This is a genomic window from Bacillus sp. FSL W8-1127, assembly GCF_038006725.1.
Lineage (GTDB): Bacteria > Bacillota > Bacilli > Bacillales > DSM-4216 > Bacillus_O > Bacillus_O smithii.
Genome location: NZ_JBBOVU010000001.1, coordinates 2883575 through 2941245, shown reverse-complemented (window position 1 = coordinate 2941245; position 57671 = coordinate 2883575). Strand labels below are relative to the sequence as shown.

Genomic DNA, 57671 nt, shown 5'->3' with positions numbered 1-57671 from the left:
TGGAATTAGCTGCAATTTTAAAAATTGATATCATACGATCTACTTTTAATTGATTTTGCCATCCTCTAACGCTACTAAGACACCCTTTTTTCAAAAGCTTTAGCTTGTTTTCGATAATAGTGGTCCACGATGTGTCCGTATGTGGAGGCGAGGATTTGCTGGAAGAGCATGCCGATCACAACGGGAACGGCGGCTTTGGCCGGGAAGTAAGAAACTGCGACGACCGCACCTGCGCTGATGTTGCGCATGCCTCCAAGGAATGTGATCGCGACCACTGTGTCTTTTTTCTGTTTGAATATCCGGCCGATAATAAAGGACAGGTAGTAGCCGCTAAAAGCGATCAAAAATACAGCCGCCGCAATTTCGACCAGTTTCCAATCGATATGGCGCAAATACGGAGCAATCACTGAGCTGTTGATTAAGACGACGATTCCTAAAAAGATTTTCGAAAACGGGGCCAAGCGAGGGGCAAGCACTTCCTTGGCTTTTCCTTTTGAAATTTGGTTGGCCAGCATGCCGATCAGCGACGGAATGACGATCATTCCGATCAATCCACTCATAATATCCATCGTGTTCATTTCCACTTTGGCTCCGATGAAGAAGGAAACCGTATAAGGAACGATTAACGGCGAGAGGAACGTGTCGATCAAAATCACCGAAAGAGTAAGAGGAATATTTCCTTTATAAATGGAAACCCATATAAAGCTTGTGATGCCGGTTGGAATGGCCATCGCTAAAGTGAGCCCTGTGATCGTGTAAAGATCTCCATGAAAAGCAAGATGGCCAAAAGCCCATGCGCCAAGCGGCATGAAAATATGGAGGATGGCCATCGTCAGAAAAATAGGCAGCGGGTGCAGAACGGCCTCTTTAAACGATCGAAAATTCGAACTCAAACTGCCGGCAAAGGTCATAAATGCAAAAAGCCACGGAACTAAAAAAGCAAAGGAATGCAAAGAATGGGCGAATAATACGCCAAGGATCACGCTGACCGGCGTGATAATCGGCATTCTTTTTTCCAGCTGTGCATTGAACTGTTGTAACATGATTTTCGCCTCTGTCATCCAAAATATTCTGTTTCTTTATGAAAACGGATATTTCCATTTTATCGAAAAGACCGAAAAGAAAAAAGTTTAGATACTTCCTGTTCTTCTTTTTGGCCATGACGATAACGGTTCAACGACTATATCCTTATTGTATCCTTGTGGGGAAAAAAGAGTGCTTTTGAAGCTTAAGAAGTTCAGAGATAATGGAAGAGATAGGTACGAAATGAAGATGAGATTGGTTGGAAGAAGCAATAAACAAAACAGGCCGGCTTGTTAAGCCGACCTGTGAGGTGGTTATAGTCTTATGAAAAGCCAATCAAGATTATCCGGAGATTTTTTTGCTTTCCACGGGGGCGATGGTGATGCCGGTGGATTCCTCAAAATTATAAAGATTGCTCGGAATGTCTGCAAATCGTTCTAAATCGTTGTAAGCCGGGATTCCATGGTAAGCCATGTCCAGCCCTTCGTCTTCTTCTCGTTCTTCGACGCGGAATCCCACTGTTTTCTCAGCTACTTTCGCAATGACTGTGCCGCTGATTAGGCCCCAGGCGATGACCACGATGGATCCCAGCAGCTGAACGCCTAAAAGGGAGAAGTGCCCGGTGGTCAACAGCCCTTGCGTGGAATCGAACAAACCGACGGCGATCGTGCCGAATACGCCGTTAAAGCCATGGACGGCAACCGCGCCGACCGGATCGTCAATTTTTAAATTATCGATGAAAAGCGTCGCATAAATGACGATGATTCCGCTCGCAGCTCCGATGATGATTGCGCTCCACTCCGAGACATACGCGCAGCCCGCTGTGATGGCGACTAAACCCGATAAAACGCCGTTGATCGTTAAACTTGGATCTGCTTTTCCGTATTTTCCAATGGTAAAGAGAAGGGCGGAAGTACCGGCGCTTGCCCCGGCCAGCATCGTGTTTAACGCAATCGAGGCTAGATGAGTGTTGGAAGCGTCTAATGTGCTTCCGGCGTTAAAACCGAACCAGCCGAACCATAAAATAAACGCACCGCACGAAGCTAACGGAATATTGCTGGGAGCAAATACATTCACGCTGCCATCCGAGTTAAATCTCCCTTTGCGCGGTCCGAGCCATTTGACCATCGCTAAAGCAGCAAATCCGCCGACTGCATGGATGGCCGCTGATCCGGCAAAATCTTTCATTCCCATCTTAGCAAGCCAGCCTTCACTGTTAAAAATCCAGTGTCCGGAAAGAGGATAGATGATGCCCGCAATCAGAGCGGCTGTTAACACATAAGCTTTAAAACTTATCCGCTCCGCTACAGCTCCTGAAATAATGGAAATGCAGGCTACCGCAAATCCCATTTGAAACAAAATGTAGGCTGCACTCGGCAAATGGAGGGTTAGGTGGATTTTTTCAGGACTGCCAAAAAGGCTTGTGCCGATCAACCCGAAAGCGTCTTTCCCAAACATAATGCCGAAGCCGATGATCCAAAAGACCAGAGCGCCAACCGTTAAATCAACAAAAATCTTCATCGTGACATTCACCGCGTTTTTCGTGCGAACGAAACCGGATTCCAGCAAACTGAATCCGCCTTCCATGAACATCACCATCGCCGCTGCGAGACAAACCCAAACGGTATTGATATAGGTTAGTTGCATCGATCTCATCCTCCTTGATTGGCTAAATCATCAATGCTCCAATCGGATGTACCGGTCCGAATATTATAAGCTTCCAAAATCGGATAGACATAGATCTTCCCGTCGCCGTCTTCTCCTGTCTGTGCGCATTGAATAATCGTTTGAACGGTCGGTTCCACCATGTAATCCGATAGAACAATTTCTAATTTCACTTTAGGATGGAGCGTCACTTTATAATTTTTTCCCCGATACACCCCTTGAGTATCTTTTTGTTTCCCCCTGCCGACTACTTGAGAAACCGTAAAACCTGTAATCCCTATATTTTTTAATCCTTTAATCGTCTCGGTTACTTTTTCCGGTCGAATAATGGCTTCGATCTTTTTCATTTCATTGCACCCGATTCATGTTAGATTTTCTAACATTAATTTGATATTAATTATAACAATATTTTTGTTTCTGTCAACGACCAATGATTTGTAAAACGAGAAAAAAGCGAACTTGCCAGCCTGTTTTAGCTGGAAAGTCCGCTTTTTCATCGGAATAGATGAACATTTCGGCGAATTCTTTTTCGCTTTTTCGCGTTTATCGTTTTTTAGACGGACGGTTTAGTCCATTAAAACGGAGGTGATGAAAGATATTTGGATTTTTAGCAACATTATAAAAATTTAGTTTATAAAGCCGATAAAAATGAAGGATGAGTAGAATGGGCACTTTATGATTGAGCTTATTCAAGAAGGATAGGAACAACGCCGCCAATCCAATCCGTTCATAATGAAAGAATCTTTGTTATAGGAATCGCTGAAGTTGAAGGGGATAGATGGTTTACCATGTTGAAGTAAAAAGCCGTAGTGGTATTTCTGTTCAATCGTTATCCAAAATGATTCTTGGAATAGATGATTGTTTTTATGAGCATTCCATATCAATAAATAGAAAGGAAGTGAGAATCATGTTTAGTAGATTAAACCAAGAACAGATTGCCAATTTTCATTCTAATTGTCAACTTTTGTTGCTTCGTTCTCTTTATGGATATAAAGGACATGTAATAGAGGAAAAAAATAATTGGGTGATGTTAGATGGTAAAGGTTTTCGAGATATGATGGAAAATGCAACAGGCCCCATTCATACAGAAAATGTGATTCACATGTCAGCAGAAGAAGAACGTCGACTTCGCAGCAATGGGAACAGCGAACTTCTGATTCAAGCGTTAAAAAGAGCTGGCGAATTAGGAATACTAGATCCAAATGGTCATCAAAAATCACCTGTCGTCCAACGAATCAATCAAAGTTTGGGATATAAAGCCTATGGATGATAATCAAGAAAAAATAAAAATAGGACGTTCCATTTAGTCAACAATGAACGTCTTCTTTTGTGATTTCGTTAAATATACCAACACCTGTTACGACATCTATGATTTTGCTTTGGAAGTTTTGCTTCAAAAGATATTCAGATAAAAGAAAAATTCCTCAAATGACCGATTGCTCCACTAACCATCAGCGGGGTTTTTCTGTCACCCCGCTGATGGAAGTTGCACCGTACTTAAGTGCTGCTATTTTTCAAATTAGACAAGACATTGATGGCAAAAAGGATAACCGCAATGACCACGAGAATGAGTCCTACCAACGCTGCAGGTTCGGCCGACGGATATCCTGACTGCAAATAAGCGAGAGCAATTATCAACACTAGAAAACCAATGTTATACAGCCAAAAATGTGTTTTTCCTAGAGCATTGGTGCCGAGTTGAGGAAATTGATGATAAATCAGTCCGGCTAAGCCTAAGGATGTCCAGCCGAGCAAAAGAATGGATGTGTACACGTCGCTTAGGATGTATGAATGGGATAACGAAATATATAATCCTAATAAAATGCCAATGACAAAATAAACAACCGCGATTTTAATGAATCGGATTCCCATGTTGTTCACCTCCTTTTTCCTTTACCATATTATGTTGTTTGTTCGAAAAGATGAGTTGGAGGATGACAAAAAATGGTTGTTTTTGAGAAATAGGTAAAAAGCCTTCGTTTTAGCGAAAAAAGGACAAAATGTGGAAAATACGTATATAGGCGGAACAGAAAATGGACGTACATACATTTTGGCTTGGGAATCCAAAATAACGGCGGGCCTTGTTAGAGGAAAGGGAAAACAACATGAGCCGGCTTGTTTTTTTCAACTGATTGGTATAGGGGATCCAAGATTTAAGCGGACAAAAAAGGATGCTGATCATCTACTTGTCAGCATCATCCAAGTTCCTCATTAGGACGGAATCAAAATGTCCTTTCATCTATTTTTCAAAATAATTTCTTTATGGATGTTTTGTGCGGTTAAGCTTTTCAATACATACTCTGCATTTAAACTTTCTTTTATTCTTTTAATAGAAGAAGCGAATTCCTCGTATGTCTAATTTTTTGAGACCGAATGGATCATTTCTTTCGTTTCCTCGCTCGATAAATCATAATTTAAAATCATATGAAAAAAGGAAAAATCCGTATCTTCCTTATCTAAAAGCATCGTCAACAATAAACTTTGATGATACTTTAATTTTTCAATTTCTTGTTCGGCATTCAAAAAAACCTTACATTCGGTTGATTTCATTGGGGCGAGCAGGCTCCAAAATCAGGGACGGCGTTTTCGGGTCAACCAAGTTTTCCATGTTCCCATATGCAAATGTAAGTGCCATTTCGTTAGTCCATCACCAATCCGCCGTCGACAACTAAGTTTTGACCCGTGACGGCGCGGCTCCACGGCGAAGCGAAAAAGAGGACGGCGTCTGCCAGTTCTTCCGGAGAAGTCACACGTCTTAACGGAGTGGATGCTTCAATTAGTTTAAATACTTCATCCGAAGTGGCTCGGCTGGCATCGGTTTTCTTAAGCAATCCGCCGCTCACCATATTGACGGTGATGTTATATGGGCCTAATTCCTGTGCCATGTTTCTTGTCAAAGCAAGCAATGCCGCCTTGGCTGTTGTATAGTCATGATAGGGAACGACGGGATTTTGAAAAAGATTGGTTCCGATGGTGATGATTCGGCCGAATTTGGAGGCTTTCATTTTTTCTAAACCGGCTTGAATGATGTTCAGCGCTCCACGTACGCTGCCTTCCAGCTGCTTTTGAACATCTTCCCATTCAATCGTAAAGGCGTCTTTTTTGTTATCGGAATCAAATTGAAAATCAATCAGGGCATTATGAATAATGGTTGTGACCGATTTTCCGAAATGCTCTTCTGCTTTTCGAAACAGGTTTTTCATATCTTCTTTGCTGCGGACGTCTCCTTGCAGCGCCAATGTACGAGGTCCGAGTTCTTCCGCCAATTTTTCAGCTTTTTCTTTGCTTTGGTAATAATTGATGATGACTTGTGCTCCTTCTCGGACAAAAGAACGGACTATTGCCGCTCCAAGACCTCTGCTTCCGCCGGTTACTAATACGAGCTGCTCATTGATCTTCATTTGTTCTTCCTCCTCTTGGCAAAAAATTTTTGAAGGGGTTCCTTCATTCATCATTATGGATCTTTTCAATTTGTATGGCAGGATTGCCGTTCAAGCAAAATAAAAACTGCTTTCCCGAAAAAGGAAAGCAGTGCATGAACGAATGGATTTGCTTCCCTCTGCTGGTGCAAACTGGATCCGTTTCAATATTTGAAGTCTTCTTCATACGACCATTTCAGTACTTCCGTTGAAAGTGGCATATATTTTTAGAAATGTAACAAGCGTGGATGGAAGGACTATCTCGTTATGCTCCTTTTAGATGGGAAGCTCCTTCAAAAAAAGTTTGCAAAATTTTGATATTGGCGGATTCGTTTTTGCGAAGGGCTTCTTGAAAGTTTGGATCGAAATACTGATCGGGCGAGAATTTTGCTTCTCCGCAAATGTCCATTCCGTATACGTTTTTATATTGCAGCAGTGCCTCTATATAATGGAGCAATGAAGCGAGAGACATTTGTCCTTGATCCCAGTTGGTGATGGCGTCTGTTTTCTTGAGCACATCTTTATCGATGCTGATATAAACGGTGTTTGTTGGTATGTTGGAAAGAATCATCTTGGAAGAAACTCTGTGGCTGTTGTATGGAAAAATGGTCGCATTAGGCAAAGAAGAGTCCTGATTCTTAAGAGAGGTTGGTCCAATGATCACGGCTTTTTTCAGCATGGGAATGTTCTTTAGGGCATAGGATACCCATGATCCGCAAGAAAGCAATGTGTCTGATTCGTCGGAACGGCCGATGTCAGGATGGTGATCGAATAAGACAAGCGTAAAGGGCTCTTTGATTTCTTTTAACAAAGAGGATGTGACATAATGGTAGTTTCCGCTTCCGATCAGCGTCATCCCTTTTTTCCGTCTTTCGGCAAGACGTTGTTCAATTTTGGTTAAAGAATCTTGTTCGCAGTATAAGTTCACGTGTTGGAGATCGTAGAAGTCAATGTTTTCGTGAGGAAAAAGCTGAAGTTTTGACTGCAGTTTGTATGTTTCATCAAAATGTAAAACCGTCATACCCTTATTCACTAAACCCATTGTTTTCATCTCCCTTTGGTTGAATCATAGGTTTTGAGAATGAAGCGACATTCGGTTTTCTATTCTATTACTATAGCACAAAACTCACAGCGAATGAAAAAAGGACTCCTCCTTTATAAGGGGCATGGAGGAGACCACGTGCTTATTTTCTTTTCGTTAAGTTTTCTTCTGCCAATTCAATCAATCTTTTCACCATATTTCCGCCGATCTTTCCTCCGATTTTTCCGGCTTGTTCAGATGTCAGATCGCCGTTATCCCCTTTTTTTAACGGAACGCCCGCTTCTTTTGCCGTTTCAAATTTGGCATCTTGGGGACGAGAAGTGCCGGCGATATTCGCTTTCAGCTGGTCGAGCGCTTTCCTGGCACCAGGTACAAGAGGCCTGTTGTTCCTTGCCATGATCGCATTCCTCCTTTCGTTGATAGTGTGTCCGATTAGAAAAAATTTTTGCTTCACACATGGGAAAGTTTATACTTGAAGGGAGAAAGGCGTTCGGGAAGGGGAAATGATGAATGGCTGACATCCGGTTTGAACACGTTTCTAAAGTGTATCACGGCGGCATAGAGGCGGTAAGGGATTTTTCATTACATATTTCAGATCAAGAGTTTCTCGTGATTGTAGGTCCGTCTGGAAGCGGAAAATCAACGGTGCTGCGAATGGTTGCGGGTCTTGAAGACATCACGAAAGGGAATTTATATTTAGGCGGAAAATTAATCAACAACATTCCACCGAAAGACCGTGACTTGGCCATGGTGTTTCAACATTACGCTTTGTACCCCCATATGACCGTTTACGGAAATATGGCTTTCAGTTTAAAGCTGCAAAAACTCCCTAAATCAGAGATCGATAAGCGGGTGCGATGGGCGGCGGATGTGATGGGGTTAAAAGGAAAACTGGATCGGAAGCCGAGGGAGTTGTCGGGAGGCGAGCGGCAGCGGGTAGCGCTGGGAAGGGCCATCGTTCGTCATCCGCAGGCGTTTTTATTCGATGAGCCGCTATCCAATTTAGATGCGATGCTCCGGGTTCAAATGCGAAATGAAATTAAAAAGCTTCATCAACAACTAAAAACGACTTCTATTTATGTAACGCATGATCAGGTAGAGGCCATGACGTTGGGGACAAGGCTGGTTGTTATGAAAGAGGGGGAAATTCAGCAGGTGGGAACACCGCAAGAAGTGTATGAAAATCCGGCTAATCAATTTGTCGGCGAATTTATCGGTTCCCCCGCGATGAATTTTTTCGTTGGAAGGTTGGAAAATGGTTTCTTTCAGATCGGCGACCTGCTTTTTAAGCTGCCGGAACAGAAAGCATCGTTTCTGAAAGCACGCGGGTATGATCGGCAAACGGTCCTTCTAGGCATTCGCCCGGAGCACATTATCGCGTTTTCTGAGGGGATGACAGATTCTGCAACCGTGACGGCGAATATTCAATTAGTCGAGTTTATGGGGGCCGAAACCATCTTGTCTTTTCACGTCGGAGGTCAACCATGTTTAGCCAAAGTGCCTTCCGATAAAGGATGGAAAGCGGGAGAACAGGCGGCGTTTCGTTTTCAACTGGAGAAATCCTGCTTTTTTGATGCAAAAACGAAATGGCGGATCGATAAAGCCGGCTCCTAAGCAGGAACCGACTTTTTGTTCGACGTTGATCTATCCTGCTTTCAAAAGGGGATCATTTTTCTTCGGACAAAACCTCGTCGATGACTTGATCGAGCTTTTTATATAATTGGTAAAAGGTCATCAATTCCGCATTGGAAAAATGAGAAAAAAAGGTGCCCATCAGTTGACTGAAAGATACACTGACAGTTTCCACCAGCTCTTCGCCGGCTTTCGTCAATTGCATCATGACTACTCGTCGATCTGTGTCGGAGTGGCACCTTTCGACAAGCCCGCGTTCAATTAATCGATCAATGATCACAGTAATGGCGCTTGGTTTCACATTCATCATGTCCGCTAATTGAGTCGCTCGGGCAGGACCTTCGCGCTTCAACATTTTCATGATATGATACTGGGGCCCGGTAATCCCGAATGGCTGCATATTTTTTTCTATCAATGGGCGCAGTTTTTTACTAATAGAAACCATAATCATTTCCATTTTATCTAAAAACTCTTTTTCGTATTGGAGCATCTTCATTCGTCCTCTCATATCCCTGCTGATATTTTACCTAATTAAATATTAAACAATTTAAAAGGTGTTGTCAAACTTTCACAAGACAAATAAAAAGTAGGATGATTTGGCCAGAAGGTACTACTTTTATTTTTTTATTCTCATAAATGCGCTTTTATTGGGAGATCAGACGCATTTTTCTCGTTTCGAAAAGAGCAAGAATCCAAGAAAAAAAATTGTGACAAAATGGTTGACATTGTGAACTTGTCTGTAATAATATTTAAATCGCTTAAATTTTTATTTAGGAAAGGAGTGAGCCGAGTGCCATCAACATGACCTGATTCATTCCATCGCCGAGGAGTAGGCATGATGGGATCGCTGTCATCCATCCATAAAAAATCAAGTGCTCACTTCAATAAGAATACTTGAACCGTTCACCATCGGTCGTTTCCATTCCGTATGGTTGACGAAATTTCAAAAGCGGCGAACTTTTGTATGCAGACAATGGAAAAAAGGTTAACCATCCGTTTCAGTTCTTTAGCATGGTTTATGGCTAAAAAAGGGATTGTGAACTAATCCACAAATAGGAAGTTGGGAGATTGCTAGTTCTTTCGGAAATTTGTTTCGAAAGAATGGCATTAGTGAAAAATTAAACCGCTTGCGACTGGAATTGTTTTCGAACGGTTTGATTGAACGGCGGATCCTGGGTGGAGGATTTTTACTTATTCATGGTATATCCGGACGAAAGGATCCGATGATGGATTTCTGAAAAACCTGCATCACCAAGGAAGAAATGCGGAAATTAAGTAATGATTCTTTCGTTGAAAAACGGTTTTTCAAAGGGGTGGCGATAAGGTGTCTTGAGCAAAAAAATGACCTTTCACAGGAATTTTTTTGTTCTAAGGGATGGAAATGACTCATTTATACTGGGTTCGCTTCATGGAGGTTTTTTGTGAAAAACTTCCGGTTTCTATTTATGTTAAATGCATAGAGTAAGTATAAATAGATGAAAGGAGAAAAAGAGAATGTCAAGAGGACGTTTAGTTCTATTGAATTTAGTAGGGATCATTGTCGTGATCTTGTTGTTGGCAGGAGGAGCTTATTATTACTATCAAACCACGAACTACTTGAAAACTGATGATGCAAAAGTATCAGCGGATATGGTTCCGGTTGTGGCGACAACTTCCGGAAAATTAGTGGACTGGACCGGAGAAGAAGGAGATAAAGTTTTGAAGGACGATTTGCTTGGAAAAATTTCTGACGGCAAAACGACGATTCCGGTAACATCTCCTGAAAAAGGGACCATTATTAAAAATCAAGTGCAAAAAAATCAAATTGTTCAAGCGGGACAAACGTTGGCTCAAACAGCTGACTTGAGTCACCTCTACATTGTGGCCAATATTAAAGAAACCGATCTTAAGGACATTGAAAAAGGAGATAAAGTAACCATAACGGTGGATGGCGATCCGGATACAACATTTGATGGCAAAGTAGAAGAAATCGGCTATGCAACGAACTCTGTTTTCTCCTTATTACCTGAACAAAATTCCAGCGGAAACTACACAAAAGTTACACAAAAAGTTCCGGTGAAAATTTCGATCAAAGATCCATCGGATAAAGTTCTGCCTGGCATGAACGCAGAAGTGAAAATTTCTAAATAATCGTCATGAATTCAATCGGAAAGGAGGCAGTCGAGAATGGCTTCTGAATCAGCTGATACAACGAACCGAGGAATCCGGCAGCATATCCCGTTATTGGCGGTCCTCATGCTGGGGCTGTTTTTGGCCATCTTGAATCAGACGCTTCTAAGCGTTGCCATGCCCCATATGATGACGGATTTTGGGGTTGGAGCTACGACGATCCAATGGCTGTCTACAGGATTCATGCTAGTCAACGGAGCGTTGATTCCGTTGTCAGCCTTTTTAATCGAACGTTTCGGCACCCGGATTTTGTTTTTAGTGGCCATGGTATTTTTTACGTTGGGGACTTTTATATGCGGAATTGCCCCTAATTTTTCCACCATGTTAATCGGTCGTTTAATTCAAGCGATTGGCGGCGGAGTGATGCAGCCTCTCGTTATGACGATCATTATGTTTGTTTTCCCTCCGGAAATGCGCGGAAGAGGGATGGGGATTTTCGGTTTGGCGATGATGTTTGCGCCTGCCATCGGCCCTACTTTATCAGGATGGGTGATTGAAAACTATTCTTGGCGTATTATGTTTTACGCCATGGTGCCGCTGGGAATTTTAATCATTCTGATTTCCTTCTTTACCTTGCGAAACATTATGGAGCCGAAAAAGATCAAACTCGATTATTTGGGAGCTTTATTGTCTTTAATAGGCGTGGCTTCGCTATTATATGGAGTCAGTGAAGCGGGAACAGACGGATGGACGGATCCTGTTGTCCTCACAACGATTGTCATTGGTTTGATAGGCATTGTAGCCTTTGTCATTCAACAATTAACATCGAAAAAACCAATTCTTGATTTTCGTGTCTTTAAATACGACATGTTTTCGTTATCCAATGTGATTAGCGCGATCATCACAGTGGCCATGTTTGCAGGCATTTTCTTGCTGCCGATTTATTTGCAAAATTTGCGGGGATTTACACCGCTTCAGGCCGGATTGTTAATGCTTCCGGGTGCACTTGTTATGATGGTGATGTCGCCCGTCTCAGGTATGCTGTTTGATAAAGTAGGACCCCGGCCGCTTGCAGCAGTTGGCTTAATTGTCACGATCTTGACAACCTATGAATTTACTCGCTTATCCATCCATACTTCTTATGAACATATTTTAGGCCTTTACATGATTCGTTCTTTTGGAATGTCGTTATTAATGATGCCGATTATGACAGCCGGAATGAATCAATTGCCTAGACATTTGAACAGCCATGGAACGGCGATGACGAATACGCTTCGCCAAATATCCGGTGCGTTAGGAACCAGTTTAATTACCACTATCTATTCCAACAGAACCAATTTCCATTATGCGAACTTGGCGGATGGCATGAGCACAGCTGATCCAACGTTTATGCAGTCGTTTCAAGCTTTTGTCCATTCGATGGCGGGGGCGACGCATTTGCCGGTGGAAATGGCTCAGCAACTTTCTGTTTTTTCGCTTTACAGCCAAATCTTGCTGAAAGCCAATGTGAATGGAATTAATGATGCCTTTTATTGGGCAACCGGGTTATGTATCGTCGGGCTCATCCTAAGTCTATTTTTGCGCGATGTCCGAAAAGACAAAGTACGCGATAAAGCGGCAAAAAGAAAGCGGAATGTTCCAATGCTTCCTTCTCCTTCTGAGCGGCCGAAGGAAGTGTAAGCTTAAGTTTCAAAGAACAGGAGGGTAGACCCTATGAAAATTTATGTGGTGTATGACAGCGAAGGCGGGCATACCAAAACTCTCGCTGAAGCCATTGCGGAGGGTGCGAAGAAAGTGCCCGGAGCGGAAGTCCTCATCGATCATGTGAAGGATGCCGATATTTATAAACTTCCGGAAATGGACGCCATTATTTGGGGAGGACCGGGACATTTTGGCACGGTCAGTTCAGGCTTGAAAACTTGGATTGACCGTCTCGGCTACCTTTGGGCGGAAGGAAAGCTGGTGAATAAAGTTGGAGCCGTTTTTTGCACGACTGCTACGATTCACGGCGGTGTTGAATCCACCATGCTGAATTTGATCACCCCCATGCTTCACCATGGAATGATTGTCGTCGGCTTGCCGGGGAATATTCCTGAAAATGCTTTTTACGGTTCATATTATGGCGTGGGAATCAGCTGTCCGCCTGACTCCCCTGAACCGATTGACAACAATGGATTGGAATTGGGAAGGGCCCTTGGTGAGCGGGTGGCTCGGGTGGCCAAGAAAATGGCAGAGGAAGAATAGGGGGATGACCGGATGCTGACAACGATTATTTGTATCATCCTTTCGATTTTGGTACTCACCGGTTTAGTGACCGTCAATACCCGTGCCGTCACTAAGGAACCATCAGGCCGATCGGAGGAAGAACGTACTCAACGTCAAGAAGAGTCCGGAACAGATCGGCCGCCGCTCTCCCAATCTGACGATCATGTCCGGCATCACGAGGATGAAGATCTTCAATCGATCATGGCGGATGACGAGTATCGGCAAGTGCTGAAAAACTTTTGGAAGCAAGTTTCGAAAGACGCCGACCATTCAGATGAGGAAAATCCTTCAAAAGTGGAAGATCCCATAAAAGATGATCAATATCGGGAAGCTTTGCGTTTGATGAATAAAGATCAAGATGACCAATAAAAACCATCAGCAGAAAAGCAAGTTTCTGCTGATGGTCCTTTTTTTGCCGTTTCACCAATGTGTTTGGCAGGGATCTTGTCTCAGTAAAATTTAATAGCAAAAGGATCGTTTCCGTAAAGGATAAAAAACTTATCCATATTTTTCTGAATCGGAAAATGATAGTAAATTTTGCGTGAAAAGCAGCAAAAACGGCATTCCTTCATGTTTCATCCTGGAATAAGGAAAAAACAGGCGGAATAGAAGATATTGTATCTTTTTCTTGAAACGTATGAAACAACACTCGAAACCACCTATGCAATTGGTGTATAATTCAAAAGCAGATAAGTGCGTCATCTTCATATATGATTTAGTGGTTTTATGAAAAATTCCGTCTCCACACCTTGAATGGATGTTTTAAAAGTGTTGTGAATCATTTTGTGTCGGAAAGAGAGTGGAACTTCATGGGACGTAAATGGAATAATATAAAAGATAAAAAAGCTGCGAAAGATGCGAATATGAGTCGTATTTATGCGAAATTTGGACGTGAAATTTATGTAGCGGCCCGGCAAGGAGAACCGGATCCGGAAGCCAACCGTGCGTTAAAAGTGGTACTGGAACGTGCGAAAACGTATAATGTGCCTAAAGCGATTATTGAACGTGCGATTGAAAAAGCGAAGGGCGGTTCCGATGAAAACTACGATGAACTTCGTTATGAAGGATTCGGACCAAATGGATCGATGGTGATCGTGGACGCACTGACGAATAATGTGAATCGTACGGCGTCAGAAGTGCGTGCAGCGTTTGGAAAGAATGGCGGTAATTTAGGTGTGAGCGGGTCCGTAGCTTATATGTTTGATGCCACGGCGGTTATTGGAGTCGAAGGGAAAACAGCGGATGAAGTGCTGGAATTATTATTAGAAGCAGATGTGGACGTACGGGACGTATTTGAAGAAGATGACACGGTTATCGTATATGCTGACCCTGATCAATTTCATGCCGTTCAAGAAGCATTCAAGAATGTGGGAATAACGGATTTTAAAGTGGCGGAATTAACGATGATTCCACAAAATTACGTCACCCTTTCAGAAGAAGATCAAGCAAAATTTGAAAAAATGATTGACGCATTAGAAGATTTAGAAGATGTTCAGCAAGTGTACCACAATGTGGATTTAGGGGAATAACTTCCGAGTATTTGCCCAAAAAGAACGATCCAGCAACAACAAAGGTTGCTGGGTTTTTTTATGCTTTAAAAATGTACTAAAGGGAATAAATAGGATTTTTTCTCGAAGGATGGAGAGTAGACCAATCGAGGCATAAAGGGCGAGTGTTCTCAGCAGGATGTAATCAACGCTCTTTTCTTGTAAATAAGGGATAAATTTTCTTCCGTTTTTTGCGCATATTAAGGAATGCATGTTACCTATATGCGAAGGAGGGAGTTCGTTGGCTAAGAAAAAAGACGGCGGAACGAAACAAAACAGCAAGCAAAAGCCGAAAGGGAAAACATCCGGTTCAGCTAATGGCCAAAACGGCTACCATTAGGTACATTTTAATGTGACGATCTCAAAATGGGCGAGACTCTCCTGCGGGAAAAGCAAGACTAGGCGATACCTAGCAGCGAGGGACGAGCGAGAAGGCTGCGGTTCGCTCGCGGAAAGCGAATGAAATTCGCGATCATACTATAAAAAGATTTACATTAAAAAGGGTGCCCCGGGTTATCTAACTGACTTCCGGGGCACCGTTTTTTTGCGAGAAAAAATCGTTCAATATTCATTCAAAATAGCTTGTAATCACACGATAAAACGATCGAACCTATACTCGACCGCTTAGCTCTTGGCGTATTCGATTAAAACGAAAACGCCAGAAAAAACAATAAAAACGATCAAAGAAACGTAACAGATATGTACGATGTGTGAAAGATAAGAGGTACACCACTGCTTATTTAAGCGGTTCGCCAAAGCTGCCTTCAAAGATGGATTCTTTCACAGGCCGGCGAGTGGATGGCACTTCTCTTTCTTGCAAGTGTAGCGGCAAAGCTTCCTTTTCTCCTTGATAGCCAATGGCGATAAGAGCATCGATCGCATAGTCTTCCGGAATATTCAATACTTCACGAGCTTTGTCAAAATCAATTCCTGTCATCGGATGCGTAATCAAGCCTTTTCTCGTTGCTTCCAAGGATAAATAACCCCAAGCGGCGCCTGCGTCGAAAGCGTGAGAACCGATATTGCCCCTTTCACTAGTCAATTGAGAGATAATCAAAGCGAATGCGGGAGCTTTTTTGCACCAAGTTTGGTTAAATTCACCGATGAACGTCATGAATTTTTCACGGTCTTCTTTAGTCCGAGCCAGAATGAAGCGCCATGGTTGAAGGTTGAAAGCAGACGGCGCCCATCGTGCCGCTTCAAACAGGCTAAGCAGGATATCTTCCGGCACCTCTTTTTCTAAAAATGAACGTGGAGACCAGCGCTCTAAAAATACAGAATCAATTTCGTATTCCGGCTGACGTACGACTTCCGTTTTCCCCATAGGGACCCCTCCTACCATGTCGATTATATGAATCTAATTCTATTGTAAAACAGTTTTATTTTTCAGACAAATAATTGGTTTTTTCTCTTTTTGTTGGATTTTTGTGAAAAATGAATGAAAATAGTATTGAAAATGATTCTCATTATTATATATAATACATTTGTAATGGTTTGATATTTTATTCGATTGATAGAATACATATTCATCTATAGAGGAGGAAAAAGAAAAGTGAAAATTTGGAAAGCTGCATTCGTGACATTGTTATCATCCAGCCTGTTATTCGGCTGTTCTCAATCTTCTAAAACAGACTCTGAGCCTAAGAAGACGGACAAAAGTGCTTCAACGCAGCAGTCAAAAGAATTGGCGCAAGTCACAAAAGAGTATCGTGGCTATGCCATTGGAGAAATAGATGAACTTGTAAAAGACACGGAACAATTTACAAACGCTGTCAAAAGCGGTGACATAGAAAAGGCAAAACAAATTTATCCGCTGGCTCGGATGCATTATGAGCGGTCAGAACCGATTGCAGAAGTATTTGGAGACCTCGATCCTGAAATTGACGCCCGTGAAGGAGATGTTCCGGCATCGGAATGGCGGGGATTCCATCGAATTGAAAAAGGTTTGTGGAAAGAGAACACGACAGTTGGCTATGAGCAATATGCAGACCAATTGTTGAAAGATGTAAAATTGCTGCGTGCCAAAGTAGAAACGGTCAAAGTGACGCCGGACATATTAATTACCGGTGCGGTTGATTTATTGAATGAAGTGTCGACATCGAAAGTAACGGGGGAAGAAGATCGCTATTCCCATACTGATTTATACGATTTTGCCGCAAATGTCCAAGGAGCTGAAAAAATTTATGAGTTGCTGAAGCCTGCTTTAGAGAAAAAAGATAAGAAGCTTTCGGATGAAATCGGAAGTCATTTTGATCAAGTCAACCAATTGCTCAATCAGCATAAAAAAGGCGACGGATATGTTCCATACACTGAGTTAACGTCCGCAGAGGTAAAAGAATTAAGCCAAGCGATTGATGCACTGGCAGAGCCTCTTTCCAAAATGGGCATTGTTGTGGAGGAATCATAATGACGGAACAATCGAAGAAACAACCGGAAGAACCAACTTTTTTGTCTAAGCAGATTTCCCGCAGAGATATGCTGAAAATAGCGGGAGCCGGAGGAATTGGCCTTGCGCTTGGGGCTAGCGGCGCCGGAAGTCTGCTCACGATGACGAACTTATTCCCGGAAGCGGCCGAAGAAGATAAAGAGGACGAAACCGTTCCTTTTTATGGTGCCCATCAAGCAGGAATTGCGACACCAATGCAAAATCATGTGTACTTTGCTGCAATGGATGTAACAGCTGAGAGCCGATCAGAATTAATCCAACTCTTTCAAGATTGGACGAAAGCCGCCGCTTTGATGACGGCCGGAAAGCCGGTCGGAGAGAATTCCGGCAACGACTTTTTGCCCCCTAAAGATACAGGAGAAGCAGCGGAGCTTTCGCCTTCTAATTTAACGATTACCTTTGGTGTGGGGCCCACGCTTTTTGTAAAAGATGGAAAGGATCGCTTTGGCTTAAAGCGTAAGCAACCCGGAGAATTAAAAGAACTGCCGAAGTTTCCTCTCGATGCGTTGGATGAGAAATGGTGCGGAGGAGATTTATGCATTCAGGCATGCGCAGACGACGCCCAAGTGGCCTTCCATGCGGTTCGAAATTTGGTCAGAATCGCCCGCGGCAAAGCGACGATCCGATGGGCGCAAGCCGGATTTCAGCGTTCCAAGCAAGCGGCTTCTTCCAAAAAAGATACGCCGCGGAATTTATTTGGATTTAAAGATGGAACGGTCAATCCGGATGTGCACAATGCAAAAGAAATGAATCGGTATGTATGGGTTCAGCCGGGAGACGGGCCTAATTGGCTAATCAACGGATCTTATTTAGTCGTCAGAAGAATTCAAATGCATATTGAAGTATGGGACAGGTCCAGTTTGCGCGACCAGGAAGAGACTTTTGGCCGTCATAAAGCAAGCGGGGCTCCGCTTGGCCAAAAAGATGAATTCGATCCTCTTGATTTAAAGAAAAAACGGCCGGATGGTCAATATTACATTCCGGTCGATTCACATGTTCGGCTGGCGCATCATGACGGAACGGAAAAAATTTTGCGTCGTTCGTATTCTTATGCCGACGGGATGGATCCAAAAACCGGAAGTTTGGACGCAGGCTTGCTCTTTATGTGCTACCAACGCAAGCCTAGCCGGCAATTTATTCCCATTCAATCCAGGCTTTCTCAAAACGACAAATTAAACGAATATATTACCCATCGCGGAAGCGCCATTTTTGCCTGCTTCCCCGGTGTAAAAAAAGGCGGCTATATCGGAGAGTCTCTGTTTGAATAGAGTCTCGTTTGGAAATGAGGAGATGATATTTTGAAACGATCTCACATCATCATCGTCGTGATCGGCATATTGGTTTGTTTTCTAAAGATTTCTCCTGCTTATGCCGAGAAAGGGTATGATGAATTGTATGTTCCTATCGGTGATGCATTAACGCATACGCAATCATCAGCTGACTGGGATGTCATTCAGAAGGATATCCAGCAATTTGAGCAAGAATGGAATACGCTTCAAAAACCAAGCGGCAAACAGGTAAAGCGGATCAACCAAGAACTGGAAAAGGCGAAAAAAGCTTTACACGAAAAAAATGCAGGGGATCTCCGTCATGCTCTCTCCGCTTTATCAAGCCAGCTGATTCTTTTGGAAGAACAGCAATCAAAAGGTAATAAAGAGGAAGAAAAAGATAAAGTCCGTCAACTGCAGCCGATGATGGAACAAATGAAAACTTTGATTGAAAGTAAAAAATGGGAACAAGCCTATAATCAATATCGCCAATTTGAGACCGTATGGAATCGAGAGGCGGAAATGGCTGTTCGACAACAAAGTGTTGCCTCTTATGGAGAAATCGAAAAAAATATGTCCTTTTTGCGAATTGCTCTTACCCAAGAGCCAGTGGATCAAAAAAAGGCAACAGACAGCCTTCAGTCATTGAAACAATCGGTTGATGACTTTTTATCCGGAAAGGCGTCCGCCAAAACGAACTCAAAAGAGTATACTCTTTCTGATTTAAACCGACTATTAAAGGATAGTGTCCAAGCGATCCAAAAGGATGATAAATCAAAGGCCGTTTCCTCCTTAAATGAGGTTTTAACGATTTGGCCGATGGTAGAAGGGAAAGTTCAAACTCGGGACGCTGCATTGTACAATGATATGGAGACGAAAGTACCGGCGGCAGTCAGTATTTTAAGCTCCAACAGCGGTGATATCCATAAGGCAGAAGCCATCATCAATGACTTACATTCCCGCCTCGAGTCTCTAATGAAACAAACAAGCTACAGCATTTGGGATGCCGCTTTGATTTTGCTGCGTGAAGGCATGGAAGCATTGCTTGTGATTGCGGCTCTTGTCGCCTTTTTGAAAAAAACGAATCAGGCGGAAAAACAAAAATGGATATGGGGAGGGGCCGGCGCTGGTATTCTCGCCAGTGCATTGTTTGCGATCGTGTTAAGTTTGGCCTTTTCCAAAATGACAGGTGCTTCCAGCCGTGAGTATATTGAAGGGTTTGCCGGAATCGTGGCCGTTGTGATGATGTTGACGGTGGGGGCATGGCTGCATAATAAGTCCAATGTTCGTCAATGGAATCAATATATTCAGCAGCAAATGAATCAAGCGCTTGAAGGCGGCCGTCTTTGGACGATGTCGTTGATCAGCTTTCTGGCTATTTTTAGAGAAGGAGCAGAAACCATCATTTTTTATGTTGGGATGGCTCCTTCGATGAGTGTCGGCCGATTGCTGGCAGGAATCGGAATAGCGTTGGTCATCTTGTTCATCGTTGGGTTTTTGATTATTCATTTCAGCGTCAAAATCCCGGTTCGACCGTTTTTCTTGGTTGCTACTGTGCTGATTTACTTTTTATCGTTTAAAATTCTCGGAGTAAGCGTCCATGCCTTGCAAGTTGCCAAGTTGCTTCCGGCGCATACTTTGGCATCTTTGCCTAATATTGAATGGATCGGTTTTTATCCGACAATGGAAACGATCCTTCCGCAGATTGTGCTGGTTGTCCTCATTGCAGGAGCGGCTTACTGGGTAGAGAAATCAAACCGTAAAAGTGAGAAGGCGGCTTAACCTAATAAGGGGAGCGTTCCGTATGAATCACCGGTCGCCTTCTCTTGATGTCGATTCAATCCATATCGGAACATTCGCGCTCCCCGGATTTTTTGAGGTAAAACTTTCATCCGTAAAGGCTTGATTTATAAAGTAAATTATGGTAATATAATAGATGTTCTTAAGAAGACGGGGCATTAGCTTAGTTGGGAGAGCAGCTGACTCTTAATCAGCAGGTCGCAGGTTCGAACCCTGCATGCCCCATTATAAAGTCCAAAAAAGCAAGGCGTTTTAAAGGCGCCTTGCTTTTCGTTTGTCGGCAAATCCAAAACCGGGATTTGCCGATAGCTTTTTTGTGTGTCATTAAAAAATAGAGATGGATGAAATGCTGGCAAAGATACTTTTGCTGCGATGAATGTGAATAAGGTGGCTTGCCGGTCATTGAAAAGTCCAATAATAGCATAAAATAGACTTTTTGGCGTGGTCTGACCGTAACCTTTAAAAGCATGAAAATGACAAAAGACATCCGAATATGTCCATTCAGATGCCTTTTGTCTATACTCTGGAAGGATAATGCTTTGATTTCTGGTCATTTTTTATTGCTCATCGTTTTTTGTCATAGGTTCGAAGCAAAATCGCTATAACAAAGAAAAAAGCAAAAAGCCCCCATGCTGTCAGCCCTTGTCTTTTGATAATTCCGAATATAAGGACCGAAATGCCGGACAAAACAAATGAAATTTGGCTTAAAGTGTTTTTATTCATCCTATTCACCATCCTATTGACACTTTTAATTGTCACTAATGTTTTGTGTGCGCTGCTCAGACCTCTTAAATCCCTTTTTTCTCAGCAGCAGTTTCAAAATAACAAGGAAAATTCTTATCAAAAACAACTTTTTCCCAATAAGAATAGTCATTTTTTAACCATTCTGGTATATGCTCTCTTTCTTAAAGTTCCGATTTGGTAACATTGAAATGGATCGTTGCAATCATTTTCTCTTAACTTCTAGTTCTTTTATTCCCGTTTTCCCTACTGACAATATAACAGATCTATTATTGTTATGTGTATTTTCTTAATATTTTTTGCATTAAGGGGGAACGAATCCCCTTTATTTTATGAATTCTACCCTCTTTCGGACGTTTGTGATTGCAATAAAAAAAGATGATTCAATATCAAATTCCCTTAATGTCATAGCTGCTATTTTGGAAGGGGCTGATGATAGTCCCTTTAATAATTTCAGAGGAATTGTGCATGATTATGGTCTCTGGCATATTAAGCGGGCGAAATTGCTATAATAAAGGCTGGTGGTGATTGAATGGAAAGAAAAATCAGAAGGATCGGCAACTCATTGGGTGTCAATTTGCCTGCTGATATGCTGAAAGAAATACAATTAAATGAGGGCGACACCGTTGAAGTCGAGTTGCGAAAAGACAAAGGTGAGATCGTACTAAGAAACAAAAAAATCACGCCTATCAATAGTGATTTTGAATCACGAGTGATAGACGTTGTGGAAAAATATTTTGACATAACAAGAAAGTAGAAACCTGTACGAATTCATGAGAATAGGGGGCGGGCAGACTCTATTCTCTAGTTATATGTTATTACATTGTTATAACATTGTAAATACTTTTTGTTTAAAAAATTATCCTCGGCTGTATTGAAGACTGATTAAGTTTGATGCGGCCTCAGAGAGTGTAGACAAAAAGGCGTTCGGTTATGCCCAATCGGATGCCTTTTTGTCTACATTCTGAAGCAAGGCGTTTTAAAGGCAGGCGCCTTGCTTTTTTTAGGTTTTTTCTTTGTAATGAAAAGAGAAAGGTATTTCGATAATATTATCATGAAAGCTAGGAATAACAGCAAAGTGGAGGAAAAAGAAATGGAAGGGCATATGAAGTATCAACCATTGCCGATAGAATTTTTCCAGAAGCCGACCCTTGAATTGGCAAAAGCCTTGCTTGGCTGTCTGCTTGTAAAAGAGACGGAAGAGGGAATAGCCTCTGGCTTTATTGTAGAGACGGAAGCATATATGGGTCCGACAGACCGCGCAGCCCACAGCTATGGCAACAGGAGGACAAAACGGACGGAGATTATGTTTCATGAAGCCGGAGTGGCTTATACATACGTGATGCATACCCATTGTTTGTTTAATGTTGTAAGCGGCGGCAAAGAACAGCCGGAAGCGGTGCTGGTTCGTGCTCTTGAACCTTATGACGGCATCGATTTGATGTTTCAAAGAAGAAGCAAGATTAAGGACGTGCGCCAGCTGACAAACGGCCCCGGCAAATTGACGAAAGCTTTAGGGATTACAATGGCAGACTATGGCCGTCCTCTTCAAAAACCTCCCTTGTTTATAGCAAAAGGATTTGTACCTGAGGCAATTTCACAAGGAAAGAGAATCGGCATCGAAAATACGGGAGAAGCAAAAGACTACCCATGGCGATTCTGGGTAAGTGGAAACCGATTTGTTTCGAAATAGATCAAAATTCCACCAAAAACGATGACAGAAGAAGTGTTTGACGCAGGGATGATGGTAAGAAAAAAATCGATGTGATGGAGAGGGGCGATCTATAGATAGTATCTATCCGATCATTTGATTTTAAATGAAGCTGAACTTTTGGAAATCATGGAAAGTCTTTTACGATAGAATGCTTCAAAATCAGGAGGAGTTCAAAGTTGCACTTATTGATCCATTTAATCGATCAATATGGATACATCGTCCTTTTCTTTTCGTTAATGCTGGAGCTGATCATTGTTCCTGTCCCGAACGAAATTCTTATGAGCTATGTCGGTTTTCTTGCTTATCAAGGAAAAGTCCATTTTGCTCTCGCTGTCCTTTTTGGGGGCTTGGGGGGAATTGTAGGAGTCACGATTTCCTATTGGATTGGATTTAAATTGGGAGCACCTTTTTTCTATAAATATGGAAGCAAGTTTCATTTAGGACCGGAGAAAATAGAAAGAATTTCAAGATGGAATCAGAAATACGGAAGAAGATTATTGTTATTTTCTTTTTTTATTCCCGGCGTTCGTCATGTGACTAGTTTATTTTCGGGAATTACCCGCTTGCCTTTTCGATCTTTTGTTGTTTTTGCGTATATCGGTGTGTTCTTGTGGGTAGGGACGTTCATTTTTTTGGGAAAAATTTTCGGTCCAAAATGGGAGCAATTTCATCAAGAGGCCAAATTATATATGATCATTGGCTGCGTCGTAATTGGTCTTGTGTACGCTATATACTTATACATTAAAGTAAACATCCGCAAGATTCGAGAAAACTTGATTTTGTTATTTGAAGCCATGTTTAAACGATTTCACAGCTTCCTTGGCATGAAGCTGCTGATTTTCGGGATGGCCATTGTGTTTATCGCTATGTTCAGTCTGATGGTAGGGATGATTCAAGATTTTATCGAAAATGAATTTGGGCAATTTAATACCATCACGAAGGCTGTCGTCTCGTATATAGTGGATCCTCGTTGGAAACAGCCGATCGATTCTATGTATTCCTTATTGTCGCGAAATTCTCTTTTGTTTGTGGGTCTTTTAACGATTATATGGATTTTCTTCAAAGGAAAAAACAAATGGTTGGAATTCCAATATTATGTTATTTGCATACTGGGTGCTCTTATTTTAAGCAAGGGCCTCCATATTTTGTTCAGCTATATTGCGGTCGCAAACATGTTCAGCCAATCTTTTCCGAGCGAATTAAGTTTTTTATGGGTTGTGCTTTACATCTTTTTTCTGTACATCGTGCTTCGGCATACTCAAAGAAAAATAGGAAGTGTTTTGATTGTTGTATTAGAAATGCTGATATTTGCACTGATCTCAGTCAGCAGCATTTATTTAGGGTCGGAAAATCCAAGTGATTTAGTGGCGGGCTATACGTTTGGAGGAGTTTGGGTAAGCTTGATCATTTTGATGATCGAAATTTCCAGGCTCTTAAATATGATCAAAGCTTCCAAACGAGGTCATTTGGAGAAAACGGAATAAACGGGCGAAGAAAAAACTTCCGCCCGTTTCCTAAATATTTCTATCTTTTTCGATGATGTTGGGAGCGTTTTGGGAGGACTTTCATAGGACGTTTATCGATCATTTCATCTAAACGGACAAATTGAATGTTACGCTGCCTCAATTCTTTTAAAACTTCTTTTAATGCTTTTAACATATAGTGAGGAGCGTCAATATGGGCGCCCGGCGTGTCTCCGCAATCATGCAGCAAAACGACGTCCCCGGGCTTAATCCTTTTCAGGAGCTTATTTTGTATGATCAAGCTCGTCCCTTTATTGCGCCAATCGCCTGCCATAACAGACCATAAAATAATGCGAAATTCTTTGTGCAGAAAAAAATCAAAGAGATTCATCAGACCCCAAGGCGGACGGTAATAAGACGGCCGAACGCCGGTGATATTTTGAACAATGGCCGCGGAGTCCCGCAAGTTGCGGACAACGGACCAAGGAGTCATCAGCCAATTGGATCGATGGACGTAATTATGAATTCCGATCAAATGACCCTCTTTGTGCATTCGTAAGATGAGTTTAGGGTATTTTTTCGCTTTCGATCCGACGACAAAAAAGGTGGCTTTGACCCCATATTTCTTTAAAAGATCAAGCAGTTGAGCGGTATACACGGGATCGGGTCCATCGTCGAAAGTGAAAGCGACTTGGCTTTCACCGTTCCCTTTTCGAAATGCTCCAACACCGAACCAAAAGGATAATAGATAAGGAATAAACATATAAAAACATAAAAAGACAAAAAAGCAGATCATGATTTTCTCCATAAATCAAAATCCTTTCTTCTCTACAAGGCCTAGGAAGATTCATAGATGACACAGGAATCTCCCTATCTTTATCCTATTATAACGGTTCAGCCGTTGATGTGGAGGATAGACGTTCTTTTTTTAAAAAAACGTGCTGATTTCCGTTTTTTCAATTGGAGTCCATTTGCCACGATGTAAGTAGGATGGCTTGTCATGGCCATTAGTTGATAAATGGCCAACACCGCATCGAATGCAGCGGCTTTTTTTTGGATTCTTTCAGAGTTCTTTTTCATCTTCAGCAGGAGCGGCTTATTTTTTATCAAATTGGAAATTTGATAGATTAAGTCATCGGGATTTTCAGACAGAATGGCTGCTCCGGATTTTGTTAAATAACGAGCGTTTTCTTGTTCTTGACCGGGCAGAGGATGATAGAGAATCATGGGCAGCTCCATGGCCAAAGCTTCTGACGTGGTCACTCCTCCCGGTTTTGTGATAATGATGTCCGAAACTGCCATCAGTTCATGGACATATTCTACATAACTGAATAAATGAATCCGATGTTTAGACTGTTTTAGTTCTACTTCCAACTTTTGTTTTAATTTCTGATTGCGTCCGCACAAAATAATCAATTGCAGAGTTTCCGGGATGGATTCAAGCGTCGGCAAATTGAGAAAACCTTTGCCAAAAAGGCCATCTCCGCCTCCCATAATCAAAACGGTAGGAAGCTCGGCATCCAGTCCGTGCTTGACAATAAATTGATCGCGTTTATAAGGATAAAGAAACTTTGTCTGAATGGGGATTCCCGTACTGGCAATTTTCTCTTCCGGGACATTTCGTCTGAGCAATCTCTTTTTCCCTTCATTGGAACCTACTATGTAAAGATCCGTAAAAGGGTGAATCCAACAACTGTGATCCGTATGATCTGTAATCACGGTCACAATAGGGATATTCGTTAATCCATATTCTTTCAGTTTAGAAAGTATTCCAGACACAAATGGATGGGTGCTGACGACGACCGCGGGTTTCTCTTTCTCCAGCAATTGGAGCATCTTTCTTAGTCCAACGAAAAACAACGACTGTATTCTTGTTGAAAATACGCTTTTTGGATGGGTTTTTTGATAAAAAAATCCATATAGTTGAGGAAAGACTTTCAATCCTTTTATGTAAAGATAATTGCTAATTGGATACATATGAGGATGAGCCCATGCAATAAAATCAAAAACAACAGGTTGGACATTTGGAAAACATAGCTGAACGGCTTCTTCCAGAGCTTTGGCAGCTTGGAGGTGTCCTTGTCCGAACGTACCTGAAAGAATAAGGATCTTGTTTTTCGTCACTTTTGACATTCTTCTTCCCCCAATAATCTTTGTGATCAATAGAAAAGACTGAGGTTGTCCAAAAAAAGTTCATGTCAGAAAAAGCGGGTCGAGGAAGAAAAAACAAAAACCCTTTATGAATTAATCAGAGTTTTTGCTTTTTTTCCTTTCAAAGAGCGGTTTTGAAAAAAGCCATGTCATGGCAATGCCCAATGAAAACCATATGAGCAAGAGCAGACAGACACTTCCAACGACAGGAAAATTAATCATAGAGACCGCCAGCGCTGAACCGAAGAGCAATTTCAACCATTCAGGTTTGCCATCCATGAATTTCAATTGTTTGCCCAATTCTTTGCTGAATACAAGCAATCCGATAAAAAAGGAAAGAGCGCTTGCGACAAATACCAACAAGGCAACCGGTATGCCAATAATGGTGAGAGCCAGAAGCGTGCATAACGTTGTCAGCGCTAAACTTGCCATAAATCCAATGATCAACGTTTTACCGGGTCTTTTCAATAAAAGTTCTTCGTGTCTGAATGTTCTGCGTTTCAAAATAATCCCTAACAGTACGGTGCCAATCACTAATATAATACTAAAAGCAAGCCGTATGCCCCAAGTGAATAAATAAAGAAATCCGCCGAAGATAAAGCTGTTTTGCATGGGATCGTTTAGATTAACGGTGATGAGATGCTCGGAGATACGAGCCCCTTTTTCTTGATGAACATGACCGCCGATCACAATGACAGGACCGCCTACAACGGCTGTTTTGTTCATCGTAAGGTCACCGTTCACGACGATGACTCCGACTTTGACATGTCCGCTGATCTCGGCGTCATTTCCAAGTACAACCACATTTTCCACTTTTTCTTTTTCGGGAACGATGACATCTTTTTTGTCTATTATAAGTTTATCTGCTGCCAGAGCAGGGTGAACGATCAGCAAAGTCAAAACCATGATGGAAAGAAAGGCACTCAAAATGTTAAACCCTTTCATGTTCTACATCTCCCTATTCTAGACTTTTTACCCTGAGCAAAAACTGAATGGCCCAAATCGATGTTCCTAAAATAACCATGGAAATGATAACACAAGCGAGAAAGAGCAATGGAATGGACGAAAGAACCGAGGCCAGTGCATGAGTCACGCTTAATCCGATATGCACAAAGGAAGTGGCCAGTGTAATTCCTACATAAAACACGTTCCCCATTTTCGAGAGAATGAAGGCAGCCATTAGTAGGGCGATGAAACTCATAGTCCAACGAACATATCGATTCATTGGGCGATACGGCGAGGAGATTTGTTTTATTTTCCGGACAACAGAGTGTTCAAATTGAACATTCGGTATTTCGATGGAATGATAAACGGCAAACAGTTCTTCTTTCAGCCATTGAAGTTCTTTTAGCTCAGTGCTGCATTGACGGCATTCTGCTACATGGTCTGCTACTTTTTTTCTTTCCTCTTCGTTTAATTCTCCATCAATAAACGCTGACAGGAGTTCATGAACATGGTCATTCATTGTGCTCGCCTCCGAAAATTTCTTTTTTCAACGCGATTCTGGCCGAATGGATGCGTGATTTCACTGTACCAAGGGGAATGCTTAACATTTTGGAAATTTCATCGTACGAATATCCTTGGATGTCGCGCAGCGAAAGTATGGTGCGCTGGTCCGGGGATAATTTTTGCATCGCTTCCTGAATTTCAAGCTTCAATTGTGTCCGATCGATAGATGAGGTCATACTCATGTGTTCGGCTCGATCCTTGCTTTGCAGCTGCAATTTTTGTATTTTTTTTCTTTTTTTTAATTTGTCGTAACAAATATTCGTCACGATTCTTGTCAGCCAAGAAACAAAGGCAAAGTCATTATCCAGTTTGGATAGCGATGAGTAAGCTTTTACAAAAGCTTCCTGAGCGATATCTTCCGCTTCCATTCGGTCATTCACGATCGAAAAAGCATGGCGGAATACTTGGCCTTTATATTTGGAAACCAGTGTAGAGAACGCCTCCAAATCCCCGCTCCTGGCCTTTTGTATTAAATTGGTGAGTTCTTGATCCACCTTTTTTCAACCCCCTGTGAAGAAAAGCTCGAGCCTTCTATGGTTGATAGATCGGAACGACATTTCTTGCTAAAATAATGGGACGCCTTCTTATAAGGAGATTTAAGGATCCATTTGCCGGTGCCGGAATTCAGATGCGGAAGATCGGGGAAAATCGGGTGGAAATCACTCAAATTTCCCTTATAATATGGAATGTTTCGTCTTTTTTCTCAAAAATCGATCGTCCGTTTCTGTTCTTTACAAAAGACGCCGTTCAAATAAGATAGGTTCATTTTTACCGAAAATCATTTTCAGCATTCTTAGGCAATGACGTGAAAGGCTCTTTTAAAGAAAGAGTGCAATGATTGAATAGAAGATTTTCTACGCTTTCAAACCGGATTTTTTCAATAAGGGATTTGTCGGATCATGGTGAAAATGGAAGGTATTTTATCATATTTCCTGGAAATTTACAATTCTATTTATTCTTGTCGTTTTCTTTTATATTTAGTGGGATCATAATATTTTAGGGGGGATTTTATTGAAAAAAGTTGCTGCCGTCATTATGTCTGCCGCTATTGTTTTGTCTGTAAATCCTTCGCTTGAGCTTGCTGCACCGCCAGAGAAAGAACTGACTCAATATCTTCAAAAAATAGGAATGTCGAAAGAAGTAGTCAATAGTCAATTGGAAAAATTTTATGGCGAAGATTTAGATTCATTTGATTCGGTGGAAGAGGTAAGACAAGTTCTTGGAAATCCGATTAACGATCATGATTTGCAAGATTTATTGACAAGGTATGGGTTTTCTTCTGAAGATGAATTGGAACAAATGCTTGTGGAATACGGCGAACTGGAAAAAGGCCAAGATATCCGCGATGTTTATAAATTTATGAACCCGTTGGAAGACACCGTTTCGTTTTATGCGCTTATGCCGGAAAACAAAGAAAATTGGTTGGATGTCGATTCGATTGCCGATGCCCTTTCCCCGTTTGGATTGACTAAAGAGGAGACACAACGGCTGATCGATCATTTGAAGTCTTTAAACTTAGACGAGCAACAGTTGCTGCCATCATTGGAAGAATTGAATCGTCGGATGGAAGCGATTGGGGAATTCGATAGCGCCTCTGATCTAACGGACGCTCAACTTACCGAACTTGCAGATATTTTTCACGACTTCTTGAGTCTTTTTCATATGGATGCCCGTTTTTACTTAGAGAAAAACGGCCGGAAAACCCCGCTGTCCTGGAAGCAATTGATTACGTTGGAAAAAACGAATGGAAGCAATTTGCTCATTGAACTTTATAATGATCATGGAGAATTTTTGGCAGATATGATTTTTACGGCTGATCTGTTTGGCTCGGATGTGATTGAAAATACGGTGAATAAAGCCATAAATGGCAGCGCCGCAAAAGGGCAGCCGAAAGCACATCTGATCAAACATACTGTTAAAGGCGGACTGATGCCGAAAACGGCCGGCCATTATATGGAACAGCTACTCGCCGGAATTTTCGCATTGTTGATTGGTGCCGTATTACTGCGCAAATGGCGCGTGAACCATTCATGAATCTTTTTTTACAAAAAAATGGACTGATTTTTATCGCCGCTGTTGCTTTCCTGATCGGTGGCCTTTACCTAACCGGGAATAGTTTGAAATCTCTTTTCTTTTCTGAAAAATACGAAAATGAAAAGGCTGTTCAGGTCGACGCAAAACAAGCTGTACAGCCTCTAAAAGAAGAACCGTTCTATGCAGCCCGGCCAAAACAGGGTGAAAAGTTTGGCGAACTCTTTATTCCGAAGCTCCATGCCAGTATGCCGATTTACGAAGGGACAAATGAGGATGAACTGGCGAAAGGAGTCGGTCATTTTGCCGAAAGTGTATTGCCGGGGGAAAAAGATAATTGTGTGTTGAGCGGTCATCGGGATACGGTATTTCGAAAATTGGGAAAGGTTAGGGAAAATGATTTGTTGATTGCTGAAACATCTGCGGGAACGTTTACTTATAAAGTCTACAAAGTTCGCATCGTTCCAAAAAACGATCGTACAGTTATCGTTCCGAAGCCGCGGGCGACATTGACGCTGACGACGTGCTATCCATTCCACTATATTGGCAGCGCACCGAAACGTTATGTGCTGGTGGCTGCATTAATCTCTGAAAAATTAAAGGAAAGAAGAATTCATCAAGAGAAGAAAGCGGGATAAGAAGCCTGTTCTACTTTTTCCAAATGGAGACAGGATCTTTCATCATAATGACTTGCTCCGCATTTTTAAAATTCCCGAAAAAATATGCAACAACCCATTCAAATGGCATTATTTTATTGATATTTGGAGACGGACGATCAGTCCGTCTTCTTTATGTGCGCCCGGCATGTACATGAACTATAGGGTGTAAGTCCCGAACCCCGAAGACAGAAGTAGAGGTTAGCCAAGAGCAAGGGTGTCCGTGGTGACGCGGAATCTGAAGGAAGCTGGAGGCAAAACACCGGTCCGAGGAACACGAACCTCATATAAGGCTAGGTATGATTGAGTGAGTTTGCATAACAAAACAAAGCTCTTTCTGTCGAAGGTCATATCGAGTAAATGAGGCGGATAGATGGTGTGAAAGTGCATGTACTTACCCGGGGAGGTCTGGCGGATATGTGAAGTACTCTTCATAACCTACTTAGTGATAAGTAGCTGAACCGTCAGAAGTCAGCAGAGGTCATAGTATTAGTTGGTCTAGAACAACTAAGAAGGACCGAACAATTAAGAGAGAATAGCCCTTGGTATTCAGTGAGTCATGATGAACACAGAAAACGTAGTACCTCACTTGAGGGAGGAAGCGGTGAATCCCGTGGGAGACCTCTTGGAGGGTGGAGTGACCACTGGCATAAAGAGAACAGCTATTCACGGAAGTTATAAAGACTTGCGTCAATTATCTTAATTGAACCGCCGTATACGGAACCGTACGTACGGTGGTGTGAGAGGACGGGAGTTAATCGCTCCCTCCTACTCGATTGGTTTGATTCATGGAAAAATGTTTATGGATAGACTGATGACTACGGCATCCGATGATTGAAGAGCGTCGTGCGTGGCCCTTTACTTGCTTGGAACGAAAAGAGATGTCTAAATCATCGAATGATGATGATTGGCCAAACGGCTTTTGAAACAATATAGAAGAAACGGGAAGAACCTATACAATGTTTATTTTTTCATGGTGGAGTACATGTATTGATAGGCTTTTGCTTCTTCCGTCATTCCTAAATGACTATATATTTTGGCCAGCCATTGAACGGGTTTCGGATCGTTCGGGTGGAGCTCCATTTCCCAGCTGAAGCAGTCAATCGCTTTCTTGGGCTGTTGAAATTCATAATATAGTTCGCCAAGCAGAAACTGTTGATCTGGGTCGTCTTGGATGGCCAGCATGCGATTGATTTTGGCTGCTGAAGGCAAAGGGATATGCTGTTCTTCAAAAGGCTGAAGCCATTTTTTTACATAGTTCAAATCGTGTTTTTTCAGCAGAAGCGGAATGATTAATCGGATCGTTTTTTCTATTGTCCCTGCGTTCTGTTTGTTGACAGGAAGGGTATTAATTTTTTCCAACTGAATTTCATCCATTTGAATGGCGGGATCAGCCAAGATAGAGGCAAATTGTTGAGATTGATATTCCGTAATCGGGGAGTGCTGATCAAAAAGAAAGTTGACCGCACGTTCATACCAATGAAGCTTGAGAAGCAGATCAAATAGATCATACTCAAGGGCCGGAAATGCTGCACCTTGTTGATGAAGCTGGAGCAAAACGAGGGCTGTATCTTGGTCGGTTAAAAAGGTCGAGAGTGTCGTGCGCAATGATTCATAATCTTGCTCCGGTGCGCGGGAATGCAACAGGCGATGGATGGATAAAGCCGCTGCATCGATCAACCGATTTTGTTCGAGAAGCTCGGATTGAAGCTTTGCATAGGCTTTTTCATCATAGGCGGTACGCTCAAAAAAGAGTTGTTCAGCCATAAGCTTATCTTTTTCCCATAAGGCATCATCGTTTTGATAAATGTCGTCGTATTTTCGGAAATCAAGATCGTTGGCTATTTGTTCTACCCATGGATTTTCCGGAGCATACTGTTTTAACAGGCGTATGACTCGATAGGCAAGAAAGTATTTGCCGTTTCGCCGGTATTCATAAAAAATGTCTCGAACCAGCTTGATAATCGTCTCTTTTTCAAGAATGGAGTCGAATAAAGGGAGAATGTGGGCAATTTCGAGAGAAGAATATTGATGTTGCCATTGTTTCAGAAGATGTTGGAAACTTTGAATCGCAGAAGGGCGATTTTGGTGAATGAGGGTGTCTATAAAAGGATGAGGGGCCTGAAATACGATTCCGTTTTGAAAGGCTTTGTACAATTGGGAATGATCGTTGAAACGCAAAGGTTTTATAGCAGCAAGCAATCGGTTTTTAAAGTAAATCAGAAAGAAAGTCTGTTTTTTGGAATCCGACGCCTCGATCAACTTAAACATATGGTACACGGCCATTCTTTTTATATCCAACTTGTTCGCTTTATGATGATCGAGAACGGTTAGCGTATAATTTTCTGTCATTCTTTACCCCTCCAATAGTGAAAATACTTATTATTTTCTTATTTAATTTTATTGTACCATGATTGCGACACAAACTCGAGCACAGTCTCTAAATCGTTTGGTATTGCCGCATGTCTGTTTACTCCCATTCCCCTTTGTGACATTTTGTACGCCTAAAATGATATTTTCAAGCTCAACCGGTAGATTCCTTATGACGGTTGGATTGTCAGGAATTCATCGTCTAACTGTTGTTTTTCCGAGCACTCGCGGAAAATTCAAAACGAATAATCCTTCAAATTTCATCGCATTCTAAACAAGGGCATGCCGCCCAATCTTGAAAGGAGGGAATTCTAATGGAACAGCCAATCCATCAAAACAACGCTCCTTCTATGCAAAATATACCTGGACAAATGTATCACGGTGGTCATGAGTTGTTTGAAATTCATGAATTGCTTTCCAACACGATCAGCCTGCTCGACCAATATATGATATTGCGCCAATTGGCAAAAGATCCGGAATTAGTGGACATAATGAACCGTCAGTATCAATTTGTGTCCGATAGTTACAACATTACAGTAGAAGCTTTGAAAACGGGGAATAAACCGTCCCATCCAACGCAGACATATATGATGAAACAAGATCATAGCACCGTTTATGGGATAAAGCCTTCCAATCCGGCTAAAGCAGCGCAATCCGTAACGGAAATCAATGACCAAAAAATTTCTACTCAAATGCTGCAAATGATGAAATCGGCTGCCTTTCTTCACACGATAGCGGCATCCGAAACGGTCAATCCGGTTCTAAGACGAATATTGGCTGACAATGTTCCAAACTATTTGGAAATGGCGTATGAAATTTTCTTGTATCAAAATAAACGCGGTTATTATCAAGTACCGCAATTTGATAGACAAACGACGGAGACAACTGTCAATCGCTTTGCGCCGGTACAAACAAACCTTCCGCAAAATCAAGCGACAGGCTATAACCAAACACACTAAAAAGGATCAGTCCTAAAAGTGGGGCATCCTTTCATGTCAAGATTTCTGTCGGGCGTTGTTGGATCGCGGAATTCATTTGCCTTCAGCGGGTGATCCGTGATCCTCCTCGCCCGTATCATGCCTGAAGTCTCACCTGGCTTGTTTTTCCTAGAGTAGTCTCGCACGTTTCGTGTTGATTTCGTTCAAATTTCGATTGGAGCTTCCTGCTAGGGGGCTCCGAATATTATGGGCTCGATGTTGTATACAGCTGTCTAATACACGGAATTTTAACTGTTGCATGATCAAGGGATTTTTGAATGAAAGGAGCATTTGGTTGCTAATTTTCACCTTGTATCGGTGATTTTACATAAAAAACCTTGATTATTCATTTTGAAAATGCAAAAAAGGTTGAAAAGTTCATATGAAAAGGATAGTGAAAAAGGCCATCGATTAATATAATAGCCGGGCAGTACATATGACGGCGTGAGAGGAGGGGGCTTTTTCCTCTCCTCTAATTTGATTTTCGGTGCATGGATGGCCATCGAGACGCCGGCAGGGAAAGATCAATTTCAGGAGACATAGTCACTTTAAACCTTTCCATCGTTCTGACAGATGTCTTAACTCTACAGCAAGATCCGCCACTTCTTTGATCCTGTTTGCCATTTCTTTTGTCGTCGCTGATTGTTCTTGAATGGAAGCGGCGGCTTGTTGTGAACCGGAAGCTAATGAAGCGGCAGCATATGATACCGCTTCCATCTCTGAAAAAACTTTTTCGATTCCTTTCAGCGTATCGTGGCTGGCATCCGTCATTTTTTTCGTTTCTTCTGATACAGTGTGCATGATATCAGAGATATTTTGAAAGGCGTTGTCAAGTTGTTTGGATAATTGTTCTTGTTGATTGGTTACTTCGTGTATCGATTTGGATTCTAAAGCGGAAGTATGGACATAATGTTGTATCTGTTTCAGCATTTCGTTTACTTGTTCAACGGATTTGGAAGTTTCTTCTGACAAAGAACGAATTTTTTCGGCGACAACGGCAAATCCCTTTCCTTGATCTCCGGCTCTGGCTGCTTCAATGGCCGCATTTAATGCTAATAAATTAGTTTGATTGGCGATGTTGCCAATTAATTGCAGAATGTTGTTTGCCTTGGAGGAAGCTTGTTTCAGCTGGGAAGTGGCTTCGTTCAAAGATTCAGCCATTTTGACACTTTCCATGATCGTGGCATTGACTTGCTTGACTTTTTCTCTTCCTTCGTAGACACGATGATCGGCCGTGTTGACCACTTCGTTTAAATAATTAGACCCTTGTTCAACCTCTTTTATGTCTTTCACCATTTTTTCCATTGTCGTTTTTGAGATATCGGCTCGGTTGGCTTGATCGGTAATTCCGTTTGACAACTCTTCAATAACGGAGGAAAGGGTGTCAGCATTTCCTGCCAACATATGGCTCGCTTTAGCGATTTCGTCCGACTCATCAGAAAACCGTACGGCATACTCTTTTACATCCAATAAAATATTTCGAAGACCTTTCAACATTTTGTTCAATCCATGTGAAACGATCCCCATTTCATTTTGAGAGCGATACCCGGATCTTTTAGATAAATCGACTTTATCTGTGACGGAACGGATCGTTACATCGAACTCCCGCAGCGGCTGTTGAACATGTTTCGAAGTATAGGAAAGAAAAAAATAAGAAATCAGTAGTCCCCAACATAAGCAAAGAATCATAGCCGTTGTGACGGAAAAGGTTGTGAAGAGAAAAATGGTCAGTCCCATTGTCATAAAGACTAATAAAAAAACAGAAAAAACAAAAAAGGATCGTAAGCTTTTAAACAAATCGGTCCCTCCTCATATTTCTTTTTACCTATTTTTACTATTTTCATTATATCAAAACGATAAAATATAAGACAAAATTTTCAGAATAAAACAACTGGAGAAAATTATAAAAAAAGCTTTTTCTGAACTGTTACAATCAGGAGGTTTTTATGGCTATTTCTTACTTCGTTTATAGTAGAAAATGCAAATTATGACGAAAAATTTTAGAATACGGTTTGATTTTAGAATTTCTCAAACGGCGGAAAAAATTATGTTGAATGATTGAAAGGCATTTTTTTGTGAAAGATATAGCCTTTTTCGTTACTAGCCGCCGAATGACATGATGGCATGGAATAAAAAAGGAGAGATGGATGCTTCATTTGTTTTTAAAAGAAGTGCGGTGGACTTGCACCCATATAGTCAAAGATTCATAAAATAAGAATATGAGGAAATCGTTTCATTTTCCGTTTTTAAACGAATGGAATTGCGGTCGTGGTTACTTAATTTATTTAAAACTTTTTAATGACAGTTAAATGTAAATATCGTTGCGCAGTGGCAGCAATATGATTCCCGGTAGCAAGCAATAAAAAAAGTTAAAGAAAGATATTGACTTTATTTAAATCGGGTGATATTATGTAATACGTCGCTTGATGAGTGACGCTCCATGATAGACTTAAATAAACATGGTTCTACAGATGTTGACAAATTAGTATTATTGTAATAAAATATAATTCGTTATGATGATCCTTGAAAACTGAACAAAACGAAGCGTAAACCAATGTTTCGATAGAAACAAGCCAAATCAAATTTCTTTTTGGAGAGTTTGATCCTGGCTCAGGACGAACGCTGGCGGCGTGCCTAATACATGCAAGTCGAGCGGACTTTCAAGAAGCTTGCTTTTTGAAAGTTAGCGGCGGACGGGTGAGTAACACGTGGGCAACCTGCCTGCAAGACGGGGATAACTCCGGGAAACCGGGGCTAATACCGGATAATATCTTCCTTCGCATGAAGGAAGGTTGAAAGGCGGCGCAAGCTGCCGCTTGCAGATGGGCCCGCGGCGCATTAGCTAGTTGGTGAGGTAACGGCTCACCAAGGCGACGATGCGTAGCCGACCTGAGAGGGTGATCGGCCACACTGGGACTGAGACACGGCCCAGACTCCTACGGGAGGCAGCAGTAGGGAATCTTCCGCAATGGACGAAAGTCTGACGGAGCAACGCCGCGTGAGCGAAGAAGGTCTTCGGATCGTAAAGCTCTGTTGTCAGGGAAGAACAAGTACCGTTCGAACAGGGCGGTACCTTGACGGTACCTGACCAGAAAGCCACGGCTAACTACGTGCCAGCAGCCGCGGTAATACGTAGGTGGCAAGCGTTGTCCGGAATTATTGGGCGTAAAGCGCGCGCAGGCGGTCTCTTAAGTCTGATGTGAAAGCCCACGGCTCAACCGTGGAGGGTCATTGGAAACTGGGAGACTTGAGTGCAGAAGAGGAGAGCGGAATTCCACGTGTAGCGGTGAAATGCGTAGAGATGTGGAGGAACACCAGTGGCGAAGGCGGCTCTCTGGTCTGTAACTGACGCTGAGGCGCGAAAGCGTGGGGAGCGAACAGGATTAGATACCCTGGTAGTCCACGCCGTAAACGATGAGTGCTAAGTGTTAGAGGGCTTCCACCCTTTAGTGCTGCAGCTAACGCATTAAGCACTCCGCCTGGGGAGTACGGCCGCAAGGCTGAAACTCAAAGGAATTGACGGGGGCCCGCACAAGCGGTGGAGCATGTGGTTTAATTCGAAGCAACGCGAAGAACCTTACCAGGTCTTGACATCCTTCGCTACCTCTAGAGATAGAGGGTTCCCCTTCGGGGGACGGAGTGACAGGTGGTGCATGGTTGTCGTCAGCTCGTGTCGTGAGATGTTGGGTTAAGTCCCGCAACGAGCGCAACCCTTGACCTTAGTTGCCAGCATTCAGTTGGGCACTCTAAGGTGACTGCCGGTGACAAACCGGAGGAAGGTGGGGATGACGTCAAATCATCATGCCCCTTATGACCTGGGCTACACACGTGCTACAATGGATGGTACAAAGGGTCGCGAAACCGCGAGGTGGAGCTAATCCCAAAAAACCATTCTCAGTTCGGATTGCAGGCTGCAACTCGCCTGCATGAAGCCGGAATCGCTAGTAATCGCGGATCAGCATGCCGCGGTGAATACGTTCCCGGGCCTTGTACACACCGCCCGTCACACCACGAGAGTTTGCAACACCCGAAGTCGGTGAGGTAACCCTTACGGGAGCCAGCCGCCGAAGGTGGGGCAGATGATTGGGGTGAAGTCGTAACAAGGTAGCCGTATCGGAAGGTGCGGCTGGATCACCTCCTTTCTAAGGAAGAAGAAAAGCAGAGGCGACTGTTCAGGTGCGACAAGCACAAGACAGCTTGCGAGGAGGTAGTATTTCAACCACCGCAGCAAGATGGATTGTGACCTCGAGCACCTAGGAGCCGGAGCTGGACAGGTATCTATTGTACGCTTTCGTTTTGTTCAGTTTTGAAGGATTTCATCCTTCGCACTTGTTCCTTGAAAACTAGATAGAAGAAAGAAGCAGCATAAACCGAGTATCGCCATCTAGGATAAAACCAACATGGTTAAGTTAGAAAGGGCGCACGGTGGATGCCTTGGCACTAGGAGCCGATGAAGGACGGGACTAACTCCGAAAAGCTCCGGGGAGCTGTACGTAAGCGTTGATCCGGAGATTTCCGAATGGGGAAACCCGCTGCCCGTAATGGGGCAGCATCCTTGCCTGAATCCATAGGGTAAGGAAGGCAACCCGGGGAACTGAAACATCTAAGTACCCGGAGGAAGAGAAAGCAACAGCGATTCCCTGAGTAGCGGCGAGCGAAACGGGAACAGCCCAAACCAGAAGGCTTGCCTTCTGGGGTTGTAGGACACCAATCGTGGAGTTACAAAGGAACGAGGTAGACGAAGAGGTCTGGAAAGGCCCGTCAGAGAAGGTAACAACCCTGTAGTCGAAACTTCGTTCCCTCCCTGGTGGATCCTGAGTACGGCGGGACACGAGGAATCCCGTCGGAAGCTGGGAGGACCATCTCCCAAGGCTAAATACTCCCTAGTGACCGATAGTGAACCAGTACCGTGAGGGAAAGGTGAAAAGCACCCCGGGAGGGGAGTGAAAGAGAACCTGAAACCGTGTGCCTACAAGTAGTCAGAGCCCGTTTACGGGTGATGGCGTGCCTTTTGTAGAATGAACCGGCGAGTTGCGATCTCATGCGAGGTTAAGTCGGAAAGACGGAGCCGCAGCGAAAGCGAGTCTGAACAGGGCGCATGAGTATGGGGTCGCAGACCCGAAACCAGGTGATCTACCCATGTCCAGGGTGAAGGTGAGGTAACACTTACTGGAGGCCCGAACCCACGCACGTTGAAAAGTGCGGGGATGAGGTGTGGGTAGGGGTGAAATTCCAATCGAACTTGGAGATAGCTGGTTCTCTCCGAAATAGCTTTAGGGCTAGCCTCAAGGAAAGAGTCTTGGAGGTAGAGCACTGTTTGGACTAGGGGCCCTCATCGGGTTACCGAATTCAGACAAACTCCGAATGCCAGCGACTTATCCTTGGGAGTCAGACTGCGAGTGATAAGATCCGTGGTCAAAAGGGAAACAGCCCAGACCGCCAGCTAAGGTCCCAAAGTATACGTTAAGTGGAAAAGGATGTGGAATTGCTTAGACAACCAGGATGTTGGCTTAGAAGCAGCCACCATTTAAAGAGTGCGTAATAGCTCACTGGTCGAGTGATTCTGCGCCGAAAATGTACCGGGGCTAAACGTATCACCGAAGCTGCGGGTGGACACCTTCGGGTGTCCGCGGTAGGAGAGCGTTCTAAGGGCAGAGAAGCCAGACCGGAAGGACTGGTGGAGCGCTTAGAAGTGAGAATGCCGGTATGAGTAGCGAAAGAAGGGTGAGAATCCCTTCCACCGAATGCCTAAGGTTTCCTGAGGAAGGCTCGTCCTCTCAGGGTTAGTCGGGACCTAAGCCGAGGCCGACAGGCGTAGGCGATGGACAACAGGTTGATATTCCTGTACCACCTCTTTTCCGTTTGAGCGATGGGGGGACGCAGGAGGATAGGGTAAGCGCACTGTTGGATGTGCGTCCAAGCAGTGAGAGGGGCAGCGAGGCAAATCCCGTTGCCACTAACCTCAAGCTGTGACGGCGAGGGAAATATAGTACCGAAGTTCCTGATTCCACACTGCCAAGAAAAGCCTCTAGCGAGGAAAAAGGTGCCCGTACCGCAAACCGACACAGGTAGGCGAGGAGAGAATCCTAAGGTGTGCGAGAGAACTCTCGTTAAGGAACTCGGCAAAATGACCCCGTAACTTCGGGAGAAGGGGTGCTTTTTGGGGTGCATAGCCCCGAGAAGCCGCAGTGAATAGGCCCAGGCGACTGTTTAGCAAAAACACAGGTCTCTGCGAAGCCGTAAGGCGAAGTATAGGGGCTGACGCCTGCCCGGTGCTGGAAGGTTAAGGGGAGCGCTTAAAGCTTTGCTTGAAGGTGCGAACCGAAGCCCCAGTAAACGGCGGCCGTAACTATAACGGTCCTAAGGTAGCGAAATTCCTTGTCAGGTAAGTTCTGACCCGCACGAAAGGCGTAACGATCTGGGCACTGTCTCAACGAGAGACTCGGTGAAATTATAGTACCTGTGAAGATGCAGGTTACCCGCGACAGGACGGAAAGACCCCGTGGAGCTTTACTGCAGCCTGATATTGAATTTTGGTACAGCTTGTACAGGATAGGTAGGAGCCTGAGAGACATGAGCGCCAGCTTGTGTGGAGGCGCCGGTGGGATACTACCCTGGCTGTACTGAAATTCTAACCCGCACCCCTGATCGGGGTGGGAGACAGTGTCAGGTGGGCAGTTTGACTGGGGCGGTCGCCTCCTAAAAGGTAACGGAGGCGCCCAAAGGTTCCCTCAGAATGGTTGGAAATCATTCGCAGAGTGCAAAGGCAGAAGGGAGCTTGACTGCGAGACCTACAAGTCGAGCAGGGACGAAAGTCGGGCTTAGTGATCCGGTGGTTCCGTATGGAAGGGCCATCGCTCAACGGATAAAAGCTACCCCGGGGATAACAGGCTTATCTCCCCCAAGAGTCCACATCGACGGGGAGGTTTGGCACCTCGATGTCGGCTCATCGCATCCTGGGGCTGTAGTCGGTCCCAAGGGTTGGGCTGTTCGCCCATTAAAGCGGTACGCGAGCTGGGTTCAGAACGTCGTGAGACAGTTCGGTCCCTATCCGTCGCGGGCGCAGGAAATTTGAGAGGAGCTGTCCTTAGTACGAGAGGACCGGGATGGACGCACCGCTGGTGTACCAGTTGTCTCGCCAGAGGCATCGCTGGGTAGCTATGTGCGGAAGGGATAAGTGCTGAAAGCATCTAAGCATGAAGCCCCCCTCAAGATGAGATTTCCCATTTCTTCGGAAAGTAAGATCCCTGAAAGATGATCAGGTAGATAGGTCCGAGGTGGAAGCGTGGTGACACGTGGAGCTGACGGATACTAATCGATCGAGGACTTAACCAAAAGAAAGCGCGAAATCGGTGAAACTGCTTCTTCTATCTAGTTTTGAAGGAACAATCGTTCCGACAACTTCATACCGTCTGGTGGCGATGGCGAAGAGGTCACACCCGTTCCCATCCCGAACACGGAAGTTAAGCTCTTCAGCGCCGATGGTAGTGAGGGGATTCCCCTTGCGAGAGTAGGACGCTGCCAGGCAAAAGAAAAGGAGAATAGCCTAAGTGCTATTCTCCTTTTCTTTTTACTCTGATTTCATGGTAAGATGATGGTAAAAGAGATGTATGTCTTTTCCATTAAACGATGTTCTTGCTTCATAAAGAACGGAAATTATTGGAGGGTGAACATATGCTTAAGTCATTTATTACAGGAATCATTGTGAGTCTTATCATTTGGATAGCAGGTGCTGTAAGCAATTTAAATGTAAGCCGAATCTTTTTTATTGTTTCTGTCCTTTTGATCGTATTAGCCGTAGTACTATCCGGATTGGGAGTAAGTGGAGATAGAATTCGTGCTAACGCAGCAACCGAAACAAAGGAAGATAGAAACTGGAGAATAGACACTTCTAAAAATATCATCCTTATAGCTCTTCCAAGCATCATCGGATTTTTTCTTACTTACTCTTTACACTGAATTTTTTGTGTCACTCTTCTTCTTTTGTTCATGGACACTTCTCAGAGGAGATTATGGAAAACGATAGGAGAATCAATGTTGAAAAGAATTTTATTGATTTTATCCACGGTATTTTTAGTAATAATCCAATCGACTGTTTTCTACTTTTGGATAATGGATTGGAGAAAACTTGTAACATATGACGGGTTGATCGTTTGGAGTGCCTCTATTATTTTAGGAATAATCGTACACCGATTCTATTCATCGTTAAATTCTCGTGAAAAATCGTTCGAAATATTAAAAAAGGTTCATTTGATATCAACTTCAATAACGATATTTCTGGGAATTCTTTCGCTGCTTATTGAATCAGTAACAAGTTCAATGCCTTCATCTGTGTATAGATTCAGAAATCGATTCATCGGTTCATGAAAGGGGAGCAAGGAATGTATCCTGAATCGCTGGTGAAAGAGTGCCAAAAAAGAATCGAAAAATATCCTTGTGAGGGTTTTGTTTATGGCCAGGGGCCGGAGAAGGCGGAGATTATGCTCGTTGGCGAAGCTCCGGGGGAAACGGAAATCCATAACGGAATCCCTTTCAGCGGTCGAGCGGGAAAACAATTATCCGAGTTTTTAGATTACTTGGGGATTTCACGTGAAGATGTATTTATTACCAGTGCTGTTAGAAGCCGCCCTTATAAGGTCGTGAAGAAAGAGAAAGATGGACAAATAATTGAAAAGAAATATAACAGGACGCCGACTCAAAAGGAAATTTTGGCTCATGCTCCTTTATTGGATTATAACATTTGTTCCATTCAGCCAAAAATTATTGTTACGTTGGGGAAAATTGCGTTGGAAAGAGTAACGGGGATGAAAGGAAACCTGGAAAAGATTCATGGCAAAATGATGATCACGCCGGTGCAAAAATTAAAAAGGTTGGATAGCAGCGAAATGGTATGGACAGATCGAAAATATAAGATTTTTCCGCTGTACCATCCCGCTGCCGTTTTTTATAATCGACGTTTGCTTCAGGAGATTTATGAGGACTTAGATCAATTGAAAAATTATATAAAAGAAGAAGGGATTCGTTTAAACGGTGCTATGTAAAAGGGGAGGATGAGAATCCTCCCCTTTATGAAAAGGTGATCTAATAGCCTCCGTATCCGCCACCTACAAAAGAGGCGCCTACGATAATCAACAAGATGAACAGCACGACAATCAAAGCAAAACCGCTTGCTCCATAGCCAGACATACTTTCACCCCCCAACAGATTGGTTAGTATAATTTATGAAATAGCTTGTCACTGTGTTTGGACAAGATAGCCAATTAAAAAAACTTAGTCATATGAAATATGATTTAGCGAGCTGAGCCCATCATTGTCTTTGAATTGGAATTCTTGCTTAGGTAAGGAATTTTGCTTCAAAAAAGCCATTAGCAAAGCATGCTAATGACTTTCAATTTACAAGTGTTTCCTTTTTTTTAAAAATCTTTGTTTTTTTTCATTAGGGAATATTCGTCCGTCAAGCAGGCGATGATCTTTCTCGCTTGCAGAGAGGAAAAGGAAGTGGAGGAGACATAAAGCCGACAAGCTCATTGCTTGCTGTTTTCCGGCAAAAATGAAATGGGAAGATGCTTTTTAATGAAGATAAGATATAGTGAAGGTTTATTTTTTCTCATGAGAGAGCTCGTTCTTATGATCGGCTGTCGACAATTGGTTCATCATTTCGGCTAACAGCTGTTTGGCCTCGTTATAAGTAAGGCCGGATTGAGCGTTAAGTCTTTTGACTTCTTCAATATCGGTACCGGCAACGGTATAGCGTTTATCCGTCAATTGGTTCACCTCTTTTCAGAAGGTTTACCAAAATTATTCCCGATTCAAACTACATTATGCGGAGTATGGGAGAGGTTCAATTCCATTCAAAAGTTAATAAATGTTCATTTCGAACGTATTCAGTCGTTTTAAATGGGATTGCCTGGCTGTCATCCTTAAATTCGGAAAAATTCTGGAAAAGCGTGTTTTTGCGGAAAATAATTCTCATCTCACCAACGAAAAAAGTCAAAAGAAAAAAGCGGTGAGACCGCTTGATAAATTAATATCTTTTTGCCGCGATATAAGCTTTCTTCCAATAAGGATTGCTTAATCGATCAATCCGCACACCTTTGGAGGCAGAATGAATGAATTGTTGCTTTCCGAGGTAAAGGGCAACATGAGAAGGACCTTTTTTATATGTACTGAAAAAGATTAGATCTCCTGGACGTAAACTTGATTTGGAAACAAATTTTCCCTTTTTGTACAATTGAGCCACTGTGCGAGGAAGAATTTTTCCGACCCGCTTATGCGTATAATAAATAAATCCCGAACAATCGAATCCACTTGATGTCGTGCCTCCATATTTGTAAGGAACACCTATGTATTTTTTGGCAATGCTCACTACGGCAGTTGGCGAATAAGCAGCATCCGCTTCTTTTACCGAAAACAGACTTCCAACAGACAACATCAATGCAAGTGCCACTGAAATTATAGCGTATTTCCTCATAGATTTCTCCCCGTCAAATATTGTCGTTTTTTCTTTCTTGATGACATTGTAACAAGAAAATAGGCTGTAACCATTTACAGATTAGTTTATTTTTCGTTACAGCTATATTACGGAAGAAAAACAATAAAAAGAGGAAAATAAAGGAATAAAAAGGTTTTTTCATCATAAAAGTACAAAGAAATCATCTTTTTACAGTCATGAAGGTTGTCGAAGGAGGATGGGAAATGGAAGATTCCAGCTTTGCAATTCATCCCGAAAATGAAAAAAACGACAAAAAGCAGCAATTTGTCGATATTGGAAAGATGAAAAAATGGTTCTCTGACGGAGAAACGGTCCGATTTCATTGTGAAAACGGCTTTGTCAACATCCGTTTTTATCGTGACGATATCGCTCGAGTAGTGATGAATCCCCAGAAGGAACCGACAATGGAACAAAGTTTTGCGGTCGTGAAATCACCGGAAAAGGTGTCATGGGAAGCGGAAGAAAGAGAAGGCATTGTGACTATAAGAAGCAGTAAACTAATTGTTACCGTCCATCCCCATCCTTTACGGATCCATTTTTATGGCTCCGACTCCCGCTTTTTATTAAAGGAAGGCAGGCGAGGAATGGCCTTTGGTGTAAAAGGAGAGGTCATTTGTTTTAAAGAGATGGCAGAAAACGATCATTTTTACGGCTTTGGGGAAAAAACAAGTTTTTTGGATAAACGCGGCGAAAAAATGACGATGTGGAACACGGATGTTTTTGCTCCCCACAATCCGGAAATTGATGCGATGTACCAGTCGATTCCTTATTTTATGACCATCCGCAACGGAAAGGCGCATGGCCTTTTTTTCGATAATACGTTCAAAACCGTCTTTGATATGAAATCAAACCGCAGCGAGTATTCTTTTTGGGCAGAAGGCGGGGAACTGGATTATTACTTGCTGGCCGGACCAAGCCCGAAAGATGTGCTCGACCAGTACACCACTTTGACCGGACGAATGGAACTACCCCCCAAATGGGCGCTTGGCTACCATCAATCGCGTTACAGCTATAAAACGGAAGCGGAAGTTCGTGATCTCGTCAAAACCTTTAAGGAAAAAGAAATTCCGCTTGACGCAATCTATTTGGATATTCATTACATGGACGAATACCGCGTATTCACATTTGACAAAAGGCGCTTTCCGAACCCAAGAAAGCTGGTTCAAGATTTGAAAAAAGCGGGTATCCAAGTTGTGCCGATCGTAGACCCGGGGGTGAAAGAAGATCCGGAATATCCGATATACCAAGAAGGCATCCGCCTTGATCAATTTTGTAAATATATAGAAGGCGATGTTTATTTCGGCGATGTGTGGCCGGGAAAAAGTGCATTTCCTGATTTTTCTCAAGAAAAAGTGCGAAAGTGGTGGGGAAAAAAACAAACATTTTACACAGATCTCGGTATAGAAGGAATTTGGAACGATATGAACGAACCGGCCGTTTTCAACGAAACAAAGACGATGGACTTAAAAGTCATCCATGAAAATGACGGAAACCCGAAAACTCATCGTGAACTCCATAACGTCTACGGTTTATTTATGGGAGAAGCTACGTATAATGGATTGAAAAATCAGTTAAACGGCAAACGCCCATTTGTCCTTACACGTGCCGGTTTTTCGGGGATCCAACGATATGCGGCCGTTTGGACAGGGGATAATCGAAGTTTTTGGGAGCATCTGCAAATGACGATGCCGATGTGCTTAAATCTTGGCATGTCCGGGATAGCTTTGACCGGTTCGGATGTCGGCGGTTTTGCTCATGATGCAACGGGAGAGCTGTTAGCCCGCTGGACGCAGCTTGGCGCCTTTATGCCTTTTTTCCGCAACCACAGCAATATTGATACCGTCCGTCAAGAACCTTGGGCTTTCGGCGAAGAAATCGAATCGATCGTGAAAACCTACATTCAGCTTCGTTATCGCATGCTCCCTTACTTTTACACATTTTTTCGCGCCGCTCACTTGACCGGTGTGCCGGTGATGCGCCCGTTGGTGATGGAATATCCGGATGATCCGAATGTGTTCAATTTATTCGATCAGTTTTTAGTCGGAGAACATCTTTTGGTTGCCCCGATCACGCTTCCAAGCACGTATCATCGAGTGGTATATTTGCCAAAAGGGATTTGGTACGACTACTGGACAAACAAAACATACGAAGGCGGAACTTATATCATGGTGGAAGCGGACCTTGCTACTTTGCCGCTGTTTGTGAAAGCAGGATCGATCATTCCGGAAGAAGAAGGAAAAAAATCAGCTTACGAGAAAACAGATACGTTGACAGTAAACATTTATCTTCATTCCGAACCTTTTACGGGAACGATCTATGAAGACGACGGCGAAACATTTCAGTATCGAGAGGGGAAGTATTGGGAAGAAAGCATTCGTGTGCAAAAAGAGGGAAAAAGCGTCAAAGTGGATTGGGAAGAGGTTCACGGAGGATACAAGCCGCATTGGAAAAACTTCACTTTGAAAATCCACGGAGCGGATGAACCAACAGAAATTTGGGTGAACGGAAAGAAAGTGGAAGACAAATCCATTGTCAACGAGAATGGAGCAGCGACGGTTAATGTCCCGTTTTCTTCATAGCAGAGAGGTGTGTTCTTGCCATACATTTCTTGTTTACAACATTGAACCAAGCCGGGTGGCACTAAAAATGGACCAGTTGGGCACGGATATGGGATCAATACGAGAAAGAAAAAGGGAGGAAATCAAAATTCCATTGTCGTCGACCCTCAGTGCTGTTCAAAACCCGGGGGATCGACGACAAACTGAATGATAGAGAAAACAAGAGAAAAAAGTGAAAAAACAAAGAATACATTGGTTTTTTCACTTTTTGTTCATTTAAAGGAAATCATTTACAACCCAAAACCAATTTGTTAAAATTGGCTCAACCACAAAGTTTTTTGGGGTTTTGATCTTACCTATGAGGAATTGAAACATTTGACAGTAGCAATCTACATCCGTGTGTCTACAGGTTTTGATCTTACCTATGAGGAATTGAAACTAGGCATTGAATGTGGAATCGATCGTTTGCATAAGCCGTTTTGATCTTACCTATGAGGAATTGAAACGAGACCCAACTTGAAACATTGACCAAAAGTGTAGAGAGTTTTGATCTTACCTATGAGGAATTGAAACAAGCAATGGCGGCGACTGCGATACCAACGAGCCCTGTTTTTAGATCTTACCTATAAGGAAATGAGACCAAGAAGGCGCAAAAAAAGGGCTTGTTCACACGTTGCCAAGTTTAGTTCTTACCTGTAAGGAATTGAAACAAGCTACAGAAAGAATCACATCTTAAATGACCATGAGAATTTATATCTTACCTACGAGGAATTGAAGCCTGGTCTTTTCACTGGACGCTTGCCATATGCGTCAACGATTGACAGCAGTTTTTTCGGTTATATGTTCTGTAATAATCACATTTTAACTATGTCAAGGTCATACGGTACGGCCTTGACTTATTTTTATTACTTAACGGACTTTTATCATGTCGCTGCAGATATCCTTGACTTTTGCTGACGCTGTCGGTTGACTCAGTGCTATCCTTATGGCAAACCTTTCTTGTACATTAACGGGAAAAAGGAGGAGGAGATTCGTCGTCCGGGCAATAATGATGATTGCACTTTTTAATCACCCAAGACGTTGTGACATCCACCTGTATCATGTGAGCAAATCGTCATTTTCTAAAATTAAATTGGTGGGAGTGAAGAAGAGGAGAAAAAGTATGGTAAGGGTGTTGCATGAAAAAGCGGGTTGCATAGTGAAAGAAGGTGCGATCTGGACGCATTTGCCCTGATGTTCTGTTGACTGGCTGAAGTCTTGCTAGAAAGAAGTTGAAGCGGCAGTTCTTTGTGTGGATGTTTTCGTGAAAGGATTGGACAGAAGAATAACGTCAAGCAAGGTGGTCTTTCTGATCATGCTACCGGGAATTTTATTGCTCAGTGCAGTGGCGAGTTTCGGCGTGATGTCATGCAGTAGGCGGTAGTTGACATTCCTGTTGACCACTTGTTCATGCAGCGGCAAATCTTATTGCAGTGTGGTAATGGTCCAGTAGGTTGACTGTGTCAAGGGCACATTGTTATAGGGCGGTTCCTATGGAATAGTACGAAAATCACATCTCCGCCGTTTATTCGTAAGCGTCAAATCTTGGACACCTTCTTGATGTGCTAATTTCATGAGATAATCTCCTCAAGATGAAATTGAAGGAGGTTTTTTTATGCCTAAGAATCCTGAATTACGAAAGGTTTGGGAACAACGAATCGCTGACTATCGTAAAAGCGGTCAAACTCAAGTAAACTGGTGCAAGGAAAATCAATGGAGTATTCACCAGTTTAAATACTGGTTAAGAAAAATTGAAAATCCAATAAAAAATCAAGGAAAGTCTACAAAATGGGCATCCGTTACCCTAGAAGATCATTCACAAACAGTTGAAAATTCATTACGGATTGAAATTAGTGGGATTTCAATTGAAGTAAAACCTGGTTTCGATCCGGCCTTTCTTTCAGAAGTGGTTAGGACGTTGAAATCAACATGTTAGTTGGTACAAGAGCTGAACGAGTTTACTTGGCAAAAGGAAGTACTGATTTGAGAAAATCCATTGATGGATTAGCTGCTTTGGTGAAAGAGGGATTTGATTTAGATCCCTTTTCATCAAGCTATTTTGTGTTCTGTAATCGAAAGCGAGATAAATTAAAAATTCTTCACTGGGACTATAATGGTTTTTGGCTTTATTATCGTCGATTGGAAAAAGGAAAATTTCAATGGCCAAATGAAAATGACACTGGAACGATACAAATTAGTTATCGGCAATTACGCTGGTTATTGGATGGTCTTGCAATGGAGCAAAAGAAAGCACACCCAGAAGTAAAGGCTAGAACAGTTATATGAATTTTTTACTTTTAACAAAAACCTTGGAGGAAAATAGCTAAAACCGTCGAATTATTACTACATGATGAAAAATTTAAAGAATCCTACCCAAAACCCATTTGAATTAATTGAAAAACTTCAACAGCAAATCGTTGAATTGACGGCGAAATTACGATGGTATGAAGAACAGTATCGTCTTAGTCAAAAACGAAAATTTGGCTCTTCAAGCGAAAAAACAAATCCTAATCAATTAGAACTACCTTTATTCAATGAAGCAGAGGTAGAGTCTAATGTAAAAGCCGAAGAGCCAACTGTTGAAACAATTACATATCGTCGTAAAAAGAAACGTGGTCAACGTCAAGCTACGTTTGAAAACCTGCCTATGGAAACGATTGAATATCGTTTACCCGAAGAAGAGCAGGTCTGTTCGTGTTGCGGTGAAAAAACACACGAAATGAGCACAGAAGTACGACAAGAATTAGTGATTATTCCGGCTCAAGTCAAAGTTTTAAAACACGTTCGATATGTCTATGGATGCCGTCATTGTGAGCGTAATGAAATAGAGACACCAATCGTTACAGCACCTGCCCCAAAATCTGTGTATCCAAAAAGTTTAGCTTCACCGTCAAGCATGGCATATATTATGAATCAAAAATATGTAGAGGGGCTACCTCTATATCGCCAAGAACAACAGTTCAAACGATTAGGTGTGATCTTATCCAGGCAAACCATGGCCAATTGGATGCTTTATGGTGCCGAAAAATGGCTTGCGCCAATTTATCAACGAATGAAAGAGCATCTCCTCTCTAAAGACATTCTACATGCGGATGAAACAACTGTTCAGGTTTTACATGAACCTGGAAGGTCAAGTACATCGAAATCTTACATGTGGCTTTATCGGACTGGAAGAGAGGATCCACCACTTGTCCTTTATGACTATCAGGAAACTAGAGCAGGAGAACATGCCAAAGAATTCCTAAAAGGGTTTAAAGGATACCTGCATGTCGATGGATATGCAGGATACCATAAGGTATCCGGCGTAACATTAGTTGGATGTTGGGCTCATGCCCGCAGAAAGTTCGATGAGGCTTTAAACGTACTTCCTGAATCCAAACGTCATTCAGCAGTCACAGCTCGGGAAGGACTCAATTTCTGTAATCAGCTATTTGCCATCGAGCGTGATTTGAAAGAATGTACACCAGAAGAACGATATAAAAAACGACTTAAACACAGCCAACCATTGTTGGAGGCTTTTTCAGCATGGCTAAAAACAGAGAAAAGCAATGTTTTACCAAAGAGTCTATTAGGTCAAGCCATTACATACTGCCTCAACCAATGGGAAAAACTCGTGGCATTTTTAGAGGATGGACGTTTAGAAATCGATAATAATCGAAGTGAACGATCCATTAAACCATTTGTGATCGGTAGGAAGAACTGGATTTTTAGCAATACTCCGAAAGGAGCTAAGGCCAGCTCAATCATTTACAGTATTGTGGAGACAGCAAAAGAGAATAAATTAAATCCATTTTATTATCTTCGCTACTTATTTGAAAGGCTTCCCAATATGGATATAAGCAATATGGATGAGCTTGATCAACTACTTCCTTGGTCCAAAACAATTCCTTTGAATTGTCGGGTTTTTAATAACTTATCACAATAATAGTATTTAATCCCTATCATTAAAAGGTGGGGATTATTTTACGCTTACGTTTATTCGACAAAAATACAAATAAAATTTTACAAGAAGGGAGGATTTTCAACATATAATGAAGAATAACTACATAAAAATTCGAAATTTTATAAGCTCTAACGGGTTGAAAAATTTCCCGGAGATTTGGGATATTTGAACTAATTAAAAAATAAAGTGCGAAAATGCAGTTTTCTGAATGTTAAGTGAAAGTATTATCAAAATCAGTAAGCCGATCGTCAAAAATCATGAATTATCTTAATCATAATCATATACTTAAAAATTTTTAATGCTTTAAAAGATAGAGTTGGTACCATTTTGATTGTCTGGCATAGTTGAAGCTTATTTTTGTTTTTTTAGGGTGTAAAGGGGTGATTTTAATGAATTTACCACAGTTGACAGCGTTGATCGGGGAACAAGAAAAAAAACATAGAGCAAGTGGCAACGAACTTGCCATGTTAGTAAAACCCTTGGAAGTAAGCGAAGGAAAACAACCCTATTTTTGTTTTGTGACTTTTGACCTATCGAAGGAGGAGATACGTCTTGAAGATTTGAAACCTTTCGATGAGGAACATTTATACATTTACAATTATTTCGGCAATAATTCGGCGGCTGGTTTGCAATACTATGTTACACGTAAAGTTGATTCATTGCACTATTTGTTATTAAGTTGTTTAAGCGATTTAGCATTAGCGCTAGAAAAAAATAAGTTAACGGATGGTGAGTTATATAAACTCTTATTGCAGTTGGAAAAAAGAGGAATGATTGAACTGAAATCTGCAAGAGGAGAAGGAAAGGTTAATTTAAGAAAAATCAAGGGTGTAAATAATGAAAATTTTTCCATTCAAAAAGATAATCAAAGAGTTAAGATCGTTGTCGGAGATAAAACTTACACTTCGGAAACATTTGCGCGTTATTTACTTCAGATTGAAACATCCGCAGATAATGAATTGACTATTGTCATTCCACGAATAAAAACCAATGAAAATCAATCGCATATCATCATTTCTCAGCATCCTGATTATATTTCTGTAACCAAAAAAGAACAAAAGTTAGAGTTAACTTCTAAGAAAAAACAAAAACGTATCTGCTTCATTTGTCAAAAAGAAAAAGAAGGCACTTCAAGTTCGGTAACCGCAAAATTTAATAGGTCTGGGATTAATAAATTATTTACAACAACCACCATAAACACTGCAAGAAATCTTAATAAAAATAATTACGATGATAATTATGCAATCTGTGGCGATTGTTTTCAAAATTTATTGTTTGGAGAACGGGTCATTTCTTCAAAGTTTCAAGGTCGAATTGCTGGTGAAAGGGCAATTATATTACCCGAAGCATTGATAGGTGATTTTACTTACGAGTATCTTTATGGAATTAAAAGAAGCGTTGATTTGGCGTTTAATCCTATTGATTTTGAAGAATGGAAAAATCAACTTGATGTTGAGAAGGATGAGATTCTTCATAATCCTGGATATATTGTACACTTTGTTATTTATCGTACGGATGGCAATTCTATCAGTATATTAGACGTATTTGGGGATGTTCAATTATCAAGAATCGGCGAAGTCTTTAATATACTCGGAAATAATGCTGCCCAAATACCTGGTTTACGGTGGTTTAGCTTAGGGAGCATTTATCGAATCATTCCGGTAAGAACGAATAAAAAAGGTGATCAATTGGACATTCAAAGAGTTCTTTCAGTATATAAAGCGTTATTAGCAAATCACTTATTAGAGACAGAGTTACTTTATCAATATGCAATGGAGGCTTTAGAAAAAGGATTATTTCAAATTAGGAAGAAAAAAATAACTCAGTATCAGAATCTCTCATTAAATAGATATATTCCTGACAAAGAGGATTTTTATATTAAGGATATTGTCATGAAATACCTTTGTCTTTTGAAAACTTGCCAAGACTTATGTGTTTTGGACAAAATCCCTTTTTCAAATCGAAAGGTGGGAGATAATTATATGAATCAAAATTTACAAGATGAGACGATATCAGCAATTGAAGGATTTTTAACGGAGCAAAATTTTGATCGTTTATCTAGAGCATTATTTTATTTAGGTACTTTAATCAATGTGGTTGGACGTGCTCAAAGTGGAAAAGGCCATAAATCTAAGCCAATCCTTAACAAAATTCAGTTTCAAGGAATGAACGGTCGGGAAGTTATTTGGCTTTATCAAGAAGTTCTTGAAAAGCTCCGTCAATATGATCAAATGAAATATCCATTAACTGAAAGGTTGTTATCACAATTCAACAGATATTATGGTGTGTTAAAAACAAAGGAAGAATTAAGCGAACAGGCTAATGTCTTTTACATCATGAGCGGTTATGCCTACATGACAGGTGTTTCATTTGCTAAAAGTTCTGGAAAAGAAGGCGACCATTCCAACGATAATAATACTAATACCAATTCTGATTCTGATGATGAAAATTAATTTAGGAGGGAAAAATGATGCTTGTTAATCAAAACAGTGATTTCTTGTTTGTCTTTGAAGCATCCATGACAAATCCAAACGGTGATCCTGATCAAGAAAACAAACCGCGTATGGATTACGAATCGAAAACCGCCTTGGTCAGTGATGCACGTAGAAAACGTGATTGCCGGAACTTTTTTAAACAAAAAGGATTACCCATCTTTGTTGATACTTTAGAAGAGCAAAAAGTCCCGATGGATGTAATGTTTGAACACATTCGCAATCAATGGTTGGATAATGAAGGGAAAATGGACAAACTCTTCTCGAATTATCCCAAGTTAAACGAATTATGGTCTTATCTGTCAAGTAAAAGCAAGAAAACAACATACCGAGAAATTTATGAAGATAAGGCTACCCAAAAGGAGAAAAAATTTTTTCAACATTTTAACAACGAATTGACGACCGCCATAATACGGGAATCATTGATTGATATTCGACTGTTTGGCAGTGCCATGGCTGTTGAAGGTGTATCACGTACATTTACAGGTCCGGTACAAATTTCATGGGGTTACTCTATGCATCCTGTGGAGCTCGTCAAGTCAAATACAATTACATCGATCATGAATGATGATAATTCCACATTTGGTAAAAAACATAAATTATACTATGGCCTTTTTATGCATGCAGGAACGATCAATAAATTCAGCGCTAAATTAACTGGAATGACCGAGGATGATCGGGAGCTTTTCCGAAAAGCACTTGTCCAAGGAATGTTAATGAACCAAACAGATAGCAAACAAGGTCAAATGCCGCTAGCTTACTTGGAAGTTGTATATAAGCCGGAATTCGATGGCTTCCTTGGAGACATGAGAAGATTTATTAACGTCAGTTACGAAAATGTAGGTACTATCCGTTCGCTGCGAGATCTTCAGATTAACGATCTACCATTGCAAGAAGCGATTGAAAAAATGAAACAATTGGGTTATGTGGATAAAGTTATTGGTTGGTACCACCCATTGGCCAATATCCAAGAGATTTTTAGAGTTCATATTGAAGAATTTGTTGATTTATGGGCCCCTATTGTACCAACGGAGGTCCAATAATGAAAATTATTACTTTCCATTTAAAAGGAAAGATGGCGCAATTTCGGCGTTATTATTCAAACTCCTCCGCGCTATCTTATTCCATTCCGCCTCGAACGACGGTTGTTGGTATAATTGCTGGTCTATTAGGTTTTGAGCGGGATAGTTATTATGAACTATTTTCTTTAGATCGATGTAAAATTGCCGTTGGAATTCGATCGCGAATTAAAAAGAATATGCAAAAATTAAACCTTTTAATGATTAAGGGGCCAAATGATTTAAACGCTTCTCAAGAGCATCATAGTCAAACTGCTACCGAACTGGTAATACCTGAAGATATCAAATCGGGAGCTATTGACTATCAAATATGGTTCCATCATGAGGATAACCAATTGATGGAACGTTTTAGTTCATTATTTTCTAATGTGGGGTATAAATCCAATGGTATATCTTTGGCGCTTGGTACTGCACAAAATATCGGTTGGTTGGAATCAACAGAAATCTTAACCGGAATTGAAAAAAATGACGTAGAAAGAGAAGTACCAATTCAATCTGTTGTACCTTTTAAATTGGTCGAACGTTTGGCTTTCCGTGATGAAAAATATTGGCTACTGAAAGAAGATATACCTTTTGCCTTCGATCACGGTAGGCGCTTAAAGAAAAAAGGTATTGTCATAATTAATTTAGAACCGGGTCCTATTTATGCACATGTTAAACGTTTTGTAAGTCTGGAGAATGGAGAAAATATCATATGGCTTGAATAATTCAATCAATTCTAGGTGAGAATTATGGAGTATTATGCACATTACAATAGGAAAACAGGTGAAAAGCAAAAACTTATTGACCATTTAAATAATGTTGCAGTTGGGGCGCAGGCATCTGTGCCCCCAACCGTTTCATTTTCCATTTTACCTAATAGCAAAGTTAAAAAGCTGATTTATCTTATTGGTAAATTTCATGATTTAGGAAAATTCACAGTATATTTTCAAGACTACCTTATGTATAATAAGGATTCCGCTTTAAAACATCATGCTCACATCTCAGCAATAGCTTTATACAATTATCTTAAGAAAAATGGAATCAAGGATTTATTTACCTCTTTAGATAATCATCGCGATAAAGGAGCGTTGATTTTTTTAGCATATTTAATCGTCCGTCTTCACCATCAAAGTCTTACACTATATGGTCTTTTTTCCGCTTCACATTCGCCTTCGATGTGGAAAGAACTTAATGAACAATCGAAGGATCTGTTAGGAAAATCTGGCATCATCCAAAAAACTTTAGATCTTAATTTATATAATTTAGATATTGCAAAGCTATTTGATATTGATGAAGTGAAAAATGATAGACAATTAACAAAACAGATTATGGTCCTTTTTAAAACTCGTTTGAGTCATGACTGCTGGTATTTTATCTTAATATATCTTTTTTCTCTTTTAATTGATTCAGATAAACTCGATTCGGCCAAAATTACACGTACACCTCTAAATGCCTTACCTTCAGAAAATGTCACGAAATATATTGCAAAAAAGCATTCAAAAGAGACTAGTACTAATTTTACCGACCGCAGAGATTTAGCAAGGCAAACCATTATTGAACAAATAGAGAAGATGTCGGAAACGGACTTGCGGGAAATTAGAATATTTAGTTTAACCGCTCCAACTGGACTAGGAAAAACCTTGTCATCATTACAGGCAGCTTTGATTTTGCGGGAGCGATTGGAAGCTATTTATCATTATAAACCAAGAATCATAACAGCTATTCCTTTTATAAATATCATTAATCAAACGGAAAATGATTATAAACAAGTTATTGGTGATGCCGGCCGAATTATTGTACATCACAGATTAGCGGATCTTAAAACGTCTCAAGAAGATAATCAAGAAAAGCGTTCACTTGATCAAGCGTTGTCAGAAGTTGAGGCTTGGGAAGGCGATGTAATTCTTACTACCTTCGTACAACTTTTTCAATCGTTGTTCACAGGACAAAATAAGCTGTTGAAAAAAATAAATAAATTAGCGGGAAGTATTGTTATATTAGATGAAATTCAATCGATTCCAGAGAAATATATGCCTTTAATCGGTGCGTGTATAATTAAAATATCGGAATACTTTGGAACGCGCTTTATTCTTATGACAGCAACGCAGCCCCGAATCCTAGAATTAGGTCAAAAACTTCTTCAAAATACCGAAGATAATCTTAAAAACATCAATGCCATAGAGCTTCTTCCTAACCATGAAAGTTACTTCAACGAATTGACTCGGACGAAAATACTCCCCAGATTGGATCACCCAATGGATACAGAAGAGTTCGTTACATTTTTTAAGAATACATGGGAAAATAGATCTAGCTTAATTGTTGTGAATACGATTAAACGGAGCATTGAATTGTTCGAAACGTTAAAAAGGGAACTGGGGCAGGGCGTTCACGTTGTATATTTATCAACGAATATTATTCCAAAACACCGGGCTCAAGTGATCGATAAGGTAAGGACTCTATTAAATAATAAAGAAACTGTTGTAATGGTATCCACTCAAACTATTGAAGCAGGAGTTGATCTAGATTTTGAAATCGGTTATCGGGCTCTTGCACCTCTTGAATCCATTATTCAAACTGCCGGACGTGTTAATCGAAAAGGAGCTTTGATAGACATAAACGGTATTCCAATTCCTTCTATACTTTATGTTGTCGAACTGAATGTCGATCATCAATACGTTTACAAATTACATCACTTAGAAAAAACGAAAAATTTATTGCAAACATACAAAGAAATTGAAGAAAAGAATTATCAATATTTAGTAAAGAAATATTATGATGCGATGGTGGAAAATCCGGTTGATCATGTATCCTCAAATATTTGGGAGGAAGGAATCCGAAAACTCAATTTTGATGAAATAGAAAAGTTTAAGCTTATTGAAAATCCTGGTGAAGTGGTCGATGTGTTCATTGAATTAGATGAGTATGCGAGAAACCTGGCCAATGCTTATGAAGAAATTAGAGGTAATAAGAAAACATATAATCTTACTGTGTTTGAAGGCATTATCGATGATAACATTTTAAAAAATATGAATGAAAAGCTTAATCATTACGAGAAAAAAAGTCTTTTAAGGCAAATACTTTCAAAGATGAGTGAATACATGGTTCAAATACGTCTAAAAAGACTTATACAAAATCGTCCTTTTGAATTTAGTGAAAGGAATGGTGTTAACGCAGATTTCTTTTGGGTTCCACGGGAAAATTTAAATCATTATTATGATCAAGATACGGGTTATTTGGATGAAAACGGTGAATCTTATT

Annotated in this window: 48 protein-coding genes, 1 tRNA gene and 3 rRNA genes (1 of these 52 cut by a window edge); 31 read left to right on the top strand and 21 right to left on the bottom strand. The window is 41.6% G+C overall.

Annotation, left to right across the window (positions count from 1 at the left end; genetic code table 11):
• Window positions 1–74: 74 nt before the first annotated feature.
• The 3 genes from NST12_RS13825 to NST12_RS13815 all read right to left on the bottom strand — a co-directional run bounded on the left by NST12_RS13825 (window position 75) and on the right by NST12_RS13815 (window position 3035).
• Window positions 75–1043, bottom strand: a complete 969-nt coding sequence (locus NST12_RS13825; protein ID WP_341101562.1) for a bile acid:sodium symporter family protein — start codon at window positions 1041–1043, stop codon at window positions 75–77.
• A 322-nt stretch (window positions 1044–1365) separates the two neighbouring features.
• A complete protein-coding gene (locus NST12_RS13820) occupies window positions 1366–2670 on the bottom strand; it encodes an ammonium transporter (RefSeq protein WP_341101560.1) in 1305 nt (434 codons plus the stop codon).
• Window positions 2671–2675: 5 nt separating this feature from the next.
• On the bottom strand, window positions 2676–3035 hold the full coding sequence (locus NST12_RS13815; protein ID WP_327796520.1) for a P-II family nitrogen regulator: 360 nt from the start codon (window positions 3033–3035) through the stop codon (window positions 2676–2678).
• 560 nt (window positions 3036–3595) lie between these two features.
• Here NST12_RS13815 and NST12_RS13810 point away from each other — a divergent pair.
• Window positions 3596–3958, top strand: a complete 363-nt coding sequence (locus NST12_RS13810; RefSeq protein WP_341101557.1) for a hypothetical protein — start codon at window positions 3596–3598, stop codon at window positions 3956–3958.
• A gap of 227 nt (window positions 3959–4185) precedes the next feature.
• Here the strand turns inward: NST12_RS13810 and NST12_RS13805 are convergent, their stop codons facing one another.
• Complete coding sequence (locus tag NST12_RS13805; protein WP_003352638.1) at window positions 4186–4560, bottom strand: hypothetical protein; 375 nt, start codon at window positions 4558–4560, stop codon at window positions 4186–4188.
• A gap of 130 nt (window positions 4561–4690) precedes the next feature.
• Between NST12_RS13805 and NST12_RS13800 the strand changes: the two genes are divergently transcribed.
• Entirely contained in the window at window positions 4691–4903 is a 213-nt protein-coding gene (locus tag NST12_RS13800) for a hypothetical protein (protein ID WP_341101555.1), read from the top strand.
• 140 nt (window positions 4904–5043) lie between these two features.
• Here NST12_RS13800 and NST12_RS13795 read toward each other — a convergent pair whose 3' ends face one another.
• The 4 genes from NST12_RS13795 to NST12_RS13780 form a co-directional block, all read right to left on the bottom strand.
• On the bottom strand, window positions 5044–5238 hold the full coding sequence (locus NST12_RS13795; RefSeq protein WP_340396210.1) for a DUF1878 family protein: 195 nt from the start codon (window positions 5236–5238) through the stop codon (window positions 5044–5046).
• Between the two features lie 89 nt (window positions 5239–5327).
• Window positions 5328–6089 carry a 3-oxoacyl-ACP reductase gene (locus NST12_RS13790; protein ID WP_341101554.1) on the bottom strand — a complete coding sequence of 254 codons (762 nt, stop codon included), beginning with the start codon at window positions 6087–6089 and terminating at the stop codon, window positions 5328–5330.
• Window positions 6090–6372: 283 nt separating this feature from the next.
• Window positions 6373–7149 (bottom strand): arginase family protein, encoded by a 777-nt coding sequence (locus NST12_RS13785; protein WP_327796514.1) that lies wholly within the window; start codon window positions 7147–7149, stop codon window positions 6373–6375.
• Between the two features lie 142 nt (window positions 7150–7291).
• Entirely contained in the window at window positions 7292–7546 is a 255-nt protein-coding gene (locus NST12_RS13780) for an alpha/beta-type small acid-soluble spore protein (RefSeq protein WP_341101552.1), read from the bottom strand.
• Window positions 7547–7659: 113 nt separating this feature from the next.
• Between NST12_RS13780 and NST12_RS13775 the strand changes: the two genes are divergently transcribed.
• Entirely contained in the window at window positions 7660–8763 is a 1104-nt protein-coding gene (locus NST12_RS13775; protein ID WP_341101549.1) for an ABC transporter ATP-binding protein, read from the top strand.
• A gap of 52 nt (window positions 8764–8815) precedes the next feature.
• Here the strand turns inward: NST12_RS13775 and NST12_RS13770 are convergent, their stop codons facing one another.
• Window positions 8816–9271 (bottom strand): MarR family winged helix-turn-helix transcriptional regulator, encoded by a 456-nt coding sequence (locus tag NST12_RS13770; protein ID WP_048624015.1) that lies wholly within the window; start codon window positions 9269–9271, stop codon window positions 8816–8818.
• Window positions 9272–10275: 1004 nt separating this feature from the next.
• Between NST12_RS13770 and NST12_RS13765 the strand changes: the two genes are divergently transcribed.
• From NST12_RS13765 to NST12_RS13745, 5 genes are all read left to right on the top strand, one after another.
• Entirely contained in the window at window positions 10276–10911 is a 636-nt protein-coding gene (locus tag NST12_RS13765) for an HlyD family efflux transporter periplasmic adaptor subunit (RefSeq protein ID WP_328202812.1), read from the top strand.
• Between the two features lie 36 nt (window positions 10912–10947).
• Entirely contained in the window at window positions 10948–12570 is a 1623-nt protein-coding gene (locus NST12_RS13760; protein ID WP_328202810.1) for a DHA2 family efflux MFS transporter permease subunit, read from the top strand.
• 33 nt (window positions 12571–12603) lie between these two features.
• Window positions 12604–13134, top strand: coding sequence for an NAD(P)H-dependent oxidoreductase (locus tag NST12_RS13755; RefSeq protein ID WP_048624011.1), 531 nt, complete (start codon window positions 12604–12606; stop codon window positions 13132–13134).
• Between the two features lie 12 nt (window positions 13135–13146).
• Entirely contained in the window at window positions 13147–13524 is a 378-nt protein-coding gene (locus NST12_RS13750) for a hypothetical protein (protein WP_328202805.1), read from the top strand.
• Between the two features lie 440 nt (window positions 13525–13964).
• The gene (locus tag NST12_RS13745) at window positions 13965–14684 is read left to right on the top strand and encodes a YebC/PmpR family DNA-binding transcriptional regulator (RefSeq protein ID WP_048624009.1); all 720 of its coding nucleotides are present in this window, start codon (window positions 13965–13967) and stop codon (window positions 14682–14684) included.
• Window positions 14685–15438: 754 nt separating this feature from the next.
• Here the strand turns inward: NST12_RS13745 and NST12_RS13740 are convergent.
• Window positions 15439–16026, bottom strand: coding sequence for a nitroreductase family protein (locus NST12_RS13740; RefSeq protein ID WP_048624008.1), 588 nt, complete (start codon window positions 16024–16026; stop codon window positions 15439–15441).
• Between the two features lie 228 nt (window positions 16027–16254).
• Here NST12_RS13740 and efeO point away from each other — a divergent pair, with 228 nt between their 5' ends.
• The 4 genes from efeO (at window position 16255) to NST12_RS13720 (ending at window position 20441) form a co-directional block, all read left to right on the top strand.
• Window positions 16255–17109 (top strand): iron uptake system protein EfeO, encoded by an 855-nt coding sequence (efeO, locus tag NST12_RS13735; protein ID WP_003352620.1) that lies wholly within the window; start codon window positions 16255–16257, stop codon window positions 17107–17109.
• Window positions 17109–18416 (top strand): iron uptake transporter deferrochelatase/peroxidase subunit, encoded by a 1308-nt coding sequence (efeB, locus tag NST12_RS13730; protein ID WP_327796509.1) that lies wholly within the window; start codon window positions 17109–17111, stop codon window positions 18414–18416. Before efeO ends, efeB begins: the two co-directional genes overlap by 1 nt.
• Window positions 18417–18446: 30 nt before the next feature.
• A complete protein-coding gene (locus NST12_RS13725) occupies window positions 18447–20198 on the top strand; it encodes an FTR1 family protein (RefSeq protein WP_341101543.1) in 1752 nt (583 codons plus the stop codon).
• A 170-nt stretch (window positions 20199–20368) separates the two neighbouring features.
• A tRNA-Lys gene (locus NST12_RS13720) sits at window positions 20369–20441 on the top strand.
• 339 nt (window positions 20442–20780) lie between these two features.
• Here the strand turns inward: NST12_RS13720 and NST12_RS13715 are convergent.
• Complete coding sequence (locus tag NST12_RS13715; protein ID WP_341101541.1) at window positions 20781–20939, bottom strand: hypothetical protein; 159 nt, start codon at window positions 20937–20939, stop codon at window positions 20781–20783.
• Between the two features lie 550 nt (window positions 20940–21489).
• On the opposite strand from NST12_RS13715, the gene NST12_RS13710 reads away from it, so the two are divergent.
• From NST12_RS13710 to NST12_RS13700, 3 genes are all read left to right on the top strand, one after another.
• Window positions 21490–21714, top strand: coding sequence for an AbrB/MazE/SpoVT family DNA-binding domain-containing protein (locus NST12_RS13710; RefSeq protein ID WP_003352614.1), 225 nt, complete (start codon window positions 21490–21492; stop codon window positions 21712–21714).
• 336 nt (window positions 21715–22050) lie between these two features.
• Window positions 22051–22650, top strand: coding sequence for a DNA-3-methyladenine glycosylase (locus tag NST12_RS13705; RefSeq protein ID WP_341101538.1), 600 nt, complete (start codon window positions 22051–22053; stop codon window positions 22648–22650).
• Between the two features lie 197 nt (window positions 22651–22847).
• Window positions 22848–24155 (top strand): VTT domain-containing protein, encoded by a 1308-nt coding sequence (locus tag NST12_RS13700; RefSeq protein ID WP_341101536.1) that lies wholly within the window; start codon window positions 22848–22850, stop codon window positions 24153–24155.
• 40 nt (window positions 24156–24195) lie between these two features.
• Here NST12_RS13700 and NST12_RS13695 read toward each other — a convergent pair whose 3' ends face one another.
• The 5 genes from NST12_RS13695 to NST12_RS13675 all read right to left on the bottom strand — a co-directional run bounded on the left by NST12_RS13695 (window position 24196) and on the right by NST12_RS13675 (window position 28288).
• Entirely contained in the window at window positions 24196–24942 is a 747-nt protein-coding gene (locus NST12_RS13695; RefSeq protein ID WP_048624003.1) for a polysaccharide deacetylase family protein, read from the bottom strand.
• Window positions 24943–25028: 86 nt separating this feature from the next.
• The gene (locus NST12_RS13690) at window positions 25029–26267 is read right to left on the bottom strand and encodes an MGDG synthase family glycosyltransferase (RefSeq protein ID WP_328202787.1); all 1239 of its coding nucleotides are present in this window, start codon (window positions 26265–26267) and stop codon (window positions 25029–25031) included.
• Window positions 26268–26378: 111 nt separating this feature from the next.
• Window positions 26379–27230, bottom strand: a complete 852-nt coding sequence (locus NST12_RS13685) for a hypothetical protein (protein WP_341101533.1) — start codon at window positions 27228–27230, stop codon at window positions 26379–26381.
• 13 nt (window positions 27231–27243) lie between these two features.
• A complete protein-coding gene (locus tag NST12_RS13680; RefSeq protein ID WP_048624000.1) occupies window positions 27244–27750 on the bottom strand; it encodes an anti-sigma factor family protein in 507 nt (168 codons plus the stop codon).
• On the bottom strand, window positions 27743–28288 hold the full coding sequence (locus NST12_RS13675) for an RNA polymerase sigma factor (protein WP_048623999.1): 546 nt from the start codon (window positions 28286–28288) through the stop codon (window positions 27743–27745). Before NST12_RS13675 ends, NST12_RS13680 begins: the two co-directional genes overlap by 8 nt.
• A 517-nt stretch (window positions 28289–28805) precedes the next feature.
• Between NST12_RS13675 and NST12_RS13670 the strand changes: the two genes are divergently transcribed.
• Complete coding sequence (locus NST12_RS13670) at window positions 28806–29828, top strand: processed acidic surface protein (RefSeq protein ID WP_048623998.1); 1023 nt, start codon at window positions 28806–28808, stop codon at window positions 29826–29828.
• Window positions 29825–30463, top strand: a complete 639-nt coding sequence (locus tag NST12_RS13665; RefSeq protein WP_003352599.1) for a class D sortase — start codon at window positions 29825–29827, stop codon at window positions 30461–30463. The genes NST12_RS13670 and NST12_RS13665 overlap by 4 nt, the downstream gene beginning before the upstream one ends.
• A gap of 981 nt (window positions 30464–31444) precedes the next feature.
• Here the strand turns inward: NST12_RS13665 and NST12_RS13660 are convergent.
• On the bottom strand, window positions 31445–32833 hold the full coding sequence (locus NST12_RS13660; protein ID WP_341101530.1) for a hypothetical protein: 1389 nt from the start codon (window positions 32831–32833) through the stop codon (window positions 31445–31447).
• A 332-nt stretch (window positions 32834–33165) separates the two neighbouring features.
• On the opposite strand from NST12_RS13660, the gene NST12_RS13655 reads away from it, so the two are divergent.
• Window positions 33166–33810 carry a spore coat protein gene (locus NST12_RS13655; RefSeq protein ID WP_341101529.1) on the top strand — a complete coding sequence of 215 codons (645 nt, stop codon included), beginning with the start codon at window positions 33166–33168 and terminating at the stop codon, window positions 33808–33810.
• A gap of 561 nt (window positions 33811–34371) precedes the next feature.
• Here the strand turns inward: NST12_RS13655 and NST12_RS13650 are convergent.
• Window positions 34372–35625 carry a methyl-accepting chemotaxis protein gene (locus NST12_RS13650; protein WP_341101527.1) on the bottom strand — a complete coding sequence of 418 codons (1254 nt, stop codon included), beginning with the start codon at window positions 35623–35625 and terminating at the stop codon, window positions 34372–34374.
• 790 nt (window positions 35626–36415) lie between these two features.
• Here NST12_RS13650 and NST12_RS13645 point away from each other — a divergent pair.
• The 5 genes from NST12_RS13645 to NST12_RS13625 all read left to right on the top strand — a co-directional run bounded on the left by NST12_RS13645 (window position 36416) and on the right by NST12_RS13625 (window position 42869).
• Window positions 36416–37970 (top strand): 16S ribosomal RNA (locus NST12_RS13645).
• A gap of 260 nt (window positions 37971–38230) precedes the next feature.
• Window positions 38231–41163, top strand: a 23S ribosomal RNA gene (locus NST12_RS13640).
• A gap of 76 nt (window positions 41164–41239) precedes the next feature.
• Window positions 41240–41355, top strand: a 5S ribosomal RNA gene (gene rrf / locus NST12_RS13635).
• Together the 16S, 23S and 5S rRNA genes form the textbook arrangement of a ribosomal RNA operon.
• Before the next feature lie 147 nt (window positions 41356–41502).
• Window positions 41503–41787, top strand: a complete 285-nt coding sequence (locus tag NST12_RS13630) for a DUF5316 family protein (RefSeq protein ID WP_341030124.1) — start codon at window positions 41503–41505, stop codon at window positions 41785–41787.
• 422 nt (window positions 41788–42209) lie between these two features.
• A complete protein-coding gene (locus NST12_RS13625; RefSeq protein WP_048623992.1) occupies window positions 42210–42869 on the top strand; it encodes a uracil-DNA glycosylase in 660 nt (219 codons plus the stop codon).
• A gap of 40 nt (window positions 42870–42909) precedes the next feature.
• Here the strand turns inward: NST12_RS13625 and NST12_RS13620 are convergent, their stop codons facing one another.
• From NST12_RS13620 to NST12_RS13610, 3 genes are all read right to left on the bottom strand, one after another.
• A complete protein-coding gene (locus NST12_RS13620; protein WP_082142338.1) occupies window positions 42910–43014 on the bottom strand; it encodes a YjcZ family sporulation protein in 105 nt (34 codons plus the stop codon).
• A gap of 411 nt (window positions 43015–43425) precedes the next feature.
• Window positions 43426–43593, bottom strand: a complete 168-nt coding sequence (locus NST12_RS13615; RefSeq protein WP_048623991.1) for a hypothetical protein — start codon at window positions 43591–43593, stop codon at window positions 43426–43428.
• A gap of 259 nt (window positions 43594–43852) precedes the next feature.
• On the bottom strand, window positions 43853–44299 hold the full coding sequence (locus NST12_RS13610; protein ID WP_048623990.1) for a C40 family peptidase: 447 nt from the start codon (window positions 44297–44299) through the stop codon (window positions 43853–43855).
• 224 nt (window positions 44300–44523) lie between these two features.
• On the opposite strand from NST12_RS13610, the gene NST12_RS13605 reads away from it, so the two are divergent.
• The 8 genes from NST12_RS13605 to cas3 form a co-directional block, all read left to right on the top strand.
• On the top strand, window positions 44524–46899 hold the full coding sequence (locus NST12_RS13605) for a glycoside hydrolase family 31 protein (protein WP_341101521.1): 2376 nt from the start codon (window positions 44524–44526) through the stop codon (window positions 46897–46899).
• Between the two features lie 1633 nt (window positions 46900–48532).
• Window positions 48533–48853: an IS66 family insertion sequence element accessory protein TnpA gene (gene tnpA / locus NST12_RS13600; protein ID WP_003352856.1), complete on the top strand. Its 321-nt coding sequence runs from the start codon at window positions 48533–48535 to the stop codon at window positions 48851–48853.
• On the top strand, window positions 48847–49203 hold the full coding sequence (gene tnpB / locus NST12_RS13595) for an IS66 family insertion sequence element accessory protein TnpB (protein WP_003352857.1): 357 nt from the start codon (window positions 48847–48849) through the stop codon (window positions 49201–49203). Before tnpA ends, tnpB begins: the two co-directional genes overlap by 7 nt.
• A gap of 61 nt (window positions 49204–49264) precedes the next feature.
• Entirely contained in the window at window positions 49265–50842 is a 1578-nt protein-coding gene (tnpC, locus tag NST12_RS13590) for an IS66 family transposase (RefSeq protein WP_328202408.1), read from the top strand.
• A 407-nt stretch (window positions 50843–51249) separates the two neighbouring features.
• A complete protein-coding gene (locus tag NST12_RS13585) occupies window positions 51250–53313 on the top strand; it encodes a TM1802 family CRISPR-associated protein (RefSeq protein WP_340397581.1) in 2064 nt (687 codons plus the stop codon).
• Between the two features lie 17 nt (window positions 53314–53330).
• A complete protein-coding gene (locus NST12_RS13580; RefSeq protein ID WP_340397583.1) occupies window positions 53331–54395 on the top strand; it encodes a CRISPR-associated protein in 1065 nt (354 codons plus the stop codon).
• Window positions 54395–55138 (top strand): CRISPR-associated protein Cas5, encoded by a 744-nt coding sequence (cas5, locus tag NST12_RS13575; RefSeq protein ID WP_327824091.1) that lies wholly within the window; start codon window positions 54395–54397, stop codon window positions 55136–55138. Before NST12_RS13580 ends, cas5 begins: the two co-directional genes overlap by 1 nt.
• Window positions 55139–55162: 24 nt before the next feature.
• On the top strand, window positions 55163–57671 hold the 5' portion of the coding sequence (cas3, locus tag NST12_RS13570) for a CRISPR-associated helicase Cas3' (RefSeq protein WP_341101517.1). 8 nt of this gene lie beyond the right edge of the window; the window shows 2509 of its 2517 coding nt (coding positions 1–2509); the start codon lies at window positions 55163–55165; its stop codon lies beyond the right edge, outside the window.

Excerpts from the sequence above, each read along its gene's own strand:
- NST12_RS13625 (WP_048623992.1), top strand. The coding sequence starts at position 42,210 with ATGTATCCTGAATCGCTGGTGAAAGAGTGCCAAAAAAGAATCGAAAAA.
- tnpA (WP_003352856.1), top strand. The coding sequence starts at position 48,533 with ATGCCTAAGAATCCTGAATTACGAAAGGTTTGGGAACAACGAATCGCT.
- NST12_RS13750 (WP_328202805.1), top strand. The coding sequence starts at position 13,147 with ATGCTGACAACGATTATTTGTATCATCCTTTCGATTTTGGTACTCACC.
- NST12_RS13785 (WP_327796514.1), bottom strand. The coding sequence starts at position 7,149 with ATGGGTTTAGTGAATAAGGGTATGACGGTTTTACATTTTGATGAAACA.
- NST12_RS13605 (WP_341101521.1), top strand. The coding sequence starts at position 44,524 with ATGGAAGATTCCAGCTTTGCAATTCATCCCGAAAATGAAAAAAACGAC.
- NST12_RS13790 (WP_341101554.1), bottom strand. The coding sequence starts at position 6,089 with ATGAAGATCAATGAGCAGCTCGTATTAGTAACCGGCGGAAGCAGAGGT.
- NST12_RS13810 (WP_341101557.1), top strand. The coding sequence starts at position 3,596 with ATGTTTAGTAGATTAAACCAAGAACAGATTGCCAATTTTCATTCTAAT.
- NST12_RS13745 (WP_048624009.1), top strand. The coding sequence starts at position 13,965 with ATGGGACGTAAATGGAATAATATAAAAGATAAAAAAGCTGCGAAAGAT.
- NST12_RS13815 (WP_327796520.1), bottom strand. The coding sequence starts at position 3,035 with ATGAAAAAGATCGAAGCCATTATTCGACCGGAAAAAGTAACCGAGACG.
- NST12_RS13805 (WP_003352638.1), bottom strand. The coding sequence starts at position 4,560 with ATGGGAATCCGATTCATTAAAATCGCGGTTGTTTATTTTGTCATTGGC.
- NST12_RS13755 (WP_048624011.1), top strand. The coding sequence starts at position 12,604 with ATGAAAATTTATGTGGTGTATGACAGCGAAGGCGGGCATACCAAAACT.
- NST12_RS13715 (WP_341101541.1), bottom strand. The coding sequence starts at position 20,939 with ATGAATAAAAACACTTTAAGCCAAATTTCATTTGTTTTGTCCGGCATT.
- NST12_RS13820 (WP_341101560.1), bottom strand. The coding sequence starts at position 2,670 with ATGCAACTAACCTATATCAATACCGTTTGGGTTTGTCTCGCAGCGGCG.
- cas5 (WP_327824091.1), top strand. The coding sequence starts at position 54,395 with ATGAAAATTATTACTTTCCATTTAAAAGGAAAGATGGCGCAATTTCGG.
- NST12_RS13690 (WP_328202787.1), bottom strand. The coding sequence starts at position 26,267 with ATGTCAAAAGTGACGAAAAACAAGATCCTTATTCTTTCAGGTACGTTC.
- NST12_RS13680 (WP_048624000.1), bottom strand. The coding sequence starts at position 27,750 with ATGAATGACCATGTTCATGAACTCCTGTCAGCGTTTATTGATGGAGAA.
- NST12_RS13770 (WP_048624015.1), bottom strand. The coding sequence starts at position 9,271 with ATGCTCCAATACGAAAAAGAGTTTTTAGATAAAATGGAAATGATTATG.
- NST12_RS13665 (WP_003352599.1), top strand. The coding sequence starts at position 29,825 with ATGAATCTTTTTTTACAAAAAAATGGACTGATTTTTATCGCCGCTGTT.
- NST12_RS13620 (WP_082142338.1), bottom strand. The coding sequence starts at position 43,014 with ATGTCTGGCTATGGAGCAAGCGGTTTTGCTTTGATTGTCGTGCTGTTC.
- NST12_RS13710 (WP_003352614.1), top strand. The coding sequence starts at position 21,490 with ATGGAAAGAAAAATCAGAAGGATCGGCAACTCATTGGGTGTCAATTTG.
- NST12_RS13695 (WP_048624003.1), bottom strand. The coding sequence starts at position 24,942 with ATGGAGAAAATCATGATCTGCTTTTTTGTCTTTTTATGTTTTTATATG.
- NST12_RS13630 (WP_341030124.1), top strand. The coding sequence starts at position 41,503 with ATGCTTAAGTCATTTATTACAGGAATCATTGTGAGTCTTATCATTTGG.
- NST12_RS13780 (WP_341101552.1), bottom strand. The coding sequence starts at position 7,546 with ATGGCAAGGAACAACAGGCCTCTTGTACCTGGTGCCAGGAAAGCGCTC.
- NST12_RS13580 (WP_340397583.1), top strand. The coding sequence starts at position 53,331 with ATGCTTGTTAATCAAAACAGTGATTTCTTGTTTGTCTTTGAAGCATCC.
- NST12_RS13660 (WP_341101530.1), bottom strand. The coding sequence starts at position 32,833 with ATGACAGAAAATTATACGCTAACCGTTCTCGATCATCATAAAGCGAAC.
- tnpC (WP_328202408.1), top strand. The coding sequence starts at position 49,265 with ATGATGAAAAATTTAAAGAATCCTACCCAAAACCCATTTGAATTAATT.
- NST12_RS13775 (WP_341101549.1), top strand. The coding sequence starts at position 7,660 with ATGGCTGACATCCGGTTTGAACACGTTTCTAAAGTGTATCACGGCGGC.
- NST12_RS13765 (WP_328202812.1), top strand. The coding sequence starts at position 10,276 with ATGTCAAGAGGACGTTTAGTTCTATTGAATTTAGTAGGGATCATTGTC.
- NST12_RS13585 (WP_340397581.1), top strand. The coding sequence starts at position 51,250 with ATGAATTTACCACAGTTGACAGCGTTGATCGGGGAACAAGAAAAAAAA.
- efeB (WP_327796509.1), top strand. The coding sequence starts at position 17,109 with ATGACGGAACAATCGAAGAAACAACCGGAAGAACCAACTTTTTTGTCT.
- NST12_RS13610 (WP_048623990.1), bottom strand. The coding sequence starts at position 44,299 with ATGAGGAAATACGCTATAATTTCAGTGGCACTTGCATTGATGTTGTCT.
- NST12_RS13825 (WP_341101562.1), bottom strand. The coding sequence starts at position 1,043 with ATGTTACAACAGTTCAATGCACAGCTGGAAAAAAGAATGCCGATTATC.
- tnpB (WP_003352857.1), top strand. The coding sequence starts at position 48,847 with ATGTTAGTTGGTACAAGAGCTGAACGAGTTTACTTGGCAAAAGGAAGT.
- NST12_RS13705 (WP_341101538.1), top strand. The coding sequence starts at position 22,051 with ATGGAAGGGCATATGAAGTATCAACCATTGCCGATAGAATTTTTCCAG.
- NST12_RS13795 (WP_340396210.1), bottom strand. The coding sequence starts at position 5,238 with ATGAAATCAACCGAATGTAAGGTTTTTTTGAATGCCGAACAAGAAATT.
- NST12_RS13740 (WP_048624008.1), bottom strand. The coding sequence starts at position 16,026 with ATGGGGAAAACGGAAGTCGTACGTCAGCCGGAATACGAAATTGATTCT.
- NST12_RS13655 (WP_341101529.1), top strand. The coding sequence starts at position 33,166 with ATGGAACAGCCAATCCATCAAAACAACGCTCCTTCTATGCAAAATATA.
- NST12_RS13685 (WP_341101533.1), bottom strand. The coding sequence starts at position 27,230 with ATGAAAGGGTTTAACATTTTGAGTGCCTTTCTTTCCATCATGGTTTTG.
- NST12_RS13760 (WP_328202810.1), top strand. The coding sequence starts at position 10,948 with ATGGCTTCTGAATCAGCTGATACAACGAACCGAGGAATCCGGCAGCAT.